Annotated in this window: 65 protein-coding genes, 1 tRNA gene and 1 pseudogene (2 of these 67 only partly in view); 21 read left to right on the top strand and 46 right to left on the bottom strand. The window is 43.9% G+C overall.

The features are described from left to right. The 9 genes in view from AXF12_RS05915 to AXF12_RS05875 are tightly spaced (at most 53 nt apart) and all read right to left on the bottom strand, a layout consistent with a single transcriptional unit that may run on beyond the window. Positions 1-265, bottom strand: the start of a protein-coding gene (locus AXF12_RS05915; RefSeq protein WP_066429172.1) for a hypothetical protein. Its footprint begins 389 nt before the window's first position; 265 of the gene's 654 nt are visible here — the first part of the coding sequence; the start codon lies at positions 263-265; the stop codon falls past the left edge of the window. 1 nt (position 266) lies between these two features. Beyond that, positions 267-941, bottom strand: coding sequence for an MBL fold metallo-hydrolase (locus tag AXF12_RS05910; RefSeq protein ID WP_066429171.1), 675 nt, complete (start codon positions 939-941; stop codon positions 267-269). A gap of 5 nt (positions 942-946) precedes the next feature. Beyond that, positions 947-1708 (bottom strand): phage recombination protein Bet, encoded by a 762-nt coding sequence (gene bet / locus AXF12_RS05905; protein ID WP_082752976.1) that lies wholly within the window; start codon positions 1706-1708, stop codon positions 947-949. Between the two features lie 4 nt (positions 1709-1712). Then, entirely contained in the window at positions 1713-2579 is an 867-nt protein-coding gene (locus AXF12_RS05900) for a DUF1351 domain-containing protein (protein ID WP_074860711.1), read from the bottom strand. Positions 2580-2585: 6 nt separating this feature from the next. Then, on the bottom strand, positions 2586-2837 hold the full coding sequence (locus tag AXF12_RS05895; RefSeq protein WP_066429167.1) for a hypothetical protein: 252 nt from the start codon (positions 2835-2837) through the stop codon (positions 2586-2588). A 49-nt stretch (positions 2838-2886) separates the two neighbouring features. Next, the gene (locus AXF12_RS05890) at positions 2887-3495 is read right to left on the bottom strand and encodes a hypothetical protein (RefSeq protein ID WP_143325001.1); all 609 of its coding nucleotides are present in this window, start codon (positions 3493-3495) and stop codon (positions 2887-2889) included. Positions 3496-3548: 53 nt separating this feature from the next. Continuing rightward, complete coding sequence (locus AXF12_RS05885; RefSeq protein ID WP_066429163.1) at positions 3549-3872, bottom strand: helix-turn-helix domain-containing protein; 324 nt, start codon at positions 3870-3872, stop codon at positions 3549-3551. A 4-nt stretch (positions 3873-3876) separates the two neighbouring features. Next, a complete protein-coding gene (locus AXF12_RS05880; RefSeq protein ID WP_066429161.1) occupies positions 3877-4302 on the bottom strand; it encodes a hypothetical protein in 426 nt (141 codons plus the stop codon). A gap of 23 nt (positions 4303-4325) precedes the next feature. After that, positions 4326-4547 carry a hypothetical protein gene (locus tag AXF12_RS05875; RefSeq protein ID WP_066429159.1) on the bottom strand — a complete coding sequence of 74 codons (222 nt, stop codon included), beginning with the start codon at positions 4545-4547 and terminating at the stop codon, positions 4326-4328. Between the two features lie 205 nt (positions 4548-4752). Here AXF12_RS05875 and AXF12_RS05870 point away from each other — a divergent pair, with 205 nt between their 5' ends. Continuing rightward, complete coding sequence (locus tag AXF12_RS05870; RefSeq protein ID WP_066429157.1) at positions 4753-5193, top strand: hypothetical protein; 441 nt, start codon at positions 4753-4755, stop codon at positions 5191-5193. Here AXF12_RS05870 and AXF12_RS12080 read toward each other — a convergent pair. After that, positions 5159-5422 carry a hypothetical protein gene (locus AXF12_RS12080; protein ID WP_074860713.1) on the bottom strand — a complete coding sequence of 88 codons (264 nt, stop codon included), beginning with the start codon at positions 5420-5422 and terminating at the stop codon, positions 5159-5161. The two genes, AXF12_RS05870 and AXF12_RS12080, sit on opposite strands and share 35 nt — an antisense overlap. Positions 5423-5453: 31 nt before the next feature. Between AXF12_RS12080 and AXF12_RS05865 the strand changes: the two genes are divergently transcribed. Together AXF12_RS05865 and AXF12_RS05860 are read left to right on the top strand one after the other, a co-directional pair. Then, positions 5454-6422, top strand: coding sequence for a S24 family peptidase (locus tag AXF12_RS05865; protein WP_066429154.1), 969 nt, complete (start codon positions 5454-5456; stop codon positions 6420-6422). Between the two features lie 77 nt (positions 6423-6499). Further along, positions 6500-7156 (top strand): Ig-like domain-containing protein, encoded by a 657-nt coding sequence (locus AXF12_RS05860; RefSeq protein WP_066429152.1) that lies wholly within the window; start codon positions 6500-6502, stop codon positions 7154-7156. An 87-nt stretch (positions 7157-7243) separates the two neighbouring features. On the opposite strand, the gene AXF12_RS05855 is transcribed toward AXF12_RS05860, so the two are convergent. From AXF12_RS05855 to AXF12_RS05785, 15 genes are all read right to left on the bottom strand, one after another. After that, complete coding sequence (locus AXF12_RS05855) at positions 7244-7774, bottom strand: hypothetical protein (protein ID WP_066429150.1); 531 nt, start codon at positions 7772-7774, stop codon at positions 7244-7246. Between the two features lie 38 nt (positions 7775-7812). Beyond that, positions 7813-8313, bottom strand: coding sequence for a glycoside hydrolase family 73 protein (locus AXF12_RS05850; protein WP_066429148.1), 501 nt, complete (start codon positions 8311-8313; stop codon positions 7813-7815). A 13-nt stretch (positions 8314-8326) separates the two neighbouring features. Next, on the bottom strand, positions 8327-8989 hold the full coding sequence (locus tag AXF12_RS05845; protein ID WP_074860716.1) for a hypothetical protein: 663 nt from the start codon (positions 8987-8989) through the stop codon (positions 8327-8329). Between the two features lie 31 nt (positions 8990-9020). Further along, on the bottom strand, positions 9021-13019 hold the full coding sequence (locus AXF12_RS05840) for a phage tail protein (protein WP_066429147.1): 3999 nt from the start codon (positions 13017-13019) through the stop codon (positions 9021-9023). 4 nt (positions 13020-13023) lie between these two features. Continuing rightward, on the bottom strand, positions 13024-13818 hold the full coding sequence (locus AXF12_RS05835; protein ID WP_066429145.1) for a hypothetical protein: 795 nt from the start codon (positions 13816-13818) through the stop codon (positions 13024-13026). A gap of 194 nt (positions 13819-14012) precedes the next feature. Further along, positions 14013-14504, bottom strand: a complete 492-nt coding sequence (locus tag AXF12_RS05830) for a hypothetical protein (protein WP_066429142.1) — start codon at positions 14502-14504, stop codon at positions 14013-14015. Between the two features lie 85 nt (positions 14505-14589). Next, complete coding sequence (locus AXF12_RS05825) at positions 14590-15042, bottom strand: hypothetical protein (protein WP_066429140.1); 453 nt, start codon at positions 15040-15042, stop codon at positions 14590-14592. Between the two features lie 30 nt (positions 15043-15072). Beyond that, the gene (locus tag AXF12_RS05820; RefSeq protein ID WP_066429139.1) at positions 15073-15474 is read right to left on the bottom strand and encodes a hypothetical protein; all 402 of its coding nucleotides are present in this window, start codon (positions 15472-15474) and stop codon (positions 15073-15075) included. 5 nt (positions 15475-15479) lie between these two features. Then, entirely contained in the window at positions 15480-15869 is a 390-nt protein-coding gene (locus AXF12_RS05815) for a hypothetical protein (RefSeq protein WP_066429136.1), read from the bottom strand. Continuing rightward, positions 15866-16186 (bottom strand): hypothetical protein, encoded by a 321-nt coding sequence (locus tag AXF12_RS05810; protein WP_169792826.1) that lies wholly within the window; start codon positions 16184-16186, stop codon positions 15866-15868. The genes AXF12_RS05815 and AXF12_RS05810 overlap by 4 nt, the downstream gene beginning before the upstream one ends. Positions 16187-16204: 18 nt before the next feature. Further along, positions 16205-16519, bottom strand: a complete 315-nt coding sequence (locus AXF12_RS05805; RefSeq protein ID WP_066429133.1) for a DUF6706 family protein — start codon at positions 16517-16519, stop codon at positions 16205-16207. Further along, positions 16519-16770, bottom strand: coding sequence for a hypothetical protein (locus AXF12_RS05800; RefSeq protein WP_143325002.1), 252 nt, complete (start codon positions 16768-16770; stop codon positions 16519-16521). The genes AXF12_RS05805 and AXF12_RS05800 overlap by 1 nt, the downstream gene beginning before the upstream one ends. 86 nt (positions 16771-16856) lie before the next feature. Then, positions 16857-17939, bottom strand: coding sequence for a major capsid protein (locus AXF12_RS05795; RefSeq protein WP_066429129.1), 1083 nt, complete (start codon positions 17937-17939; stop codon positions 16857-16859). A gap of 32 nt (positions 17940-17971) precedes the next feature. Continuing rightward, positions 17972-18364 carry a hypothetical protein gene (locus tag AXF12_RS05790; protein ID WP_066429128.1) on the bottom strand — a complete coding sequence of 131 codons (393 nt, stop codon included), beginning with the start codon at positions 18362-18364 and terminating at the stop codon, positions 17972-17974. Between the two features lie 5 nt (positions 18365-18369). Continuing rightward, positions 18370-18993, bottom strand: a complete 624-nt coding sequence (locus tag AXF12_RS05785) for a hypothetical protein (RefSeq protein WP_066429126.1) — start codon at positions 18991-18993, stop codon at positions 18370-18372. A 485-nt stretch (positions 18994-19478) separates the two neighbouring features. On the opposite strand from AXF12_RS05785, the gene AXF12_RS05780 reads away from it, so the two are divergent. After that, positions 19479-19688, top strand: a complete 210-nt coding sequence (locus AXF12_RS05780; protein ID WP_066429124.1) for a hypothetical protein — start codon at positions 19479-19481, stop codon at positions 19686-19688. Here AXF12_RS05780 and AXF12_RS05775 read toward each other — a convergent pair. The 7 genes from AXF12_RS05775 to AXF12_RS05745 form a co-directional block, all read right to left on the bottom strand. Continuing rightward, positions 19681-20097 carry an HD domain-containing protein gene (locus AXF12_RS05775; RefSeq protein WP_066429122.1) on the bottom strand — a complete coding sequence of 139 codons (417 nt, stop codon included), beginning with the start codon at positions 20095-20097 and terminating at the stop codon, positions 19681-19683. The two genes, AXF12_RS05780 and AXF12_RS05775, sit on opposite strands and share 8 nt — an antisense overlap. Before the next feature lies 1 nt (position 20098). Further along, positions 20099-20320: a hypothetical protein gene (locus AXF12_RS05770; RefSeq protein ID WP_066429121.1), complete on the bottom strand. Its 222-nt coding sequence runs from the start codon at positions 20318-20320 to the stop codon at positions 20099-20101. After that, entirely contained in the window at positions 20317-21828 is a 1512-nt protein-coding gene (locus AXF12_RS05765; protein ID WP_066429119.1) for a structural protein, read from the bottom strand. Before AXF12_RS05765 ends, AXF12_RS05770 begins: the two co-directional genes overlap by 4 nt. Before the next feature lie 109 nt (positions 21829-21937). Continuing rightward, a complete protein-coding gene (locus AXF12_RS05760) occupies positions 21938-23347 on the bottom strand; it encodes a phage portal protein (protein WP_066429118.1) in 1410 nt (469 codons plus the stop codon). 20 nt (positions 23348-23367) lie between these two features. After that, the gene (locus AXF12_RS05755) at positions 23368-24549 is read right to left on the bottom strand and encodes a PBSX family phage terminase large subunit (protein WP_066429117.1); all 1182 of its coding nucleotides are present in this window, start codon (positions 24547-24549) and stop codon (positions 23368-23370) included. A 94-nt stretch (positions 24550-24643) separates the two neighbouring features. After that, positions 24644-25033 (bottom strand): hypothetical protein, encoded by a 390-nt coding sequence (locus AXF12_RS05750; RefSeq protein ID WP_066429116.1) that lies wholly within the window; start codon positions 25031-25033, stop codon positions 24644-24646. A gap of 213 nt (positions 25034-25246) precedes the next feature. After that, complete coding sequence (locus tag AXF12_RS05745) at positions 25247-26419, bottom strand: tyrosine-type recombinase/integrase (protein ID WP_231909936.1); 1173 nt, start codon at positions 26417-26419, stop codon at positions 25247-25249. A 285-nt stretch (positions 26420-26704) separates the two neighbouring features. Between AXF12_RS05745 and AXF12_RS05740 the strand changes: the two genes are divergently transcribed. After that, a complete protein-coding gene (locus AXF12_RS05740; RefSeq protein ID WP_335338862.1) occupies positions 26705-27820 on the top strand; it encodes an ATP-binding protein in 1116 nt (371 codons plus the stop codon). A gap of 100 nt (positions 27821-27920) precedes the next feature. Here AXF12_RS05740 and AXF12_RS12075 read toward each other — a convergent pair whose 3' ends face one another. The 6 genes from AXF12_RS12075 to AXF12_RS05715 all read right to left on the bottom strand — a co-directional run bounded on the left by AXF12_RS12075 (position 27921) and on the right by AXF12_RS05715 (position 31730). Continuing rightward, complete coding sequence (locus AXF12_RS12075) at positions 27921-28136, bottom strand: hypothetical protein (protein WP_143325003.1); 216 nt, start codon at positions 28134-28136, stop codon at positions 27921-27923. Then, positions 28093-28875, bottom strand: coding sequence for a hypothetical protein (locus tag AXF12_RS05735; protein ID WP_066429110.1), 783 nt, complete (start codon positions 28873-28875; stop codon positions 28093-28095). The genes AXF12_RS12075 and AXF12_RS05735 overlap by 44 nt, the downstream gene beginning before the upstream one ends. Before the next feature lie 20 nt (positions 28876-28895). Further along, complete coding sequence (gene kdsB, locus AXF12_RS05730) at positions 28896-29627, bottom strand: 3-deoxy-manno-octulosonate cytidylyltransferase (protein WP_066429109.1); 732 nt, start codon at positions 29625-29627, stop codon at positions 28896-28898. Beyond that, a complete protein-coding gene (locus tag AXF12_RS05725) occupies positions 29624-30466 on the bottom strand; it encodes a hypothetical protein (RefSeq protein ID WP_066429108.1) in 843 nt (280 codons plus the stop codon). Before AXF12_RS05725 ends, kdsB begins: the two co-directional genes overlap by 4 nt. Positions 30467-30614: 148 nt before the next feature. Then, positions 30615-31544: a phospholipase A gene (locus tag AXF12_RS05720; protein ID WP_066429107.1), complete on the bottom strand. Its 930-nt coding sequence runs from the start codon at positions 31542-31544 to the stop codon at positions 30615-30617. Positions 31545-31654: 110 nt separating this feature from the next. Next, positions 31655-31730: transfer RNA gene (locus AXF12_RS05715), tRNA-Gly, on the bottom strand. 197 nt (positions 31731-31927) lie between these two features. On the opposite strand from AXF12_RS05715, the gene AXF12_RS05710 reads away from it, so the two are divergent. Beyond that, positions 31928-32674: a lysophospholipid acyltransferase family protein gene (locus AXF12_RS05710; protein WP_066429105.1), complete on the top strand. Its 747-nt coding sequence runs from the start codon at positions 31928-31930 to the stop codon at positions 32672-32674. 7 nt (positions 32675-32681) lie between these two features. Here AXF12_RS05710 and AXF12_RS05705 read toward each other — a convergent pair whose 3' ends face one another. Continuing rightward, positions 32682-33341, bottom strand: a complete 660-nt coding sequence (locus AXF12_RS05705; RefSeq protein WP_066429103.1) for a class I SAM-dependent methyltransferase — start codon at positions 33339-33341, stop codon at positions 32682-32684. Between the two features lie 447 nt (positions 33342-33788). Between AXF12_RS05705 and AXF12_RS05700 the strand changes: the two genes are divergently transcribed. The 10 genes and pseudogenes from AXF12_RS05700 to AXF12_RS12385 all read left to right on the top strand — a co-directional run bounded on the left by AXF12_RS05700 (position 33789) and on the right by AXF12_RS12385 (position 40569). After that, on the top strand, positions 33789-34535 hold the full coding sequence (locus AXF12_RS05700; protein WP_066429101.1) for an electron transfer flavoprotein subunit beta/FixA family protein: 747 nt from the start codon (positions 33789-33791) through the stop codon (positions 34533-34535). 6 nt (positions 34536-34541) lie between these two features. After that, complete coding sequence (locus AXF12_RS05695) at positions 34542-35501, top strand: electron transfer flavoprotein subunit alpha/FixB family protein (RefSeq protein ID WP_066429099.1); 960 nt, start codon at positions 34542-34544, stop codon at positions 35499-35501. A 146-nt stretch (positions 35502-35647) separates the two neighbouring features. Then, positions 35648-36520 carry a helix-turn-helix transcriptional regulator gene (locus AXF12_RS05690; RefSeq protein WP_066429097.1) on the top strand — a complete coding sequence of 291 codons (873 nt, stop codon included), beginning with the start codon at positions 35648-35650 and terminating at the stop codon, positions 36518-36520. Between the two features lie 282 nt (positions 36521-36802). Beyond that, a complete protein-coding gene (locus AXF12_RS11885) occupies positions 36803-37177 on the top strand; it encodes a DUF262 domain-containing protein (protein ID WP_082753010.1) in 375 nt (124 codons plus the stop codon). Then, positions 37167-37433 (top strand): annotated as a pseudogene (locus AXF12_RS05685) (acetoin utilization protein acuB); the annotation flags it as partial. The gene AXF12_RS11885 and the pseudogene AXF12_RS05685, both read left to right, overlap by 11 nt. Positions 37434-37478: 45 nt before the next feature. Further along, the gene (locus AXF12_RS05680; protein WP_066429095.1) at positions 37479-38264 is read left to right on the top strand and encodes a porin family protein; all 786 of its coding nucleotides are present in this window, start codon (positions 37479-37481) and stop codon (positions 38262-38264) included. 378 nt (positions 38265-38642) lie between these two features. Then, positions 38643-39161, top strand: coding sequence for a transposase (locus AXF12_RS05675; RefSeq protein ID WP_231909937.1), 519 nt, complete (start codon positions 38643-38645; stop codon positions 39159-39161). Positions 39162-39272: 111 nt separating this feature from the next. Further along, complete coding sequence (locus tag AXF12_RS05670; RefSeq protein ID WP_066429094.1) at positions 39273-39956, top strand: DUF1643 domain-containing protein; 684 nt, start codon at positions 39273-39275, stop codon at positions 39954-39956. A 19-nt stretch (positions 39957-39975) separates the two neighbouring features. Then, a complete protein-coding gene (locus tag AXF12_RS12390; protein WP_197697155.1) occupies positions 39976-40200 on the top strand; it encodes a metallophosphoesterase in 225 nt (74 codons plus the stop codon). Positions 40201-40284: 84 nt separating this feature from the next. Next, positions 40285-40569: a metallophosphoesterase gene (locus tag AXF12_RS12385; RefSeq protein ID WP_197697156.1), complete on the top strand. Its 285-nt coding sequence runs from the start codon at positions 40285-40287 to the stop codon at positions 40567-40569. Positions 40570-40603: 34 nt separating this feature from the next. Here AXF12_RS12385 and AXF12_RS05660 read toward each other — a convergent pair whose 3' ends face one another. The 3 genes from AXF12_RS05660 to AXF12_RS05650 all read right to left on the bottom strand — a co-directional run bounded on the left by AXF12_RS05660 (position 40604) and on the right by AXF12_RS05650 (position 43304). Next, positions 40604-41083 carry a hypothetical protein gene (locus tag AXF12_RS05660; protein WP_066429093.1) on the bottom strand — a complete coding sequence of 160 codons (480 nt, stop codon included), beginning with the start codon at positions 41081-41083 and terminating at the stop codon, positions 40604-40606. A 7-nt stretch (positions 41084-41090) separates the two neighbouring features. Then, positions 41091-41651, bottom strand: coding sequence for a hypothetical protein (locus tag AXF12_RS05655; RefSeq protein WP_066429092.1), 561 nt, complete (start codon positions 41649-41651; stop codon positions 41091-41093). A gap of 117 nt (positions 41652-41768) precedes the next feature. Further along, positions 41769-43304, bottom strand: a complete 1536-nt coding sequence (locus AXF12_RS05650) for a YifB family Mg chelatase-like AAA ATPase (protein ID WP_066429091.1) — start codon at positions 43302-43304, stop codon at positions 41769-41771. A gap of 438 nt (positions 43305-43742) precedes the next feature. Between AXF12_RS05650 and AXF12_RS05645 the strand changes: the two genes are divergently transcribed. Further along, complete coding sequence (locus AXF12_RS05645; protein ID WP_066429089.1) at positions 43743-44264, top strand: hypothetical protein; 522 nt, start codon at positions 43743-43745, stop codon at positions 44262-44264. Positions 44265-44343: 79 nt separating this feature from the next. On the opposite strand, the gene AXF12_RS05640 is transcribed toward AXF12_RS05645, so the two are convergent. Then, complete coding sequence (locus tag AXF12_RS05640) at positions 44344-45318, bottom strand: deoxyhypusine synthase family protein (protein ID WP_066429087.1); 975 nt, start codon at positions 45316-45318, stop codon at positions 44344-44346. 81 nt (positions 45319-45399) lie between these two features. Here AXF12_RS05640 and murB point away from each other — a divergent pair, with 81 nt between their 5' ends. After that, a complete protein-coding gene (murB, locus tag AXF12_RS05635) occupies positions 45400-46383 on the top strand; it encodes a UDP-N-acetylmuramate dehydrogenase (RefSeq protein WP_066429085.1) in 984 nt (327 codons plus the stop codon). Between the two features lie 101 nt (positions 46384-46484). Here murB and AXF12_RS05630 read toward each other — a convergent pair whose 3' ends face one another. Genes AXF12_RS05630 through purE form a run of 3 tightly spaced genes read right to left on the bottom strand, consistent with a single transcriptional unit; the run spans position 46485 to position 50503 of the window. Further along, the gene (locus tag AXF12_RS05630) at positions 46485-48416 is read right to left on the bottom strand and encodes a LysM peptidoglycan-binding domain-containing protein (protein ID WP_066429083.1); all 1932 of its coding nucleotides are present in this window, start codon (positions 48414-48416) and stop codon (positions 46485-46487) included. Between the two features lie 58 nt (positions 48417-48474). Next, a complete protein-coding gene (gene guaA / locus AXF12_RS05625; protein ID WP_066429081.1) occupies positions 48475-50022 on the bottom strand; it encodes a glutamine-hydrolyzing GMP synthase in 1548 nt (515 codons plus the stop codon). Next, a complete protein-coding gene (purE, locus tag AXF12_RS05620) occupies positions 50015-50503 on the bottom strand; it encodes a 5-(carboxyamino)imidazole ribonucleotide mutase (RefSeq protein ID WP_066429079.1) in 489 nt (162 codons plus the stop codon). The genes guaA and purE overlap by 8 nt, the downstream gene beginning before the upstream one ends. A 441-nt stretch (positions 50504-50944) precedes the next feature. On the opposite strand from purE, the gene AXF12_RS05615 reads away from it, so the two are divergent. From AXF12_RS05615 to AXF12_RS05605, 3 genes are all read left to right on the top strand, one after another. Then, positions 50945-51868: a YihY/virulence factor BrkB family protein gene (locus AXF12_RS05615; protein ID WP_066429077.1), complete on the top strand. Its 924-nt coding sequence runs from the start codon at positions 50945-50947 to the stop codon at positions 51866-51868. 30 nt (positions 51869-51898) lie between these two features. Then, on the top strand, positions 51899-54349 hold the full coding sequence (gene priA, locus AXF12_RS05610) for a replication restart helicase PriA (protein WP_066429075.1): 2451 nt from the start codon (positions 51899-51901) through the stop codon (positions 54347-54349). Between the two features lie 192 nt (positions 54350-54541). Next, a protein-coding gene (locus AXF12_RS05605; protein WP_066429073.1) for an LUD domain-containing protein crosses the window boundary here: on the top strand, positions 54542-54997 show its 5' portion. Its footprint extends 153 nt past the window's final position; 456 of the gene's 609 nt are visible here — the first part of the coding sequence; it begins with the start codon at positions 54542-54544; its stop codon lies beyond the right edge, outside the window.

Here is a 54997-nt window from a genome sequence, read left to right as displayed (position 1 = left end):
TCCAATCTTTTTTAGGTATTTCATAATCTAAAACATCTTGAACTTGGAGTTCTTTTCGTTCTGTATTACAAAAGACATTCATATTATTTCCTTCAAATAATTCTAATTTACTATTTATGTAAATAAATGGACATTCTAAATAGATTGCTACCGTGTTGTTTCTACTATCTTTCCAAATACAACCCATTTTAAATAACTTCTCTTGCAATTCTTTTGATTTGCCATTTACGTAAATCTTTGTATTTCTTAAATCTAACTCTTTCATCTTAATAAAATGTTTCTGATTTGTGTAATTCTAATATTTGGCTATCCTCTTTGCGGTTTGCCTCGATAAACGCACGCGCTTGCTGCCAACTCAGGTGCGTTTTTATGCTGCCTACCGCGTGGCAATACCTGCCCTTTGCACGAGCTTCCTCAATCGCCCTTTGTGCTTTTTCCTCATCATAATTGTGCTCAATAGCATAAAGGTCATAGCCTCGTGCAGTGATGCCTTCCAGCGTTACCGTATCCGTACAATGCAATATTTTGTAAGGTACTGACCTCTGACCGCTGACCTCTGCCCCCTCATAAATGAATATTCGATAGCCGCAGTTAGGTTTATCGTGATAAAGCTTTACGGGCTTTATTTTGAAGTCGCCGTAATTTACCCACACATCGCCTTTTGTGAGGAAATCGATGTTATAAACGTCAATGTTATTCAGCCCAGAAAGCTCCGATAATAAGTACTCAGGTGTACCGATACGCACCGCAGGGCGTGCCTCTTGCAGCATTTGCAGCGTTCTTACATTGAGATGGTCGTTGTGTGCGTGGGTGAGTAGTACAAGCTGTATTTGCTGTATGTAAGGTTTGAGCTTGCTAAAACTCACCCCACAGTCCACCAACACCGAGCCGTACAATACCGCGTTGCCGTCGCTCCCTGAATTGATAACAATTGCTTTCATACCTTCTAATCTTTTACGTTAATCATTGTAGGTCCTTCATCGATTACCTCAGCTTCTTGCAGTTCCTCAATTGTGGGGCGCGCTTCCATTGGTTCTGATTGCTCAATGATTTGTGCGTCTACTACCTCTCTATGGGGTATATCAATCGTGCCCGCTTGTTCTTCCTGAGTGTACAACGCCCCGAGCTGTGCTGGAAACGCCTCCCGAAGGGCTTGTACCTTTGCGACCTTTGCTATCATTGTGGCTTTCTTCTCGTTCCAGCTCGATTGTCGTTTGTCATATTCGCTTAAATTCACCTTTGCCACGATTGGAACGGTGCGATCTTTGCGATATACCTTTGCCCACGCACCTAATATCTCATCAGTAGCTAAGTAAAAACAGCCCTCGACTTCTAAAATCTCATTGTTACGCCGTAAGATTAGCCCCGCCTGCAAGCCGCTGTAATTCTCATTAGCCTCTGCTCGCTTCATAAGTGCCTCTTTGCTGACAATCATTTGTGCAGGCTGTGTGCCAAACTTGATAAGATAGGCTTCACTGAGGAAGGGGTTGAGCTTGTTAAACTTGCAGATGCTCATAAACTGCATCAAATCGGCGTCCGTTACCGCTCCGTTGCCCTTAGTGAGGTAGTCCCTAATGATTTGGTATGATAGTTTTACCTTCTCGCCTGCTACATCGTATTCTACCACAGGGTTTTTACCTTGTGGCTGTATCGCTGCTGCATTGGTTGGTTGTGTTGCGTTCTGTGGTGTGATTACTTGTGTTTTCATCGTCTTATAATATTTGAATGTTATTAGTTTTTAGATATTGTTTAACAATGTTTGCCAATTCATCTGCTTGCTCATCGGTGCAAAGCATATCAAAAAGCAATCTATGCGGCGTTCTTTGGATTTGCGCCTGAACTGGTGCAATTGGTGCACTTGTTGCCATCGTAGGAGCTTGTAATATCGGTGCTTGTGGTTGCGCCTGAACTGGTGCAACTGGTGCACTCTGTTTTTGCGCCTCTAATCGTTTGAGTTCAGCGGCACGGGCATCCCTACGTTCATTCACCGCCTTAAACGCCCCAGCTGTGCTCAGGGTACATTTGTACTCAGCCAGCACCTCACTTTTATACTCATCGCTTTCAGGAACGTTGTTAATGAGTTCGAGGTCATTCGTTACACCCTCAACCGTAGCTCTTACGCGTTCTTTGAGTTTACTCACCGCCTCGCTCAGGGTGATATTTAGCCCCAAGCTCTTAAAGGGTAAAAAGTCGATACCCTTAGCGGCACAAAGCTCGTCGAAATACGCCTTTACATTAAGCTCTTTTTCATTCTTTTTGCCCGCCTCGTGCGCAAATACCTTCTCTTTACAAACTTTGTCAAAATCGTCATACTGCGATTTTACGAGGGTATTATACTGCTCCATTAGCTCTTTCCAAGGGGCTGTAAGTTCTCGCTCTACTTGCAAGCGTTTGGCATCTATCGCCTTGAACTCTTTGGTAAAAGCCGCCCGCACCTTCTTAACAGTGTTTATATTCTCGTCTGTAACGATAGCCGTCTCTATTTCAGCCGATGCAATCCTCGCCGCTAAATCTTTTGCGTACTCTTGCATATTATAGAGAATTATCGGCGCTTGTTGTAATGTTATAATCTCTTTCATCGTTTATTAGTTTATCGTTTTTATTGAATTATCAATTGCATTTTGTGCTTTGTGAAAGACTTTTAAAAAATCCTCTTTACTAATTTCTTGCAAACCCTCTAAGTTATACAATTGTTCTGCTGAACTTATGGTATTCAAGCCATCAGTCACACAAGTGCCCCCGAAATACGGGCTTTCTTTGTCCCAAATATCATAATCTTTACTACTTAAATAATAGTAGAATATGCCCTTCTTATAAAACTTACCTACTTGTAACATAATCGTGTTTATTTAAAAATTCTGTTCACTGTTCTCTATTCACTTTTCACTACAAAGAATACCAATCGCTCGTTTCTCGCATCATCTCATCATACCAGCCCGCATTCTCAGCCTCTTCACGAGCCTGCTCATAACGTTCCTCCACTTCACGCCTTTCACAAGCCCTATACTCAGCATACGACTTTCTTTCCAGTGCGTCCCGTTGTGCCTCTGTAAGGTCGAGCACTATCCATTCGCCTCTAACTTCTTTGTAAGCCTCAACCTCATACTCTATTTTATCGCCTGCATATTCACCGTAAATAGCCACATCATAATTATTGTGCGTTGCCGATAGCACCCACCTTTCAGAAGTATTACAATCATCGGGCGCCAACTTCTCTAAGATACGCCCAAAAATAGCGTCCTTTACCTTGTTGTCTACTGTTAGTTCTTTCTTTTTCATCGGTGAATATTGAAGAAATAAAGGCAATATTGCCCGCTCTAACTGGCTTGCAAAGTCCGTACCCCTCGCTTTGCTCAACGCCTTGTTAAACGCCTCTTTTTCAAAAGGTAAACACTCTGCATAAGTCTTACCCTTGTACTGCAAACGACCCTCGTAAGAAAAAAAGTTGTCATTTGCCATTGTCATTTCATTTGTTTGTTGTACTTTTGCCATCATTATATAAAATATTAATTGATAATTCATTTTATCGAAGAACAGCCTGACAGCCATCAGGCTGTTTTTTTATGCTCTTTAAATGCGTCCAAGTCAGCAACAGCAAACTTTGGGTGCCCGCCCTTCTTAGGGTTCACATTCTTCAGCTTATTCATCTCATACCATTTGCGTATCGTCGCCGCTGTAACATTCAAGTACTTTGCCGCCTCAGCCGTGCCCATTAGCTGGCTTTGCAGCCTGCGCCTTTCTACTATCTCAAGCGCGTTGGCTATAATGTCCGTGCTATCAGGCACAACCCCTAATTCTTTAAAGAGGGCGACACGCTCACTGTGATGCAACGTGTCAATCTCTTCTACTAATCTTTGTACTACCGTTCTCATTTGCCTACTCGTTAAAGTATTTTTCTAATTGTTCAGCCGTTATCTGCCAATCTTTAATCTGCCCGTTAGCGTCTACATCAATTGCGATATAATCGCCCCAGCCCTCGTGTGAGATAGCTAAGAACTCAGGTACATAACCTTCTTTATATGCTGCCAACTTACGCCCGCTGAGTAGTGTATAACAAGCAGTATCAACCACTTTGTAAAATATCTCAGCCGTTACGCCCTTCTTCCAATTGGTGATAACACCCGTTTTAAGGTCAATTATAAACTTTTGAAAAGGTGGGTAATCAGCACAAGTCATCTCAGCACGTTTATCGATGTACTCAACGCCGTTCACCACTGCATAAGTGCAGTATTTTTCTTTTACTGTTACTATAAGCTCTGTTGCTTCGCTTATTTTTACTTCATTGTTAATTACTACTTTCATCGTGTTTAAATTTTAAATCGTTACTACTTACTTTCACCCGCTGAAGGCTCAAACGCCCCCTTAACTGTTTTACCTACTATCTTCAAAAACGCCTTCCTAATCGCAGGCGAATGATGATAGAACGGCGTAGGGTCTGCATTCAACCAACGCTTCAGCGTCTCATAATGCCTACAAAGTTCGTCCTCTAACGCCCTGTGTATCTCTTTCTTATAGAATAAACTTCTAACCTCTTTTCTTACTTTCATTTCTCTATATGTATTACATTAATAACTTATTTTGCCCTTTTTGTTTGTTAGTATCTTTTTTTTACGTACATTTGCAGCGTCATTTTGTTACTATCATTTTGACGCTGCAAAGATACGACAAAAGTTAGTATACTTCCAAATTTTTTACTAACTTTTTTAGTATAAAATCAAAAATATTTTGCAAGTATTTGATTTTTAAACAAATATGAAAGAGGTAATTTTAAGTGATTTTGTAAAAACTACGATTGTAGAAATAGCAAAGGGGCTGCAAGAAGCAAGAGACGAACTTAAAGAATTAGGCGTGTTGGTAAATCCTCACCTCAATAAAGAAGGTGTAATACCTGCAAGGGAGTTAGACCTTACCTATAGGCAAGTGCAAAATATAAGTTTCGACTTAATGGTATCTGCTGAGAATACAGGAAGCACAGAAAGTCAAAGCGCGATGGGGATAGGTATGAAAGTAATATCCCTAATAGGATTGGGAGCTGATGTAAGCCAAAAAGAAAGCGACCTACTGAAAAATAATTCAGTAAATCGCATATCCTTTTCAGTTCCTATAAGTTTCAGCCCCAACACAGTAGGAAATACATTGAGTAAAGAACAAGAGAAGGCTAACGTTCAGGCTCTTGCAAATAGTATTCATTAGAGTCTAAAAGATAATAGTCCTTAGCAGAATATGTAGATGCAACAATAGGAACATTTTCAAACCATTCTAATGTGTTTTTGAGTAGTTTGTGACGGAAGCTAAAAGATAAGTTTTTGTTTACTATTTGTGATAAAATAGGTCTGTCTACTTTGTCAAATAGACATAAATAATTCAGTTGTTCGAGCATTTGGATATGCTCTAATAATTGTTCGTGTGATACATCATTCATAATTGTATAACTTTAAATTTTTTGCAAAGATATGGAAAATAGTTTAAATACTACAAAAAGTAGTACAGAAAAATTATCTGATAGGCTTAAAAAAGCTATTAGATATATTAAAGGTAACACTGAGTATGAAAATCAAACTCTTATTTCTGAAAAAATAGATTTTGGTCGAACAAACCTATCCGCTGCAATAAATGGAGATGAGAAATACCTTACAGAAGGATTAATAAGTAAAATCACAAACGCTTTCCCCGAGATAAGCTATTCGTGGCTCCTCAACGGTGAAGGTGAAATGCTCAATGCACCCAATACAGAAACCCTCACATCCTCCCCCTACCTCGCACGTATCGAGCAAGTCGCCCGTCACCTCGGATACAGCACCGTCGACGATTTCGCCCGCCGAAACCTCGAATATAAAACCAAAAAACAAATCGACCGCCTCAAAAACGCCTCCAACGCCGATATAACACCATTAACCGATATCACTAAGAAAAACGACAATATCAATTTCAGGTGGCTACTTACAGGGGAAGGCAATATGCTGACCACCCCACAAATAACACTCAGCGATCTGCAAATCTATGAACCCGATGAAATAGACCCAAACGATGAGTACTCCGTGCCACTGCTCCCCATCTCCGCTATGGGCGGTTCCCTCACAGGCTTTGCCGATAGCCTCGACAGCCGCTACCGCCTACAACGCTTAAAAGTGCCCGTAAAAGGTGCCGACTGGGCAATGTTTGTCAATGGTGATAGTATGGCACCCGAATGCCCTAACGGCTCGCTCGTAGTTGTCAAACGCATTAACGAACTCGCATTTATCGAATGGGGCAAAATTTTCGTCCTCGATACCTGTAACGGAAATATCCTCAAACGCCTAAAACCCACCAAAGACAAGCGCGTTGTCCTATGTGAGTCTATCAACCCCGAATATCCCCCTTTTGAAGTAAACCTCGACGACGTATTTAATATATTTGTTAAAGTGATGTGCGTAAGTTTTTAGCTAAAAAAATTTTGTATGTCAAAAATATTTTGTACCTTTGCAAAGAATACTAATCAATAACTAAATATTTTATAGCAATGAAAAAGATTTTATTTTTACTATTTGTAATTGTGAGCGTTATCGGATGCTCAAAAAGTGATGAAAAAGAAGCGCAAGCTCCTTTAAAAGTAAGCAAACAAGAGTTTAAATTGTTTGTTGGGGAAAAGGTAGATGTTGGGGCTGTCTCTGCTCAAAAAATAACATTTACCTCCGAGAATGATTTAATAGCAGCTGTTGATGACAAAGGCGTTATTTCTGCGAAATTAGTAGGAGAAACGACCATTAAGGTGTCCGATGGCAAAACATCGCTTAATCTAAAAGTAGTAGTTTCGCCAAAAAATACTACCTTTGAAGAACCATATATATCCAACTCAAAAGAGGATGTCCTCAGTCATTTTAAAGGGAAAACAACAGATATTGATGATAAAGGAGAAGGCTTAGTTCTTTATTTAAAAGAAGGAAGTCTAAGGTATAGATATATCTATATTTTTAAGGAAGAGGCAAAGAATGGCGTACAGTTAAGCATTCCTATAACATCTTATTCCTCAGATGAAATAATCAGCTGGTTAAAAGAAAGATATTTTTTCTATGAGAGGAAAGAGGATCAACTCTTTTTCTTTTCACCTGATAGAAAAACAGTCGCTTTGCTAAAAGTTGAATCTAAAAGCGTGAACATATTTTTCTTTAAATCATAATAATAATGTTACAAAATATAACAAAAAAACGCACACCCCCTAAGATGTGCGTTTTTCTATTTCCTTCCCTCAAATGAGGAATGAACTCTATCGTTTGCGGCGCAAGTATATAAATAAAGCTATCACCACCAACCCTACACCATACACCCCCCACTGAAAGCCCCTTACTCTTACTTTGCGCTCCTTGTACACCGTGCTCGAACGAGTAGTCTGCACCTTAGCACTATCCGAATTAACCCCCGCACGCCTCTGCACTGTATCCCTTTGTATAACACTACTCTCTATCACTTTATAACTGCCAGCGGTTGCTAACCGCCCGCCTGTAACAGTGATTTTCTCAATCACTTTGCCATTACGTTCGTGTGTATACACCAAATCACGCACACCCCCAGCACTATCCTTAACCGTGCTGAGTGAAAAGCTACCAGCCTGCAACAAGCCCCTATTTTCGAGCCTTTGCATACGCTCCAGCACCTCAGTAGTCACACTATCCAAATGCGCATTATAGCGCACCTCTGTACGTGTTTCGTGCTTTTCAGTGTCTACCTTCCTCACCTTGCACCCTAACAGCACAAAGCATATCACCAGCAACCAACCTATAAAAAATATCTTTCTCATAATATAATCCTTTCTCTGATTTCTAACCCCTGTCCACTCTATGGCATTTCTTTTTCAATCATTCGTATTACTTTCTTCAATTTATCTGCATACGTTGGAGATGTTGCATACCCTGCCGCTGCAATCATTTCGGCAAACTTATAAGGGTCGCCCTTGTGCTTCAACGCCTCAACGTAACGCTTATTCCTATAAAAGAAATCCCCGTGGTCATCGAATGCTTCCGTAGCGTTTTCATAAGCCATAAACCAGTCCATCACTCGGTATTTATACACTCCATTGCCTATTGGCGTTTCACTAAGTACAGCAGGAAATTTTACACCCTTTTTTTTGAGGTACTCAGTAGTTATTATAGTCTGCTTTTTACTCATTGGAGTATCCTTACGTGCCTTCACTCCGAAAAAGTTATAATGTGGTGCGCTTTCGCCCCAGCCGCTCTCCAATGCCGCCTGCCCCAACGTAAACGCCGCCGCAATGCCCGTTTTTTTCTCACTTGCCTGAGCATAAGGCAAATACTCCTTTACAAATTCCTTTGGTGTCATTCTCTTTTAGTTTTTAGTTATTATTCTCTACTCTCTCCTCATTACTCTCTATTTCGCCCGTGTGGCTCACCCCAGCCTCCTCATTACTGACTTCTGACTTCTGACTACTTTCCCCTCCCGTTACACTATCGAAAAAATCCTTTAACTTACCCTCCTTCTCGTAGTTGTACAACGCCTTCATAATAAATGCAGGTGGGTGCTTTCCGTTGGTGATAATAAATATATTTTTCAGCGTCTTCGATACAGGATACAATATTGATACAAACTCAATCGACGTCTTAAACATATACCCCGCAAAGCTCTCATTCAGTGGCGCTGTAAGCACTTTTAAGGATATGTATGCAAACGAAACAACCATCATCATTTCGATTTCCTTTTTCAGCATCTCCTTGATGCTAAACGTACCATCTTTCCAATGGCAACGCGCCCCCACCAGCATATTGACCAGCAACGCCGTACCAATCGACACCGCAAACACCTGATTGCTCCCGTACCAATCCACAAAAAACAAATACACAATCATAAATGGCGCCGACTTAAAGATAACTTCCAGCAAGCAACGCATCCGCTCCCAAAAAGTTATATTTCCTCCTTCACTGCTATAACTAAGCACCAGCACCAGCGGCAATGCCGCAATCATTATCTTGTACCTCCATTTTTGCCAAATCTTTTTCATTGTTTCTAAATGTTTATTAAATTAACTTTAACTAATTTCCATTGCTTATCAAGTAATAATGTGATTGACTGTACCTTAATATTAGAGAATCCGCCCCATCTAAGTTTCTCTTACCAAATCCACCATTCCAAATGCCATTTTGATTGTTCAACAACACTCCATCTGCAACCCCTCGAACTTGTATATAGCCAGGAGAATTGACTTTCATAAATATTTCAAGTCTAAAAGTAACATCAGAAGTCCCTAATATCCTCTGAAGGTCTGAAGCACCTGGTAAATACACAACATTTTCACCGTCTTGTGTTGTGTAGAGTACATAAACTTGTGTTGTCCCAATATTAGATTTAATAACATTTGGATTAGCTTCTCCAATATATTCTGTTTCAAAAACAGAATGGCTGCCCACTTGTAAACTCTTTCCAAGTCGTACAGATGCAAAAACGTGCCCATACGGCTTTAAACCAGCGATATTGCTGAATGATATGTCTAAACCTGTCATATCGACATAATCTCCTATTGCGCCATCGTAGGGACTTTTGGGTTTATATGATGTATATTTAAATCCTTTGATACCTGATGTGAGTGGTAATACACTTGAACCAAATCGTACATCGACACCATCATAGTCGTCTTTGAACGCTACAAGGTTCTCAGAAAGTAAAAGGCTTCTCATTTCATCACCACTTTTTAAATAGCTATTCGATATTTCAAAGCTGCCGATATTTCCTTTGGTTGAGTTGATAGTCCCTGAGATTTCAGCTTCTGTGGCTTTGAGCTTGCCGCTATCGGTTACAAAGAACTTAGCTTTGTTGAGATGTTCGTAATCAGACCCCGCATAAAAACGCACTGCGTCCGCACCCTCTCCTGTACCTGTGATACCCGCATTCGCTCCCTTAGAGTTGCCTACTTGCAACGTTCCTGTGGCGATGGTGTTACCTTTAATGGTTGTCTCTGTTAGAAAGTCTGTTTTCTTTGCGAGGGTTGCCGCTGTCTTTTTGATATTTTCCTGCTCTAACTCCAAGTCAGCAGTAACAGGCGTCCAATCAACAAAATGCGTTCCTTCAAATATACCTACTGCGTAAAACAACCATTCACCCCCAACTGTATTAATGCCACATACACCAGCGCCTACATTTTCTGCTTTCACCTTTGCCCAATAGCAATACCAACCATTACCTAAATCTTTTTTGTTGCTATTGTTTGATATGACAGTATACGTCTTATCCCATATTCCAAAATAAAACCTTACTTCTTGTATAGGTTTTGCTATTACCAAATAGATTAAATCTTTTCCATTTAGGTAAGCCCTATTCTTAACATCAAACTCAAATTGAAAATTACCTCCACCTTCTGGACGTGAATATTTAACCACTTTACCAAATATAGGGTCGTCCACTTCTGAGAAAGTGCCCCCGTCTGCGTGTGCTGCCGAACTCATTGTTATCCGTGAGTTCAACACAAAATTTTTATTGCCTATATGTAAGTTTTGAAAAGGTTCCTCTAAATCCTCAGGAGCGGGCGACCAGTCAGTAACAACATTGCCTTTTTCAAGTTTTGCCTTCTCAATATCCAAATTGAAAGGAAGCCCCGATTGATGTGCTTTCATCAAAGTGTACCCCCTTTTTGCCACAAATGGTTTTTGCGGGAATATCTCTTGGTCTGTACCCCAAGCGCCATCCCATAAAAAGTAACGCGGCACTTGCTTGTAACTTGTAACATCAAAAATATAGGTTTCCCCTTCTTTCAAAGGTTGCGATAATTTCCACTCTGCCAGCCAACTTTCTTCGGGAGTTGTTGCTGTAACCGTCTTGCGCTCTTTGCTCTTTAACAGCAAATTCCTTCCACCAATCTTTAACTTATCCAGCTCGTCTTTTGTGGCTTTTTCTACCTGTTTCAGCGCAGGGCTATTATCCGTAAAGGTTACATCGCCTACGATTTTTACCTTGTCAGAAAGCAGTTCTATGTATTGCTTGCCGTCAGTGGAAGATAGCTTACGGACGTTGATTTGTCCAGGCAAAATCTCAGTAAAACCATAAGTGGGCACGAAGGAACGCGACCCGTCGGCCTCTGAGCTTACTAAACCTACAAGGAAATGATAATAGCCCGCTACGCCTTCGGTGGCAATGGTATTCTCGGATAAAAGAAATTCCCCTGTGTCGTTTGCCTTGTTGGCTTTTACGTATAGGTAGTAAGTCTTTTCAGCGGCATCGAGGCTTCCTGATGTAAATTCAGGCAAGTCCCAAAAGCGATACTCTTTAACAGGTCGGTTAGGCTTTACTGCCTCCACGCCTATGGTAAGGTGCTGCAATATGGCTTGGGGTACGTGCAATTGTTTATGAGCTACATCAAAGCCTACATTCAAGCCTCGCTCTTGTGGATTGACCCTACTGCTGACAAAGCGGAATTGCCCCGACTTGTCGCCTACGAGGGCTTGCATTGTGTGTAGGGTAGCGGGGTTCAAACTCTTGGAATAGTCCTTAAAGGCTTTTTCTATCATTTTTGCACTCTGCTGTGCGTCCTTAAAACGGCGGCGGGTGAAATCAACTGACTTCTTATAAATATCCTCACGAATGACTTCGTTTTCTTTAATTTTCCCAAAGAGTGAGGAGATAGCTCCAGCACCTACTACCTCGTTGCTCAGCTCTATTACAGGGCTGTGAGGGTTGTTGATGTAGTCTTTAATGGAGATGATACGTATTTTGATGCCGTTGGGCTTAAAGTGGGGGTCAGTGAAATTAACATAGCCACCGAGCACAATGCGCCCGCCTACGTTCTCCCAGCGTTTCTTTGCCCATATCCCATCGAGTTCGCCCGTAAAGGTGAATTTATCTTGCTCGTGCTCGGCAAAGTATTTGAGTGCCTCGCGTAGCATCTCGAAGCTGGCACCGCTTTTGTCAGCGGGGTTGCTTATGTACTCCTGTGGCATCATCATTCCGAATACGGCGTACTTGTCACCTTTGGCAGGCTTGAAGGTATCATCAGGCATAGTGCGCCCGTCTTCCTCTTTGGCGATAAGCTCAAAGCGGCGTTCGGCGTGCTTGTAATTCACTTCGAACTCACGCCCTGAGAGCATTCCACTCTCAAAGATAACGCTCAGCGTCTGCCCTTTGACTTGGTATTTGGTAAAGTCTAAGGGTGCGGGTATGGTGCTATCTGTAAAGTCGTACTCGTGCTTGTCTTTATCCTTGACGATTACCTCGCTTACAGTGCCCACGCGCTTAGGGTAGATGTTCGAAAGGTCGAGCGAGGCTTCATAAGTAAAGTTCTCTTTTTCCTTGCGCTCGATATACAGCCCTTTGGGGTCAGTTTTATAGGTAACGCCCTGATATTCTATTTCCTGATTGGCGGGCAGTAGAAGGCTGTCGTTTCCATACTTAGAGCGGTCGATATTGCGCTCTCCTCCTTGTACGTAGAGGCGTGTAATGCGCTGGGTCTGTGTGGTGCGACCGATGCCACTCTTAAAGCCTTTGCCTTTGCCATAAGCAAGCGGAAGAGGATTGTCGGCGTTATGCTCTACTTTGCGCAGATGTATCTTTTTGCCTATGATTTCCCATTCGGTTTCGAAGGCTTGGGCGATGGTCTGCAACGCTTCGGCGCAACTTTGGTGATTGAATACAATCGTCTTTTCTGCCTTGTCGAGGGTGTCGCCGATAGTCCAGCCCTTAGTGTCGCTTTGGTTGAGCACATCCACCAACAAGCGTATATACTCACGTGGGGTAGCTGTAATGGAAAACTTGACCTTCTGAGAAGCTAAGTCCTTAAAGCGGACGGCGGTGAGCAATCCTGCCTCGCTATCCATCACGAGGGTATATTCATAATGGCAGTCGTTGATTTTCTTAAAATCCTGCGCTTTGAGGAGTGTGTAGCGTTCGCCCTGAAAGTCGCAGTAAGTGCCTATGGGGAACTCGTAGAACTCGGGCAGGTCGAAGAGCAATGTAAGGTTATGCTCGCCCGCAATAGAGCGCAGTCGGTAGCTATCGTCCTTAAGGTCGATGTCTTTAAAGGTTGTTTTTGATGTATATAGTTTCATCGTTTTACACAAATATAAGGTCTAAATCAAAGTCTACCCACGCCCCGCGTTCGTCAATCAGGGTAGCGGTTACTTTGCTATCTTTATATACGCACTTGTAGGGAGTGCCCTCGTAGGTAAGGGAGTGCTCACCTGACCTTGTAAGGTCGTAAAAAAACGCTTCATAGCCTGCAAAGAAGTCAGCAATAGGCTGGTGGATATTGCATTTGAGTTTTACCACTTTTTCTTTGTACACCATTGGCGAACTCTCGGCAACTTTTACGCCCTTCATTGCGTTATTTTGTAGTTGTAGAGGTGCTTTAATCTCCCCCTTGCTGAGTATCTTTTCTTGGCTGCCTTGCAAGAGTCGCACCCCATAGTTAGCTATCTTTTTGCCGTCAAGGAGTGCCCCTGTGTCGTAGGTGCTCAGCTGTGGCATCGTGTACGTATAGCCGCTAAACGGGCTGTCATTCACGAGCTTTACATTCATAAAGATACCCTCAGCGAGGTATTTCTCAATGGTGATACTACTCAGACGCAAACGATAGGTTTTTTGTAGTTTCTCAAAGGTATAGTCATTATGTACATTTCCCTTCAAAGCCTCTGTAAACGCCTCGTAACTTCCCGCAGGTACATAGCACTTCAACACTACCTCACTCGTGTCCCACACAGGAGTTTCAAGGTCGTATTCCGTGCCGTTTTCCTCTGCCCAATCGTTTTTATAGGGCAGTTTCAGCGCAGGAAAAGAAAGCAACTCACCAAAGCTATCGGTAAGCAAGGTAGCATTCCACTGACTTATATGTATATTATTGATTTTCATTACTCTCTATCATAGCCTATCATTAAAAATTGCCTCCGAAATACGATTGTACTCAGGGCTTTTATCCGTTATCTTAGGTTCTTTATACTTCTCACCCTCCGAATGATAATCAGGAAACACAGAGCTGTACAACAGCAAATTCGCATAGCTAATCTCATAAAGAGCCTCCCGTATGCTCACACTTGGGTACTGCTTTACAAAGCCCCCGATAACTGCCCAGAGGCTGTCGCTTCTGTCGTCCTCGTGGGTTTGGTCGCGTTCATTCCGCTTAGGAAAATGATAAGCGAAAAAAAAACCGTAGGCTGTATATCCTCTAACAGCGTACGAAACAAAGCCGCCATTTCCTCAAGCGGCAAGCCATAGTAAATCCTATCCGTCAGCCTGCTAAGGGCATCACCCCCCACAAATCGCGTCCACCAGCGGCGTTTCAGCCTCTCAACCACTTTCGCCCCTAAGATAAGCACCGCCAAAGCGCGGGCTACATCCTTGCTTTTCCCCGCATTCTCAAAGAGCACCTCATAAAAACGCTCAGCGTCCACATCCTGCACCCCAATAGAAGCTACCTGCTCAGAAAACAGAGCCAACGTAGCCGCCGTAATGACAGGCACTTCATACATTTTCCCCACTACCTCCACCCGCTTAGGGCGTTGCAGTAACGTATCTGCGGTTTGTCTTTCTATATTCATTTCTATTAGTGATTAGTAATTAGTGGTTAGTGATTAGCGAATAAGGAAACTAACCCCTAAACACTAATCACTAACCCCTAAAATTTTACGCGGTATACGGCTTTACCATATTCCCCGTCTTAGGCTTGAGCACCTCAAAGGTGTACTTAAGCGTACCCCCTTCATCGCTGCCCCAATTCTCCTCAACCGATACACTACACTTTTCAATTAAGTAGCCTTTCAAGGTCTCGTCTTCAGGGGTAATCCTAATCGCATAGTGGTCAGTAACCACTCCGTCCACATCAGGGATTTTCCTCGTAAAACCTCGCTTTAAGTACAACTCAAATTCAAGGGTATACTTGTTCTTCCCTACTTTGGTGTCAATCACCTCGCCCCCTTCAATCTTTGCCTCCTTCTTCTCGCCCTTTTCGGTCGTTAGTTTGGTAGTGCCCTCCTTAGGAGTATCCAACTCTACCCAAGTATTTGGTGTTGAAGGTATCTCACCATTCACCAACTTGGCAACTTCAATTTTGGGTTTTCCCCACGTAATTTCTGCCATCTTCTTATGTTTTTTAATTGTTAATAATCCTTATAACGCAAAACGCTTGTACCTCAGTCGTACATTGACGAAATGCTGCTCAATATCCGCCTCTGCAAAGGTGCTAATCGTCTGCCCCAAGCTGAATCTATATTCGCTCTTAGGCTTACTAATAAGCCCCACCAGCAAACGCTCCACCTCCACACAACGGCGCACATCCTTCACTCGCTTTTCGCCCCCCATATCAATATCAGGTACATACACATTCACATTCAGCGCGCCCGCCTGTACGTCCCCCTCTGTGCCCGTCAAAAACGACACCACAGCATCCTCCTTACGGCTATCAAAAGGACGCGTACCTTGCAGATACACACCCCCCGACACGATGCCTTCCAACTCGTCTTTGAGCAAGCCGAAAACGTCCAACTCTATTTGTCCTCCTGTCTTTACCATAGCGATTAGTGTAATTGTGAAAGCAACTGTGGTGCTATCTTTTCAGCCAGCAACTCCGCAGAGGTGAGCACATTGTAGCCCTTAGCCTCTACATAAGCCGCATACTTCATTCCAGCTACTACAATCAGCACTATACCACTGCTATACTTTGGCGCAAGGTCGTTCACTTGCTTTGCATTCAGCGCATTGATATTCGCCTGACGCTCCGTTTTGCCATCCACAAGCACCACATACCCCACAGAGTTGCGAAGGTTGCCCGTGCGGTCGGTATAGCTTCCACCCGTGCGCGCCTCTGCAATACACAGCTCGCCTGCTTTGGTAAGACAATCGACTACCTTAGCCGTGAGCTTGCTATGTATCTGCTCCTTGTCGATGTGTACAGTCGCCTTTATCATAGCGTTATCTTTGTGCGATGCGTTAAGGGGGCGTACTCAATGCTCTGCACCTCAAATTCCCCCAAAACCTCACCGCTGCCACTTGTAAGACGCACTCGCTTTGCTTTCAGGCTGTAAGGCGGTGTATCAATCCACACCGTAAACGCCAACCGCCTAAATGTGCCATCCTTGTCGGTCCCTTTATGGTCGTCCACATTCGCCATAATATGGCACGGAATAGCCTCGCCCCAGCTTTCAGCAGCTCTCTCAGGAATACCATCCACCAAGCCCCCACCTGTGGTCATCTTAGCCTCTATCGTTCCCGTGTCAAAAATCATAGCCATTGTTCTTTATACTTACCATAAATACGTGCCGTCCGAAATCGTAGAACGCACCTCACCTAATAAGTTCGGGAGCCCCAGTTCCTGACACAGCAGCGAATACCAACGCAAAAAACTATCCTTGTCGTACGCCAGCGATGTGCCCCCTTCCGAAACACTCGTAAAGCCGTTTAACAGCTCCTTTGAGTTATCGTAAAGTGCTCTTTTCAGCACAAGAGGCTCAGCCGTTCCATTAGGGTCTAACTGCGCATTATAGAGTATCAACTCTATTTTGCCTGCACTCACCCCAAAGGTGGATAAACTTTGCGTTATGTATGCTCTGTTTGTCATTACTTAGGCATATTAATTTTCTTAGGTTTGTTCTGAGTAGAACCATCTTCTGAAGTCTCGCCATTAGCGGTTTCGTCCTTCTGGGTTTCGTCTACAACAGGTTCTTCCACAACGGGTTCTGTGCTTCCCACTAACCCCAACGCTTTCAACTCAGCATACCTCTCAGGGGAAAAATCATAACTTTCACCCTCTTTATACACCTTGTCGAAATTGTCTTTGTCTCTGAACTCTTTTAGTACAACTGCTTTCATACGTTTTACTCTGTTTAATTTGTTAAAAATAAGGGAGCGCAGGAGCTTGCCTACACTCCCCACTATTGAATAATAGAAATATACCGCTACGCCTGCACGGTAGTGCTGTCGAGGTGATATATCTTATCCACGTCCTGAATTACAGGGAGTACACGCGCCTGAGATGCGGTATATTCTCTGAAAGTAGGACGATTGACGCGATACCTGGAAGTAAGTAGATACTCCTCAGAAGTAGCGTAATTAACACCTGCCACAGGGTGGTTTGCCTCTGCTGTGTTAGTCCACACCAAAGAGCCTAAAACATCCCCATCAGTAAACACTACCATACCTTCCTTAAACGGCTTGATAGTCTTCGTTACACCATCTTTCTGCACCTTCATAGCTCTATCCACGCGCTCAATGGTAAAACTAAATTTATCATTCAACGCCTTGTTAGCCTGCTCTAAGGTAGGTGTAGGTACATTGCCGCCTGTAAAGCCAGCCGCAAAAGCGTAAAGCTGCTTCATCTGGTCGGTACTGAGCAACGTGTTGAGCGTCTTACTGTCCATATACACCTTGCTAATAGTATTACCATCAGCAAGTGCCTTGTCATACACCCGTTGGAAGTCGTCCATAGGTTTCGCAGTTGCTGGGGTGCTCCAAAGCACCTTTACCCCAAACTTGTTCTCAGTTTGGAACCCAAAATCCAAACGAACGCCTATCCCCTCGTTGTCAGCCTCTACAAGTATCATACCCGTAGAAAGCCCCTGCAAAAACATCGCTTCCAAACGCTCGTATATCCCCGTGATAACACGTGGTGTATCTGCGAGTATTTTCTCAATAATTTGCTTTCTGTCTCTTCCTGATGCTATCATAGCATCAATGTCTGAGATTTGCTTTTCACTCAAAAACAGCTCCATTCCTATCTTAGGAATATCGCCTGCTGCCTTTCTGAGTGCACCCCTATTCTTCAGAGGTAGAGGGCTGTCCATAGCCACTACATCAGCCGACACTCTCAGGTTATTTCCTATAAGGCTCTCCCAAGTGCCCGTTACTGAATACTCTTTTTTCAAAAGGCTACGGAAACGATACGTCAAGGCTTTATTAGAGTCATTGAGCTTCTCAACCACTCCTATAACAATTGCAGACAAATACTTGTCTACATATTGTGCATACAATGATTTTTCCATTTCTTACAATCTGAAATTTAATAGTTATACGATTAGTCTTTGCGGAAATCAATCAAAGGTAACGCCTTTTTCACATCACCTAAGATAGTATCCATCTTAAAAGGTACAGCGTTTGCATTCACTGTCCCTTGCACCATAATCCCTGCAAAAGGTTTGGTTTTCAAGATACTCGAAACCAGTACCCCAGCGTAAGTGTGCCCCGCAGGGAGCGTACCATAAGCATCACCACTTACAGGCATAGGCTTGTAATCACCGCTGGCGGTCTCCTTGATAATCAAGTGCCCCGCACGGATAACATCACCATCAAAGCCCGTAACGTTCAGCGTGCGCCCGCCTTTGATGCCATCGACAACATTTACAATTACAATGTTGTCCATTCCATCTGCAAACGTTTCAGTCTGCTTGTTTAAATTTGCTACTGCCATTTTGTCTACATTAAATTTTCAACAATACTTTTTACATCCTCAGCCTTTGGTTTGTCGTTCGCATCAAGCGGCAAACCGCCCTTTGTGCCCAACCCCGCCGTCTGAATGTTCTGCTTCACTGTGGATAAGTACTCACTAATTGCAGCCTCGTCCATATCCTCAGTAATTCCAAAGCGCTCTTTCACCCTCCAATCAGGAATGCCCAACTCCTTCACCTTCGAGGCTATAAAGTTGCTACGAGCCTCAGCCTTTTTATCAGCTTCAAGCTGCCCAATTTTCTCAGTCAAAGGCTTTAAAGCCTCTGTTAAAAGAGCCTTAAAGTCTTCACCGTCTTCCTTTGCATTTCCTCCTTGTGTAGGTTCGCTTTGTTTTTTTGCTGCCTCAGCTTTCAACTTTTCAACTTCAGCCTTGTACTTTTCGCTTTCAGTCTTGAAAGCATTTACCCGACTATCCGCGTACGATTGAAATAGCTTCAACATACCTTCCGCCCCATTTACCGCTGGTTCGATTTGCGTTTCTTCTGTAACGGAAGTGCTCAATTGCGTTGCCACGCCCTCTAAAACTTCCTTGCTTAGCCCTAAGCTCGAGTACTTAGTTTTCAGCCCATCAAAGATTTTTTCCTTAAACATATTCTTTATTTTAAAGTTTACATAACAAAAAAGAGGCTGCAAACTACATTACATAGCTTGCAACCTCTCTACATAGGTTCGAATGCCACTACTTACATTTCTGAGGCACTCCTATTACAAATGAATTACACTTGTGGCAATATGCTTTTACTTCTTGCATATCACTCAAAAACGGATACACCACCGCAAGAAAACCCTTGCACTTAGGGCATACCACCCTCGTTTTTTCCATAACTTTTTGGCACATTATTTTTCTATGGTGCAAAGGTAGACAATAATATGATACACTCGTAATATTACTTATGCGTCCTTTGAATTATTTTTGTCTTTTTTTTGAGTATTTTTTGAACTTTTTGTAATGCGCTGTTTTTGAAATTATTACAACTGTGTTTTTATAGGGGTGTTTTTCTGTTAAAAAAGTTTCAAAAATATTTTGTCAGTTAGAAAAAAAAGTGTTATCTTTGCCTGCGTTAATATTTAATTATATGAGTGAGAAGAAATACATATCAGTAGATGGCATAACGTACAACTCTTACCAAGACTATTGTAACTCAATGGACTTGGACTATGATATTATAGGGGTGATGTTGGCTACAGGCAGAAGGCAACCGCAAAATGAAGATGAAAAAGAGCTTCTCAAAGAGATTAAAGAAATCAAGGCACGAGGCAGAGGCGTTGAGTTTCCATTTAATTAGCTTGTAGTCTTTGGAGTGCTTTTTTGTATTTTTGAAGTCGTTCTATATCTACGGGGGTGATTTGGTTTAGGCGGGTAATATCCATATTGTCTTTCAGGTCGTTGATTTTAACTTTTACGGCTAATGGATTGCCTAATATGCGGGTTATGAAGTCATCGTAGTGCTCACCTTCTTTTTTGGTTACACATCTTAGGGCGTTTATTATTTCCTCAGTAAAGCCTTCACGTTTTAAGTCGTCAAAGGTGTAGGGGGTGTCCTCTACAAGGTCGTGAAGTACGCCGCAAATCATTTCGTTGTTGGTTTGCCCTGCATTCATCACTCGTAGGCAGTGCAGTATATAGGGTTTGCCTGCTTTGTCTTTTTGCCCTTTATGGGCTTTTACGGCTATTTCAATTGCTTTTTCTAACATCTTAAAAGTCTTTATAGTCTTGCTCTGTTATGATTTTACCATCTAAGAGTGCGCCCATTGCTAAGGCTGTGGTGCACTCTACTTTATAAGGGGCTTTTCCCTTAAACTTAACCTCGCAGAAGTTACCACTGCCTGTTCCTGTAAATCGGAAAGCCGCTTCCTCGTACTCGTCAAGTATGTAGGTCGCCTTGTTTTTGCTTAGATGTTCTAAATTCTTGTTCATCTGAAATTGTTGTAATAGTCAAACGATAATTTCTCTAACTCTTTCATTCTTTTTAGTTCTGCTGGGATATTCTTATCCAACACTCGGTATTCTTCGTAGTACTTATGCCCTAATCCACCTTCTACGCCTACTTCATTTTTGATTTGCTGCCAGCGTTCTTTTCCGATAATTCGGATTGCGCTTGATGGTTTTTCTTTGGCATAAATCATTTTAGCTGTATTGACTTGCACTTCTGCCATTACGCCTTGTGATGTGTTTATATTCGTGAGAATACCACTATAGCCTAAGTGTTTCTCAGGGGCTTGTTTCTTTATGCGTGCAAAGATACTACTTTTTTGCAAATAATCAAAACATTCTTGCATTTTATTTTCAGGAATGATAATTGTGGTTCTGACGGCGTCTTTCACGAGTGAGAAGTCGCCGTTGTATTCATTGGTTACTTTTCTCAATATAGATTGCTCCGATTTGAGGTTTACTTCTGTTGTGAAGCCTTTAAATTTCTCAGCTACTGACTTGCTAAGGGTTTCGACCTCAATAGATGCTGCCGATGCTTTTTGCATTAGTTTCTTTGCTGAGATGATGTTTGTTACTTCTTTATTGTCTCCCCATAGGAACATTGGCAGGTTGTTATCATTGAGGCGGTCGGCGTTCTCAGATAGCCACTGGGTGAATTTGGGGTTCATCTCAACTGCGGTTGCTTCTGCACCTTGTTGGATTATGGGCACTACATAACAGCGGCAATTGGGGTGATTGCCTACCCAATAGAAGTCCTTGGGGTATTTGCCTTGCATCATATCGCATATTTTGCAAGGGTAAGGGTGGCGACTGCGTTTTATTTCGTAGCCGATGACAAAGTCGAGCTGTTGCCAACGCTCGATATCTGCGGCGCGGTATGCCATATTGATTTCGGTGCGTGCCAGCCGCTCTGCGTTTTTCAGGCTGGAACGATAGATGCCTGCCCCTGGGTGATAGGCGGCGGCTTTCTTTGAGAGTTGCATCGCTCCGTTTTTGTCTTTATAGTGACGAAATAGCTTGTCAGGCTCGTTAAGGTACTTTTTGATTTGGCGGGCAAGCTCTTGGGCGGACGTTCCTTTTTTGTAGGCTACGTCTATTGCCATTTCAAGTTCCTCACGCAGTTGCTGGGTATTGCGCCATACGCGGTCGCTGAGTTTGAGCTTTGAGGTGTAAGGTGTGTGGGTCGCTGGCTTAGACCCCATCCCCCACACCTCAGACCTCGTGTCGTACTTTTTGTTTGAGAAGTTCCAATGGGCTTCGACTGCTTTTTGGATATGTGTTTCCACTCGCCCTGCGAACTCTTTCATCAGGCGGTTTACTTTGGCACTGAGTGCAGCGAATTGGGCAAACTCAAAGGCGTTCGACGATAGCGTATTTACACTTTGGTATACGTAGAGAGCTACGAGGGTGATTACCTGTGTGTAGAGTGTTTCGAGGTAGCGGACGTCCTTCTCGGTTTGGTTCTGATGTTGGATGTTGTATTTCTCAAACATAAAATAGCTTTTAGTTCCTTTATAATGCACTTATTACGAATGTTTTAATGCGCATTGACGTAATGTAGACGGTAGGTAGACGGTAGGTATAGGTATGCTACCCTACTCGTCATTCGGTGAGTAAGGTAGCTTCTTTTTGTCCTTTGATGCGGTCGATTTCGCTTTGAGGGTCGTCTACGAGGCGCAGGGTGTTTATTGCTGTTTCGAGGCTCATTACTCCGCTGGATACGGCATTGCCTACGCTCTCAATCTGCTCGCGTATGTCCTCAGTGAATGGCTCGGCGAACTGCATATATATTTCTGCCTCGCGGATTTGTGCGCTCAGAGCTACGTGGGTAAACTGCTGCATTATGGTGAGGATAAGGTTCTTCTCACGGTCGATAAGGGCTTCGTATATCTCTATGTTTCGGTTGCGCTTGATGTAGCCGAGGATAAGGGCGCGCCGCAGTGCTTCGCCTGAGAGGGTGCCCATTCCTGAGAGGGTTTCGAATGAGAAGTCGGGGGTGAAGCTGTCTTGTAGGATTGCTTTTGTGTTGGCGGCTTTCTCGCTTTCTTTCATATTGACAGAAGTAGGCGGCTCGATGTATCGGAAGTCGCCATCTTTGCCTGTTATTCTCACTACCTTTCCGATGCCTTCGCCCTCTGGTAGCCCCGAGACTACATCTGCGGTTACAACGGCTACGGGGTCGGCAAAATAGTTGTTGATGTCGGCTGTTTTGCTGTCCTGCATTTCATCGCGGAGGATACGGGCCTCTACGCCGTGCCATTCGGTGTTTTGCTTGAAGTATATCACGGGGATTTTGCGCAGGGGGTTTGCTGCTGTGGTGATGTGCCACTCGCCGTTTTGTTTTTCGCATTGGTAGTTGATTTTGTCGGTATAGATGTCGAGCCGCTGCACGGACTTGCGGTTGCGCTTGACGTTATAGCCTACGGCGAAGGCTACCATTGTGCCGTATTGGTCGATAAGTGGGTAAAGGTCGTAGCCTTTACTCTTGGAGAGTACGATAACTTTTACCTGTGCGTGGTTATCCTCATCGCGGTAGAGGTGGTAGAGCTTTGCGGCTTGGGTTTCCGCTCCTGCAAGCCTCTTAGCTTCGCGAGTGGTAGTGTTGAAGCGTGTGTTTTTCAGGAAGGTGGTAAATGCCTCGAATACGGCATCGTTGCCTTTCTTTAAGCTCCACTCGATGGGGTTATTGAGCAGGAAGAAGAGGGCTACTTCGTTGATGTATTTTTGCCACGCGCGGGGTAGTTTTTCAGTGATGTAGGGTTCTTTTCCTTTGGGGTATTTATTGGGACGCTGCATTACGGCGTGGGTAGCAGTTTCGTACTCGGCGATAGCGGCGTTTACCTTTATGGTATTGTCCTCAAAGAGGGAGAGAGCTGTGGCGACTTCACCTTGTGATAGGGCGAGGTGTAGTTCTTGCGCTACACTTTCCTCATTTTGGGCGAGTTGTCGTTGCTGTATCGCCTCAATGGCGAGGCGTTGTTGCTGTGTGGTGGATTGTTCTTTGATATTCATTTTCTTTGTGTGTTATGTTATTAAAATATTCCTAAATCTTCTTTGGTGAGGGTGTTTTTGGTCTGTATGCGCCCCAATAGCTCGCCGAGCACGTAGTAGCGGACGGCGTCAATGGCGTGGTTAAAGGCGTCAATGGGTTGGTTGAGCCAACGTCCTTCCTTGTCCTGCTGGTAGGTGTAGTTTTTGAACTCTTTGAGGGTGTTAATGGAGTTGCGGGTTACTTTGAGACGCATATCGAGCATCTTGGTAATACCACCCATTATAGAGCCTTGATATTTCTGTACGGGGTAGATGAGTACGCCCGCGTTGGAGATTTCCTGAATGAGGCGGGGGTCGGCACTTTCTGAAATGACTTTGAGGTTCAGGGGCTTGAGTATCTTTATGATGTCGGAGGATAGCATCTGAGTTTGGTAGGCGATTTCGTTAATGTAGAGGTCATTATCCACAACGGCGCATTCCATGATGGCAGTAGGGTCGTTGGTGTAGCCAAAGTCCATTCCGATGCCGCGCTTTTTGACCCAATGGGGTATGGTGTCAATGACTTCCACGTTGGTGAATATAAGTCCTTCAATCATTGCTTGTTGCCCTAATCCATAGACTTGCCATAGGGTGGCGTTCTTCTCGCGGAGGCTTTCGATTTCGTCAATGATGTTCTGTTCGAGGAAGGGGTTGTCCTTATAGGTGGATACGAAATGGTAGGTACGAGGGTCGCGGTTGAGTGCACACAGCCAATGGTCGTCTGAGAAGGATGGGTTGTAATCGACAATGGCAAAGCGTGTGGTACGCATTTTGAGCTGTTGCCACTCAATGAATTTGAGTTCGTTTGCCTCGTTGCAGTAGAGTATATCCCGCTTGCGTCCGCGTATTTTCTGCTCGCTATCCGTAGAGAAGAACTCTACCCAAGAGCCGTTGGGGAAGGTGTAAATGAGCTCGGACTTATTGAGTGCTTTCTCGTCAAAGATGCCCATTTTGTAGCATATCTCTTTGAAGTCGATAAACACGGAGCCTTTGAGGGCGGGGAGTGTGGCGCGCACTATGGATAGGCGTGTATTGGGGTGCTGCAATAGGTAGACGATGAGCCATATAAGGATATTATACGTCTTACTACTGCGTGAAGATCCTTGGGCGGATATGGTGGTATATCCTTGACTTACTGCCTCGTCTACTTTGGCGTATATCTTTGTGGTTTGTATGGTTTGCATAAATAGAAAAAAGAGGTTGCAGTCTGTACGTGTGTACAGACTGCAACCTCTCTATTAGGTTATTTACTCAGTTGTTAGGGGGGATTAGTGTTACTTATTTAGATTCTTTTATATAAGTCATATTTTTTATTGGCGTTGTAATAGTACTACCTGAAACCTTTCCCCTATTATTTAACGTTTTATCATTTCTTCCATCACTCCAAAAAACAGAGTCTCCCTTAACTTGATAAACTCCTTCTATAACATCGGTGCCAGATGTTATGTAAGTTGTTTTTCTTACGTTAATAGTCTGACAACGAGTCTCATCAAGAAACTCAATTGAAGTAGTGCAAGTTTTTCCATAAATCAACTCTGCAATATAATCCTCTGTTGTCCATTTTGTTCCAATAAGTGGATTAGTTGCTTTTTCTTCTTTCTTGTCTTCATTTTTTGAGCAAGACAACGTTACTAATGCTGTCAGCATAACTAAAATTATTTTTCTCATTGTAAAATAAATTAATTGTTAATACGGGGCAAAGGTACGAATAAATGATTAATTAGCAATGAGTGGGGGGTGATTTTTGAAAAAGTGGTTATTCAGCATTCCCGAACAACCACTTTTATAACTCCCCCCGTAGAGGAATAGCACCGCTTAAGGCACGGTGTTTGGAGCTTTTTAGCAGCCAATGCCTCCTACATTTTGCAGGTGCCAAATCTTCTATATCTTATCTCTATAATACGCCTCCCAATGCTCTAACAACTTTTGAGCGTGCTCTTTGGGCGTTACTTTGATGTACGATAAAAACGAGCTTTCAGTAGTATGCCCCGTAATCTTCATAATTGACAAGGTAGGAAAATTCATTAGATATAAATTCGTAGCAAACGAACGGCGGCATGTGTGCGAACTCACTAACATATACTTAGGGAATGTGCCCGCCTCTTTGCGCTTGGTATGAGCATTCATTACCGCCCCCTGCGTAGGACCGTCGATACCCACCGCCTTGCAAACCTCTTTAATGAGCTTGTTAAATAGCAATTTATTTATAGGAGTGGGCATACCCCGACGCCTTATGACCTCTTTGACCTGATGATGTAACGGGATAACCACCTTCGCCCCCGATGTATTACGCGTCTTTTGTGGCTCTACCTCTATAAACTTACTCTCAGGGTCAATCGGTGGTAAGCTCATTAAATCGGACACACGTAAACCCGTCCACACCCCTAATATTACGAGGTCCCGCACATTCTCTAACTGCTTATCATTAGAAAAATCAAACTCAAAAATGTGCTGTATTTCCTCTTCTGATAACGCTACCGAAACACTTTTACCACTCACACTCGTAAAATCCGTAAGATTACCAGCTATTTCATAACCCTCTTTCTGTGCCTTCCTTAGCAGTGCCTTAATAGCCCTGATATATTCCCCCACCGTACCATCTGCATTCTTACGTACATTCTTGCAGTAATTCAAAAAAGCATCATTCATCTTTAAATCATAATCCACAATCCTAACACGCTTTTTTACGTACGCTTCAAACGCTTTGAGTATCCTATTTGCCTGCTTATATTGTATTATCCTCGAAGGACTGTAATTTTGCCCTGTGTTATTATTAATCTTATCTTTGATACCCTTTAATAGGTCCTCTATAAAATCCGTGAGGTACACCAACTTTATTTTAGCCTTCTCAGGTTTGAAGTGCGCATCGAATGCCCCTTTTAACTTCTCACGAGTTATCTTCTCACCGTTAAGTTTGCAGTTATCCACCAGCATTATAAGAAAGTCATTGTACTGCATAATTTGCGCTGTAAGTTTGCGAAGCCGCACCCCTTCGTTACCTTTTCGTGCCTTTGGCATACGCGCTGAGAAGTCCCAATCATCGGGGTGTATCATTACACCCGTTGAGTACTTAAACAATTTTTTTTCACTTGCAATGTAATACTGAATAATAATTATTGTATCTTTGCACCCGTTAGGATCTTTGAGGTAAAAAAACATATAGCATCAAATTTGGCTGCAAAGATACAAAAAGGGTAAGTACAGTGGTAAGAAAAAGTATAAAATTTACAAAAAAAATATTTTTCATAATTTACACAAACCCCTTACCGCTCCTCAAAAACACTAACATTTAAAATATTTTTATTTCAATAATTATTATATGTACTATTTCTTGATGAAATACAGGAATGTCCTGAGGCAATCAAAGCACTTAGGTATTTTAGGGAAATCACCCCTGATTTGCATGTTATCGCCGCAGGGTCGCTCTTAGAGTTAGCCATCGAAAACTTATCAGGTTTTGGCGTAGGGCGCATTCAATCACTATTTATGTACCCTATGTCTTTTGATGAATTTCTTGAAGCCTGTGGTGAGCATTTTCTGATAAAAGCCCGCAATAAAAACACCTCAGGCGAATCACTTTCGGTGGCCACCCACGATAAATTAGTATATCTGATGCGGAGGTATATGCTCGTCGGAGGCATGCCTAAAGCAGTCGCTAAATGGGTCGAAACAGGCAAATACTTAGAATGCCAGAAAATACACGATAGCATCATACAAAGTTATGAAGACGACTTCTCAAAATACCAAAGCAAAGCCGACCCTACCTTATTGCAACTCACGATGAGAAGCATTGCTATCCAGAACAGAAACAAATTTATCTATCAAAGGGTGGGTGAAGCCTATAGAGCTGTTGATGTAAAAAAAGCTATTGAAGCACTGATATTAGCAGGTGTTGTAATCCCCATAACCCATACCGCTGCTAATGGTTTTCCTCTGGGCTGTGAAGCAGATGTAAACTATCGCAAGTTGCTGCTTTTTGATACAGGCATTACGCTGCGCATACTTCAAATGAATATCGATGAGACCTCAGAGATTACTGAGCAGATTATCATTGCAAGTGCTCAAGACCTTGTCAATAAAGGAGCAATTGCCGAACAGATCACAGGTTTAGAACTCATTCGTTACCGAAACCCTAACCTGCGACAAGAGCTTTTTTATTGGGTCAGAAAAGCCAATGGTGCCCAATCTGAAATAGACTTCCTCACCTCAAGCAATCAGAAGATAGTCCCCATCGAAGTAAAATCGGGGATACAAGGCGGTATGAAAAGCCTATGGCTGTTTATGCGTGAAAAGAAACTCAACAAAGGCATACGAGTGTCCTTAGAGAATTTTGGTAAGTTCAACCACACCGATACAAGAGATAATGATGCCATTCGCGAAGTGAGAATATGCCCTTTATATGCTATATCAATGCTCCCAAGGTTATTAGTTCATAAATTAGAAATTAGTGAATAGGAATTAGAAATTAGCGAATGGGAATTAGGGATTAGCGAATAGGAATTAAGGATTAGCGAATAGTTCATATAATTATGCATTATACATTATACATTATACATTACACATCAAAATACCCTTTCTCCACTATAAGCTCGTGTCCCCTCAGTACGGCTATACATTCCAATTGATCGTAAGCAGCCTCTAAATCCTCAGGGCTGTGCAGATACTTATCGTTCAAATCGGGTGTATCATACCCTAAGAGATATAGTAAAAAATCGTGTATCTTCGCGTCAATTGTGTCGTGCGGTAGCGGGTCTATCACTTCTGTAAGCAACTGTTCTACCTTTCGTGAGATGACATCTCTGATGCCGCCCGCCTTGTAGGGTCATATCCGTATCCACCCTTAAAACCATATAATACAGCTTTAAAAGCTGCTCAAGGCTTTGCCTCTTTTCCTGCACCAAATACCGCTCATAGCCCTTAGTAGCGATGTCCGCAAGTGCCTTTTCAATGGCTTCTTTGGTAAGTTTGGGTAGCAGCGCCAAGTTCTCTTCAAAGAAGTAATGTTTGTATCCATCCTGAGTAGTCTTCTCCAACTCTTGCTTGCTCCTTACAAAATCAAAGCACGTCATTGTGTAGACCTTTGTATTGATTTTTAAGCACATACACCCAAACCAACCCTTGTATTCTTGCACTGCCCAATTGATAGCGTCCATCACCTCGGAGCACAAAATCTGATATTTCACAGCAGCGTGAGGACTCTGAGGGTAAGCACCCTCCCCCTCCTTTGCTTCTATGAGGTAGTTGTATTCTTTATGAGCGACAAACTCCGCTACAGCACGCGCTATATGTTCCTTAGTAACCGCAGGCACTAACACTACATTAGGCTTAAAGAAATACCCCTCACCATTATCGGCAACATCTTGTTCAGCCCGTGTAAAGTCGTAAAAGGAAAGCTCGTATGCATTCTCATCAACCACAAGATACACCGAGTCGAGGCACCCCTTAGAGGCTTGTAGCTCCCAATCGCGCGCATTTACTAAATAATCAGGGTAGGTAATACTATAATTCATTACTCTCTACTCATTGCTCATTACTCATTAAAAACTGCGCGTGCGCGCTCCAAGTCCTCTGGGGTATCTATGCCGATAGTAGCCTTATCTGTTATGGCAAGGCGTATGGTATAGCCGTTCTCTAAGTAGCGTAACTGTTCGAGCTTTTCGGTACGTTCTAAGGGCGAAGGAGCGAGCTGCGTAAACGCTTGCAACGCCTCCTTGCGATAGGCATAAATACCCAAATGCTTGTAGTAGGTGATAGCTACTTCACCATCGCGGGGATAAGGAATCACCGCCCGCGAGAAGTAGAGTGCATCGCCCGCCTTGTTCACCACTACCTTTACGTTGTTGGGGTTAGCGATCTCCTCAGGGTCGGTGAGTGGCGCCATAAGGCTGGCGACAGCTACCTCGCCTGCTTTGTCAGCCGCGAAGATGTCTAATAGCTTTTGCAGCGTCTCCCGCTCCGTAAAAGGCTCATCGCCCTGCACATTTACGATAACCTCCACATCTAAGTCTGCCGAAGCCTCCGCCAGGCGATCTGAACCGCTGGGGTGCTCTTTCTTGCTACGGAGTACTGCCCCCCCAGCCGCACGCACTGCCTCCTCAATGCGGTCATCGTCTGTTACTACATAAATCTCACTAAAAAGACCCGTGCGCTGCACTGCCTCAAGGGTACGCACAATCACAGGCTTACCCGCCAAATTCTGCAACAGCTTTCCAGGAAACCTACTCGCCCCATAGCGCGCAGGTATCATTGCTATTGTCTTCATATCGTTGTATTTTTGTTATCCATAACTCCCCCTCTTGTAATAGTATAGCCCTTGCGCCGCCTATAAATAACCGTGTAAATGCTCACCACTACGGCGATAAATAGCTTGTATAGGAATAGCATTAGAAGTTCATCAGATGTATCAATAGGACTGGGTGACATACTTTCAGGGATATGCATTACCCATTGCACGGCGAAGAGTGCCCAAATATTAAATCGCCACTGTGTATAAAACCACGCTGCCCACGCTATGTCAAAGACAATAATCAGCCGAAAGTTCACAAAAATTGATGAGAGCCACTCCCACTCAAAGTGCTGAAAAGGAAGCCGCCAGCACCTTGCTAGTAAGTACAACCCACTGACGAAAAGCACCGCAGGAGCGTAGCCCCAACCAGCACGGCGATAGAGCTGAGCAAAGGTAAAGCCTGTAAACAACACACACCTGATGAGCACTGTAACTAAGGAAACGATAATAGGTTCGGCACACTCATAAAGTGCAACGGGCAAGAGTATAAACATTGGCTGAATGCATATGGCAATGAGCAGTATGATGATCATTGTGAGCAGTAGCACCCCAAAGGGCTTTAAGCCCTCACGCAGGTTGCCTTCTAAGCCTAAGGTATAGCACAGCCGCTGCTGTCCACCGAGCCACAACGCTCCTGCAATGAGCGGGGGCAACGTCAGCAAGTGAAAGAACAAAAGGTAGTAAGCCTCCCAATCCGCCCTATCAAACCACCCTGGCAATGTCGACTCAATCCATCCAAATACATAAGGAACTACCGCAAAGCAGACCACAAAAGTAAGTCCGCAAATGAGTACTGTTTTTTCTTTATCTTTCATAAGACGTAGTTTTAAAGCGCAAAGATACGAAATAATGATTAATGTTCAATGATTAATTAGAAGTTAGGAACTAGTGATCAGTCAGAGGATCAGGGGCATTACTCTCTACTTACTGATTTCTGATCACTGACCTCTGGCGAAGCCCTCACTATAAATTCAAGAAAGTTAATCCTACACCCAGCACCGTCTGTTTGTAGTTGTAGTCGATGAGCGAGTCGCCATAGCCGTGTGAGGCTTGAAAGAGAATGCGCAGGTCGCGATTGAGGGGGTATACCCAAGCGACCTCCGCCAACCCTCGGTTATGGTCAAACCGCAGATTGTTAAGCAGCCGAATGTTAAAGACATTCCTCTTGAAAGGAATGAAGATGTTAAACTCACACCGCCCAATATAATCCTGAATATGAGGGTTATCGTCCTCTTTTTCTTTCTCGTAAAAACGCTTCCAAAACCTAAAGCCTATCCCCACGCTGCGGTACTCCATAGCCCCCATCAGTATGAGTCGGTTCCAACTGCGGGAGTGCGCTGCCTCTTTACCATTGGACTGGTGATTGACTGAGAGCCCCAGCATTCGTAGTTTCAGGTTGCCTATTGAGAGCTTCATCGGGTAGGTGAACATCAACTCAGGCTCGTAGTTGATTTCGCGAAAAGGACGCGAAATCTCACCATTGTACATCTGCCAATACGCCTGCTGGGTAAATGCCACCCATAGGTCGCCCTTGCCAAAGAGCGCATCTTGGATAATCTTCCCTTTGAGGCTCACTTGAAACTTCATCTCTACGTGCTGGTAATCGCGCCACTCAGGCACAGGGCGCTCGGGATTGAGGCTTACGGGTTGCTCCGTAGGAACGTCCGTATAGCGAAAGGGCATCGCATACATCGGGCGATAGTTCGTAAAGCGGAACGTCCCCTGCTGGTATTGAGGCTCTAACTCCCATACCCGCGCCAGCGTGTTGTCAATCCTAAGGTCAATGCGTTCACTCTTAGGCTGCGGAAGCTCCTCAGTGCTTAAAGTGTCTTTCTCTTGTGCCTGTAAAGCGGTAAGGCTACATAGTGCAAGCGATATAAATAGGTGTTTCATCAGTTATTTTTAGCGTTTTTATTTAAGGGGATAAAAGTACAAAAAAACTTTCAACACACAAAAAGTTTTTAATAAAAAAAGGAACCACTCCTATGTGATTCCTTTTTCTGTGGAGCGAAAAACGGGTCTCGAACCCGCGACCTCAACCTTGGGAAGGTTGCGCTCTACCAACTGAGCTATTTTCGCTTGATCTTAAATGCGGGGCAAAGGTACGACCTTTTATAATTCTGTGCAAGTTTTTTTTCAAAATATTTTTCTTAAGAAGCTTATTTTTCATTTCTACCTTATGGAATTTTCTACAGGATAAAACTTCTGTTTTAATTAAAATACCTATATTTGCCTTTCCAAAGCAGATTGACTAACTGTAAAATCATTCGTAATCAATGAGTTTTATAAAAAAAGACCCTTTCGGACATATCCTTTTCTTGAAAAAATGGCTTATTCGCAGCCTCGGAATTATCACGCATAGTCGGTATAGCAGTTTTAATAAACTGCATATTGAAGGATCGGATATTATACGTCAACTTCCTGAGAAGAACGTCCTTTTTATATCCAATCACCAAACTTATTTTGCTGATGTGATAGCGATGTATCACGTGTTCAATGCCAGCCTTAAAGGGCGAAAAGATACCCTTAAAAATATAGGCTACTTGTGGGACCCTAAACTCAATATATATTACGTTGCAGCTTCTGAAACAATGAAATCAGGTCTGCTCCCTAAAATATTGGGTTATGCTGGGGCTATCCCTGTGATACGCACTTGGCGCGAAAAGGGTAAGGAAGTGCATCGTGAAGTACGCAAAAGTGATGTGGACAACATAGGTATCGCACTCTCTAATGGTTGGGTGATCACCTTTCCTCAAGGCACAACCTCTCCGTGGAAGCCCATCCGTAAAGGTACTGCGCATCTTATCAAGCAGTACAAACCTATTGTAGTGCCTATTGTTATCGACGGTTTTCGACGTTCATTTGATAAAAAGGGTATCAACATCAAGAAGAAGGACGTTCAGCAATCAATGGTGATCAAACCGCCTTTGCAGATTGATTATGAGAATGCTACTATTGAGGAAATCGTTACTCAAATCGAAATGGCTATCGAGCAACACGAGTCGTTCCTCAAAGTAAAATAGCATAGACTTACTTCTTAAAAGAAGCCACCCAATAGCGTCGCTCAATGCGCTTTCCATCTTTTGAAATCAGTGTTTCGGTGAATGTTTTTGTATCTTTTAGGGTAAAACCAATGGGTGTGAGAATGGCTTCCACTTCATCGACGTCATAGAATGTAAAATCCTCTTGTGCAAAAGGGATTTTTGACCCTAATGCCTTATCAATACAAGTGATAAGTAGTTGTCCGCCTAGTGAAAGGTGTGTGTAGAGATCAGTGAAATACGCCTTAGGATCGCTGATGAAATAGAGTACGTTCACCATAAAAGCAGCGTTGAAAACGCCTGTGAGTGATAGGGGTTTCTCAGGTGAAGCACAGAGAAAACGCGCTTTTCCTGACTCTGTGTAACTGGCGTTTTGCCTCTGGGCGTAAGCCACCATCGCAGCTGAGGCATCAATGCCTGTGTAATGCACTGTGGGCAGCTTGGTGAAAAGTGCAGACAGGTGTCCACCCCCGCCAAAGCCTATTTCTAAAAGCGTTCCATTCTCAGGGAGCTGAAGTTGTGCGAGGGTAGAGGCAATCATCGTTTCATTAGAGGCGAACATATAGTCGGCAAGGGCGATGGCTTTATCACCTGAGGGACAGCGTAGTAGCCTGCCCAACATAGCCATATCAGATATAGGTGGCTGCATAGTACTTATTTTCAGGCAAAGATACAAAATAATTTATAATGAACAATGTATAATGAATAATTTCTGCACCGAAAATAACTCACCACAAAAATGTATTGCGTTGTTGTAATAAAATTATTGATTTATAGCTTATTTCTGCAAATAAATATTCGTTAGCAAATAAAACCAATAAATACCGTTTTCTTAGAGGGTAACCTTTCAAAAATAGTGGTTTTATCCTCCGACTATCCTCCGACAGTGTATATTTTACTGTTGTAAGTTTTAGGGGTTAGGGGCCAGTGATTAGTGGTTAGTGGAGGTGCTGGGCTCTCGCTTTTGGGTTCTCGCAGCTTGTTTCTCACGGCTCATTACTCTTTACTTATTGCCCATTAAAAATTATTTTGTACTTTTGCCCCTCTAATTCGCCTGAAAAGAGGCAAGTAATTCAATATTAAATAATTAAATTTTATGAAGATTTTAGTATGCATCAGTAGTGTGCCCGACACTACTTCCAAGATAAATTTCACAGCCGATGGCAAGGGGTTTGACCCCACAGGAGTGCAGTTTATCATCAATCCCGCAGATGAGTTCTGCCTGACGAAGGCTATTATACTCAAGGAGCAACACGGAGGCACCGTTACCCTCCTGAATGTAGGCGGCGCAGATACGGAGCCTGTGCTGAGGAAAGCCTCAGCAGTAGGGGCTGATGATATTATCCGCGTAGATGCTGCCCCTAAGGACAGCTTTTTTGTAGCACAACAGATCGCAAGGGTAGCCCGTGAGGGTGCTTACGACCTCATTGTGTGTGGCAAAGAATCCATTGACTACAACGGTGCGATGGTAGGCGGCACGGTAGCGGAGCTCTTAGGGTTGCCTTTCGTAAATCGCTGCGTAGGCTTGGATATTGAGGGTAATACAGCCACCGCACAACGTGAAGTAGAGGGCGGCAAGGAAACCCTTACAGTCAGCCTGCCCGCAGTGATCGCAGGACAAAAGGGGCTTACCCTTGAGCGCGATCTCCGCATCCCGAATATGCGCAACCTGATGGCTGCCCGCACAAAGGCAATCACCGTGGTAGCTCCTGAGGAGGTAAGCACAACCACAGAAATAGTTTCTTATGAGAAATTACCTCCCAAACAAGCCGTAAAGATGGTAGATGCCAACAACTTAGAAGAACTTATCGATTTATTACACAACGAAGCAAAAGTAATTTAGAAGCGTATGTCAGTACTTATATATGTAGATTCCGAGAACGGAAAGATAAAGAAGGCTGCCACAGAGGTAGCCAGTTATGGGCGTAAGGTAGCAAATAGCTTGGGCACACAATTAGTAGCCCTCGCCGTAAACGTAGAGGACGTCGCGCCTTTGTCTGCTTATGGTGTAGATAAGGTGTTGCAGCTAAATGCCCCTCAGCTCACGCAAGCAGCAGCGCGCCCCGTGGTAGCTGCCTTAGCCCAAGCTACAGCACAGGAAGGCAGTACGGTGCTCCTATTTAGCAGTGGCGTCAATGCCAGAACGCTCGCCCCAATGATAGCGGCGCGCCTCGGTGCAGGCTATGTCAGTGGCGTAAGCTCACTACCTGAAACCACCCCTGATTTCAGTGTAAAGCGCAGTGTTTTCTCAGGCAAAGGGATTGCTATTGAGCGCATCAACACCCCTGTGAAGATACTCAGCTTGGCACATAATGCCTTCCCAATAGAAACATCGCCCACAACAGCAATGACAGTAGAGGTATTTGCTCCTACCTTGCCTGAAGCAGAATACACAGTTACTAACGTAGAACGCCATAGTGGCAAAGTAGCCTTGGACGATGCAGAGATCATCGTCTCAGGTGGTCGTGGGCTCAAAGGAGCGGAGCATTGGGGGATGATAGAAGCATTAGCCGATGTATTGGGGGCTGCCACTGCTTGCTCCAAGCCCGTAGCTGATATGGGCTGGCGACCCCACTCCGAACACGTAGGACAAACGGGTAAGCCTGTAGCACCGAACCTCTATATAGCCATTGGCATTTCAGGGGCGATACAACACTTAGCGGGGGTCAATGCCTCGAAGGTAAAACTCGTAATCAACAGCGACCCTGAGGCACCCTTCTTCAAGTCCGCAGACTATGGTGTGGTAGGCGATGCTTTTGAGATTGTACCCAAACTTACACAGCTACTGAAAGATAGGGGTAGCGAATAGGTTTTAGCTTTTAGTCATTAATTTTTAGAATATGAACAAAGCAGTCAGTACGGAAGTGCTGGCTGTTTTATTTTTTTTACTCCTGTGCTTTGGTTTGGCACAACTATTGCCGTATCTTTGCAGCGAATTTTAAAACCCATAACAGTATGAGAGGACTATACAAAAGGTATTTATGGCTACTCAATACCGTCAATCAAGCGGGCAGCGAGGGTATCACCTTCACCGACATCAACCGCAAATGGCGCGCTGCCTACTCGCTCAGCGAGGGCGAGGACTTGCCCAAACGCACCTTCCGCAACTGGATAGAAGCCATTGAAACAGAGTTTGAGGTGCTCATCAGCTGCGACAACCGCTACCATTACTACCTCGAGGACGCTGAGAGCCTCGAAGGTCGCCACGCTAACCGCGCCCTCAAGTGGCTGTTGAGTATGTACGCCGTACAGAGTTGGGTGCAAGATGACACCGAGCTGCAAGGGCGTATTGTGCTCGAGGAAGTCCCCTCAGGCGAGCAACACCTCGCCACAGTGATTGCAGCCCTACGCGAGGCGCGCGAACTCGAGGTGGATTACTACAACTATTGGCACGGCAACACCCTCACCTACCGCCTGCAACCCTGTTTTGTGAAACTCTTCAAGCGGCGGTGGTATGTCGTTGCCCTCGATGTAGCCGCCGACAAGCTAAAGATATTTGCCCTCGACCGTATGCGCGCTTGTACGCTCACCGACAACACTTTTGCAATGCCTCCGCTCGTCTCCCTCTCCCCCGACACCTATTTCAAAGACGCCTTTGGCATCATCGTAGACGATACCCCAGCAGAGGACATCACCCTCAAGTTTACTGCTGGGCAGCAGCACTACGTCCGCGACCTACCCCTACACCACAGCCAAACGCTCATCGAAGAGGGCGAAGACTACGCCGTTTACCGCTATCACTTAGCCCCCACTTACGACTTCCTGCAAGAGTTACGCTCTTATGGCGAGAAGGTAGAAGTCCTCTCCCCTGATGGGCTTTTAGAATAACCGCCTTACTGCCAAAGCCCCCTAAAAGCAGTAAAATATTCCGTATACGGGGTATGTGGGGTTCACATGGTGTTCACTCTGGGTTCACGTTGGGTTCACTTTGGGCTTTTTTACGGTTTTGGGTAACTACAATTTCGCATTTTTATAGGAAAATGTAGCTGTTGTTTTAATGCGCTGTGTTGCTGTAAAAAAAAACACAATAAGATTTGGAAGTGTGGGGAGAAAGGGGTAATTTTGCGGCAGGAAAAGAGAAGTTATAATTTTAAACAAATATATTTAATTATGTCAGGATTTCAATCACCAATTACAATTAGTCAAGCATTAGAACACATTGACAGGAATGAATATTTACTACCTTCATTTCAAAGAGAATTTGTCTGGAAATCAGAACAAATCGAAAACTTATTTGATTCCTTGATGAAAGGATATCCCATCAGCTCTATGTTATTTTGGAAAGTTAGAGGAAAAACAAAATCCGAGTTTACATTCTATAAATTTCTCAATGAATATAGACAATGGTATAAAGTACATAATGAACATATCAGTACAGATCGTCTAAATGATTTTTATGCTATCTTAGATGGTCAGCAACGTCTGACTGCCTTATATATAGGGCTTTGTGGTAGTTATGCCTATAAGATATACAGACACTCTTAACTATTCACTTGCTGAAGTTAGCAGCATCGTAGAGGAAAACGGGGGAAAGCTCTTGGGGCTTTATCTTTCTAATCGCACGGAAAACAACGTGCTTATCACCCTAAAAATCACCACCAACCGACTCTCGGAAATACTACAACACCTCCGCCGTTATGGGTATGGTATCCTCACCGAAAAAGAAGATGATCACTACCGAAAAGAACTCAAGGACATCGCTGATTACTTTGAAAAATACTTAGACTTAGGTAACAGATAAGAGGTAAGAGATAAGAAGTAAGAATAATCTTTAACTAAATATATTATGAAACGTTTTTTAACTACTGCTATACTTTTAAGTATTTCGGTATTTAGCTACAGTCAAATAGCCGTAGGGGTGAAAGTTGCTAATCCGTTTATAGCAGTTAATGTAATGAAACATCAAATTGCAAATACACCTAAGGGAATTAGAAATGGAGGAGGTATTTTTGGTGAGTTTTATATGGGAGTGGTTAATATAGGGGCTTTTATGCGTGTGCCTCTAAAAACACATTGGGCACTGCAAACAGAGGCGTTGTTCAAACGTGAAGGGGTTTGGTTTTTTCATCAAGAGGAAACAATAGAAGAACTTCTCTCTGATCGCGGAACATACGAATTTTGGTATGCTGAGGTTCCTATCCTGTTACAATGGGAAGGGAAACGCACCGTAAGAGGATTTGTACAATTAGGCATTGCTCCTAAATTCTTAACTTCAGCAAAATATTCTGCTGTTTTAGAAAAAGGCGACCATAATGTTACGAGCTTTTTTAATAGGGTTGTTCTCAATTTAAATGTTGGGGGAGGTGTTTTATGGAACAGAAGAGATTGGGTTTTTACTGCTGATGGAAGACTCGCTACCAACCTTACACCACTTACTTCTGAAAAGAACACCCCTGATATTGATTTCAGTAAGGCGCAAAGCTATTATTTTGCGTTTTCTTTAGGAGTAGGTTACAAACCTTTTAAAAAGAAAGCATTGCCTTTAGAAAGGACTCTCCCTCAGGAAGAGCTCCCAACAGTGACGAATGACAATATTCCTGCTGAGGCTAATGTACAAAAGCAAGAATTTTAATTTTTAACTCAGAAGCTGTTTAAACTTTTTCTTATAATAAAATAAAAGTTCCCGAAAATTAGTAATTTTGTGTTTGAAAAAAAGAACACCAAAATTCAGGAACTTTGGGCAAAGATACAATAAATAATTGGATTATTCCCTTTTTAAGTGTAGGAAAAAGAGAATTTAAAAGTAATTTTGATTTGGCTTCAATATTTTTATTGATTCTCAAGAGGTTAAAAACAGGGGTGCAATGGAGAGCTTCCAATTGAAAGCTATTTTGAAAAAGGAGAAATTTCTTGGCAAAATGTCTATTACTACTTCAATAAATGGAGTAAAGATGGTAGTTTTCAGCGAGTATGGTTAAATCTATTAAGCAAGAAGAAAAGAAAATTAGATATGTCTTGCGTTCAATTGGATGGTAGTCATACACGTTGTCGCCAAAAAGGAGAGTCTGCAGGTTATCAAGCAAGAAAAAAAGCCGTAACCACCAATAGTATTTTTTTGTGTGATAATAAAGGGCAAATGATAGCAATGGGAAGCCCTAAAGCAGGAAATCACAATGACTTATATGAAATGGAAGAAGTACTAAAAGAAATCTTAGCTTTTTTAGAAGAAGCAGGAATAGAGTACAAAGGTCTGTTTCTCAATGCTGATGCAGGATTTGATAGTAAGTCTCTTAGAGATTTTTTAGAAAGCAAAGAAATTATAGCAAATATTAAACCTAATCCCCGAAATGGAGAGCAACCAGATGTTTATTTTGATGAAGAATTGTACAAAAATAGGTTTAAAATTGAACAAGCAAATGGTTGGCTTTACGGATATAAAGGTTTGATAATGAGATATGAGTATCTTGATGTAACTTGGATTGGAATGCTCCTATTAGGGTTTATCTCCAAGTTCCTCAAAAAAGTTTAAACACGTTTATTATAAGAAAAAGTTTAAACAGCTTCTATGTTAATTTTCTCCCTGTGCTTTAGTTTAGTACAAAAAAAGCCTTACCTTTGCCCATTAAAAATACACTATACAATGGCAAAAGAAGATTACGAAATAACAGCCTTATTTAGCACTGATGGCGAAGTCGAACTAAGACACTGCCTATCCATTGAGCTTAAAGGCAGCAACGTTTCCAAAAACGACCTTACGGTCATTATGATGAACCCAGGGTCAGCAAGTCCTGCAAAGGAGAGTGAAAAAGAAGTGGTTAGCACTGACCCTACCGATATCATAAAAAAGCTAATGGAGCAGCCAATACCAAATTGTACGCTTAGTTATGCCACTGAAGATCCTACCATCAAACAAATTATACGAGTGATGGAAAAGTATTCATTCAATCAGACAACCATCATCAACCTCTCAGACATTAAAAATCCTGAATCAACAAATTTTATCAACTACATCAAAGACAAAAATGTAAAAACCATAGAAGATGAGGCACTTCACTCCATTTTTTCGACAAAAAATAGGAAAGCATTGAATATTGTTCTTAGCAATAGTCCAAAAGTATTATTGGCTTGGGGTGTAAGTCCGAGAATAAAAGGGTTACAAGAAGAGGCTTATAATATCCTAAAAATGCTACAAGAAAAATATAACTTTACTCTTTATGGTTTACCTCACAAAGAAAAGAAGCGCTTTGGATTTTACCACCCTCTACCGCAAGAAGTGGAAAAACAACAAGAATGGATAGAGCAACAACTAAACTCTATTCCTTAACCCCTATTCCCTACCCCCAATGACAATCCTTCACATTTCCGACACCCATAACCTTCACCGCTACCTTACTAATCTGCCCGAGGCTTATGCCCTCATGCATTCGGGTGATGTGTCAATGACAGGCTCCGCCGCTGAGGTTACCGACTTTATCGAGTGGTTCGTTGCCCTGCCCTACGCCCATAAGATCTTTATCGGGGGCAATCACGATTATTGCCTTATGGGCAAGTCCGTCGAAGGTGTATAATCCCTGCTCACTGAAGGTTGCTATTACCTCTACCACAGCGGCGTGAGTATTGAGGGCGTCAAGTTCTGGGGTATACCGCTCTTTATGCACGAAGATCCCACCCACTACTACCGCGAAATCCCCTCAGATACCGATGTACTCATCACTCACGAGCCTCCTTACGAGGTTTTAGACGAGGCAGGCGGCTTTCATTACGGCTCACGTATCCTCCACACCCTTCTGCTCAAGGTTACCCCACGCTTGCACCTCTTTGGGCATATCCACAAAGCCTACGGACTCCACAAAGCCCCCGAAATCACCTTCTCCAACGCCGCCTTGCTCAACGAGCAATACAACCTCCACGGTGAGGGTTTTGTGCACGAGATATAAAAAAACAGAGCATTCACCGACTTTTGTGAGTATATTATTCAGAGGTTATTAGAGGGGGTTCATTAGTTGATGTCTCAGAAGGAGCCGCTAAGTGTTGGCTATTGCTTTCGCCTTTTCTATGGAAAAACAGAAAATACAGGCACGTTATTGCCCACGCTGCCCAGAAAAGATAGAACCCGAAGTGAAAACTTGCTTTCATTACCTTGTGCGAAGTGTTGGTAAAGTCGTCATAAGTGAGATAAGCCCCTATAAAGCCTACCACCAATAGCAATAAAGCTACCAAACGCCCTAAAGCGGCACCTGTTTTGCTCCTTACCACTTGCAAAATAACGATAAGCACCACTTGGATGGCAAAAAGCAAAAGAGCGGTCTTCCACCAAGTCTTAAAAATGGTATACTCACGATAAGCAAGGCTTACCCCCACACGCCCAATAAGCGACATCTTGGAGATAAGCACCCCCGAGATGGTGCTGAGCAATGCTTGCACAAGTGCTAACCTACTTAAATTCTTCATAGCTTATTTATTTCTTAATAATTTTCCAACCTGTCTTCTCGTTGCGTTTGAGCTTAAACTTTTGGGTGATAAAAGTCGCATTAGGGTTCGGATCCTTGCCGAAGTTGTAGAAAGGCGTCTTCTCTTTATCCAAAATCACGGTGCATACTGCCGATTTCTCGTCGCTTTTGTCGATGGTAATCTGCTTTTCATTCAGGCGGTAGATGATGGTCTTCACCGTAGCACTGTTCTTGTACTGCTTCACGATGTAAGGCACCGCCTCTTTGGTGAGGGTAGGGGTGATGATAAACACACTGTCCTTTGAGAACCATTTTTTGCGTGCCTTCTCGTTGTCGATAGTAATGAGCCCATCGTCAGAGAGCCTCTGGATACTCTCAATCAGTGTTTTATCCTTAGAAGCCGTAAGCCGCTGCTTGTGGATGTTGAATTTACCCGTTTCGTAGAGCGGTTTCTCCTCTAAGTAAGCCGTGATGAGTTCACTTGCCTCATCAGTGCTAATCTGTTTGCTGTTGTTGCACGCAATAAACCCCAAAAGGCTTACCACACTTAGTAATAGATACTTTTTCATATATGATAATTAAAAAATGATTTATTTTTTTAGTAATTAGTGATTAGCGGTGAGCAGTCAGAAATCACAGATAAACGCGCTGCACTGACCCCTAATCACTGACTTCTGACCCCTGATTTACAGAAAAAATCCCTCTCGATCCAAACTCCTGTATTGTATAGCCTCGCCAATATGGTTCGCGCTGATTTGTGCTGCGCCTTCTAAGTCGGCAATGGTGCGCGCTACCTTGCGAATGCGGTCGTAAGCGCGTGCCGAGAGGTTGAGCCGCTTCATCGCCTCCTTGAGTAGGTTGAGCGACTCGCCATTGAGGCTGCAAAACTCCTCAATCTGCTTACTACCCATCTGCGCATTGTAGTGAATGTGCTCATAAGCCTTAAAACGCTCCGTTTGTCGCTCGCGCGCCGCCATTACCCGTGCGCGTATCACCTTGCTCGGCTCGCCCTTGCGCGCCTCCGAGAGCTTCTCAAAAGGCACAGGGTTTACCTCTATATGGATATCTATACGGTCGAGCAGCGGACCCGAAATCTTGCTCAAATAACGCTGCATCTCAGCAGGAGTAGAACTTACGGGCGCATCGGGATCGTTAAAATACCCACTCGGACTCGGGTTCATACTCGCCACCAACATAAACGAGGCAGGATAGGTGATCGTAAACTTCGACCGCGAGATCGTTACCTGCCTATCCTCCAACGGCTGGCGCATCACCTCCAACACCGACCGCTTGAACTCAGGCAACTCATCTAAGAACAACACCCCATTGTGTGCCAACGATATTTCACCAGGCTGAGGATACGAACCCCCGCCCACTAAGGCAACATCTGAAACCGTATGATGCGGACTGCGGAACGGTCGGTTGTACATCAAGCCGCTTTCCTTTATCTTGCCTACCACACTGTGTATCTTAGTCGTTTCAAGGGCTTCCTGCAAGGTCATCGGCGGCAATATACTCGGCAAACGCTTGGCGAGCATCGTCTTCCCCGAACCTGGCGGACCTATCAAGATGATGTTGTGCCCCCCAGCGGCAGCTATTTCCATACAACGCTTTACGTACTCCTGCCCTTTCACATCAGCGAAGTCAAACTCAGGGAACTCCAAGTTCTTTTCAAACTCCGCCCGCGTATCCACCTCCAAAGGCACCAACTTTTCCTCACCGTTGAAGAAATCAATCACCTGCTTGATATTCTCCACCCCGTATACTTCCAGATTATTGACAATCGCCGCCTCTTGGGCGTTCTGCGCGGGGAGTATAAACCCCTTAAAGCCCTCCTTGCGCGCCTGTATAGCGATAGGCAGTGCCCCCGTGATGGGTTGCAAACCTCCATCGAGCGAGAGTTCACCCATAATGATGTATTTATCTAACTCGCTGCTCTCCACTTGCCCATTGGCAGCGAGGATACCGATAGCAAAACTCAAATCATAAGCCGAACCCTCCTTGTGCATATCGGCGGGTGCCATATTGATGGTAATGCGCTTCCCAGGGATGCGATAGCCGTTGTTTTGCAAGGCAGCCGCAATGCGAAAGTTGCTCTCCTTAATCGCCGTATCGGGCAAGCCCACCAAAAAATAGCCCACACCCTTATCAATATTCACTTCAATAGTAATAGTGCTCGCTTCCACGCCATACACCGCACTGCCATAAACCTTTACTAACATTGTTTTGATTTATTACATTCAGACCGCAAAGATACAATATATTCTTTATAAAGTATATTTCTTGGTGAAATTATTTGCATTTAGTGTATAATCACACTGATTTACAGTAAATCACACAAGTGAATCACGTTCTATTCCATTCCCTTCACCCTTATCTCCCCCAACAGGAAATTTTTCTAACGGTACCAGTACGGAATAGGTACGGTATCAGTACGGTACCAGTACGGATGGAAAGAAGTGATTTTTAGACAAGTCTAAATCAGGTCTTTTCTTAAATATTGGTAAAATAAACTTTTAGATGGCGTAAATATAGAAAAACAAACAACCTACATTTACTCTCTTCTCTTTACTCCTTATCGACTTACAAAAACTTATCCATTGTCCATTGTGCATTATAAATTAATCCGTATCTTTGCCCTTCAGTTAAAAGCCAGCAGTATGTCATTTGTTAAATACCTTCGTTTTCTGTGGAAGTCTACCAATGAGCACGGGGTGCATTCGCCCTTTGTATTTAGCTTTGTCACTAAGGGATTGTATAAACGTACCCTCATAAAGGAGTTGGCAGTAAAGCCCACACCTGTGTCTCTTAGCAAGAAACAATGGCGGTTGCTTTTGCAGAGTATTGTCTATTTTAATATAAAGCATATTTATACCGATAATAAAGCTGTGGGAATACGCCTTAGTGGGATATTCCCTAAAATAAATGTAGAGACAACATTACAAGAGGATACCTATGATCTGCTTTTTATTACTCAGAACACTGCTTATGAGAGGTTTTTAAACTATATGCACAACGATAGTGTGCTGATAATAGTAAACCCTCATAGTGAGGAAAATAAACCTACTTATCAAACACTGGTCAGCAGTGTATCCATTACAGTATGTATAGATGTCTACTCACTTGCTTTTATCTTTATCCGTCGCGAGCAATCTAAGCAAACATTCTTTATTAGAGCTTAAAAACAAAAGGCTTCCCGAAAAGCATATAAACTTTTCGGGAAGCCTTTTCTATTTATTTCAGGGCTCTGACCCCTGACGTTTATTTCCCTAACAAATACGCAAATATGAGTGGTGCTACGATGGTAGCGTCTGACTCTACGATAAACTTAGGCGTATCGATGTCGAGCTTGCCCCAAGTGATTTTCTCGTTAGGCACTGCCCCAGAGTAGGAGCCATAGCTGGTGGTAGAGTCCGATATCTGGCAGAAATAACTCCAGAAAGGCACACCTTCCCATTCCAAATCCTGATACATCATAGGCACCACACAGATTGGGAAATCGCCTGCGATACCACCACCTATTTGGAAGAAGCCTACGCCCTTACCACCTGAGTTGGCGCGATACCACTCGGTGAGGTAAATCATATACTCAATGCCCGTCTTCACAGTCGAGGCTTTTAGGTTGCCCTTGATGACATTTGCCGCAAAGATGTTCCCTGTGGTAGAGTCCTCCCAACCAGGGCATACGATAGGCAGGTTACGCTCAGCGGCTGCCAATATCCACGAGTTCTTAGGGTCAATCTCGTAGTACTGTTCCAACACACCCGACTTTACCACCTGATACAAAAACTCGTGAGGGAAGTAGCGTTCGCCCTTAGCCTCAGCGGCGTGCCATACGTCCTCCAAATGCTTCTGTAAGCGGCGGAAAGCCTCTTCCTCGGGGATGCAGGTATCCGTTACGCGGTTGTAATGCCCATCGAGCAGCTCGCGCTCTTGCTCAGGGGTGAGGTCGCGGTAGTGTGGCACGCGCTTGTAGTGCGAGTGCGCCACGAGGTTCATCACGTCCTCTTCGAGGTTTGCCCCCGTGCAGGAGATAATGTCGATCTTGCCTGCACGAATCATCTCCGCCAGTGAGATACCCAGCTCGGCAGTGCTCATTGCCCCTGCCAAAGCCACCAGCATCTTCCCGCCTTCTAAGAGGTGGGTTTCATATCCCTTAGCAGCATCTACCAAGGCTGCTGCATTAAAGTGCAAATAGTTTTGCTCTATAAACTGTGAAATAGGTCCTTTACTCATTTCCTTTTAAATTATGTTTAAAACGCGGCAAAGATACGTATATTTTTACTACCTTTGCGCCATATTCAGCTTTTTTATACAATGAAAATACCCAATACCTTCAATATCAATACAGAAGCAAAGACGTACCTCCCTATACATTCTGAGGAAGAGCTCCTCAATGCCCTCAAACAGCACTCTAATGTCTTCGTGCTGGGAGGTGGTAGCAATATGCTCTTGACCCACGATATTGACCAAGCGGTGCTTCATATCCTCCTTAAAGGTATCAGCATCGTAGAGGAGAATGACGACTACGTCTATATCAGGGCAATGGCAGGTGAAAACTGGCATCAGTTTGTGATGTACACCCTTGAAAAGGGCTATGGTGGTTTGGAGAACTTAGCACTTATCTACGGCAATGTAGGCACTACCCCCGTACAGAATATAGGGGCGTATGGGGTGGAGATTAAAGATGTAATGCATAGCTGTGAGGCAATTAATGTACACAGCCTAAAAAAGCGTATTTTCACTAATGAAGAATGTAAGTTTGCCTATCGCGAGTCTGTGTTTAAGAATGAGGAAAAGGGTAATTATATCATTACAGCAGTTACCTTCCGCCTTAGCAAGCGCAACCACAAACTATATACAGGCTATGGTGCCATACAGGAGCAACTCACCTCTTGGGGGTACTCCTCCCCTACTCCTGCACAAGTAGCTACAGCTGTGATTGCTATACGGCAGAGCAAACTGCCCGACCCCAAAGTGCTTGGCAATAGCGGTAGTTTCTTCAAGAACCCTATTATTTCCATAGAGCAGTTTGAAACTTTGCGCACCCAATACCCTTCTATCCCTTCCTATATGGTAGATGACACTCATATAAAAGTACCCGCAGGCTGGCTTATTGACCAATGTGGGCTAAAAGGTTATCGCCAAGGTGATACTGGTGTGCACACCCAACAAGCCTTAGTATTAGTGAACTACGGCAAGGCTACGGGAGCAGAGATCTTAGCCCTCGCTCATTTGGTAAGGGATAAAGTAGCTCAGAAGTTTGGCATTACCTTAGAGTTTGAGGTGAATATATTTTAGGGGACAGAGAACAGAGAGCAGGAAACAGTAATCAGAGAGCAGAAATCAGTTCTAACTTCTGTTCCCTGACCTCTGATTACTGTCTCCTGATCTCTATTCTACTACTGTAATTCTTTTACTTCCATATCGTCGTATTGCACGATATATACTCCTTGGTTTTCATAGCCTCCTCCACGATAAGCATTCTTCTGGTAGGCAAACTTATTCTCTAAATAGGAGGTTTCACCTACTTGGCTACTGCTACCTGTAAAGTTGCCTGATACACCCAATCTGAGTACTGCATCCATCGTGATGTCGAAACCGCGAATAGCGTATTTGTTGGGCAGAACACCATAAGTCTTTAGGTAGCGTTGTGAGAAGGCATCACTGCCGTTAGAGTACTTATTGACTGTCGGGTAGGTAAAGTGCAAGTCCGATAGTTGGCTATTGGAGATACTGTTAGAGTCGAACACATTGCCTTTGTCCAAGGTAGCCAGCGTAATCTTTGGCGCTGTAGCTCCCTTACCTACTTTCAGGGCGTTGTGCAATATGCGCACTACCAGCGACACATAGCCTACATCGTTGGACTGCAATAGCACAAAGTTCTCCTTGGTAGGGCTCAGCGCATTGTTAAAGCCTGCTGCTGACATCTCTGTTATCACCTTGGCATTCGGAAAAGCACGCTCTAACTTCTCACGTATAGCCCCATTTTTACTATCTGCCAATATCATAATATTCGCATCGGAATAGTGCTTAGCCACATAATCAATCATACGGGCTTGCTGTGCCTCATCGCTAGGCAGTGTCTGGAATACATTCGGGTTGAGCGTGATATTCTTATTTGCCAAAGGCGCCAAGAGGGCGGTATTAGGACTCGTAATTGCCGAAGCTAAGTCGTTGAACCGCTTAGTAGTAAAGGGACCTATCACTATTTGTGAGTTCTTCACCGCAGGGGTGCTGACAATCTTCTGCATATCATCTGCCTCACTATCATAGGTATTGACCTTGAACTTATAACCCATCTTCTGCAAAGAGTCCAGTGCCATCAAAGCCCCTGAATAGAAGTCGGTAGCGATGGGAGTGAGCTTATTACTCTTAAGGCGCGTGCGCAGCTCCATCTTGTTGCCTCCACCTACATCGGAGACCTTAAAAGGTAGAATATACGAGATTTCCTTCACTTTAGAGGGAGAAGAAGCCGAGCGCAGAGATGTATTGGCATTCTTAAAGTTGTAATCGCTGGTGGTAGTAGCTGCCGCATTGCTATAACGGTTAAAATTCTCCTTAGGAATCCATATCTGTGAGTCGCTCTTTAAGCCTGACTTCAAGTCGGGATTGAGCTTGATTAAATCGGCTTCTGAGAGCCCAAATTTGCGTTCTAAGCTGTAAAAGCCTTCCCCTTTTTCTACGTTGTAAAGCACTAAATTCTTCCCTGCTGGGATGTTAGGGGTTGCTGTATCGGAAGTATCAACTGCTGAGGCTGGCACCCATATCTCTTGCCCTCCTCTGAGGTTATTGGCATCAAAGCCTTTTTCTCCTTTGTTGATACGCTCCAACTCTTCAACACTCACATTATGGTTCTTAGCAATCTTCCAAAGTGTTTCGAGTGGTTTTACTACATAGCGCTTTTGCCCAGGATTAACCTTCTGCACTACCTCTGTATCTTTATTGAATACTGGGATAGTAATGCGCTCCCCTTCTTGTAGCTCGCGTGTGTACAGATCTAAGTTGTAGCGCTTAATATCGTCAATATTAATGCGATATCGCTGCGACAGCCCGAAGAAAGTCTCACCGCCCTTCACCAAGTGTATCTTAAAGCTCTCAGGGCGCTGGGTATTGTAATGCTTGTACTTACTCACAGGGATATTGATCGTCTGCCCTTTCTGAACAGCATCCTTCAAGCCAGAATTCGCTTTAACAATATCCGCAGGTGAGAGGCGGTAGGTTTTTGCAATATTCTCAACGGTTTCATAGCCTTTTGCCGTATAGGTCTGCTGTGCGTGCAGGCTCAGTGCGCCCCATAGTAGCATTAAACTAAGTGTTATAAATCTTTTCATACGTATTCTTTATTATAATTTTTTGTTCTTTTAAATCTTCTTATTCCTAATTTCTAAATTACTCCCACTCAATAGTGGCAGGTGGCTTAGAGCTGATGTCATACACTACGCGATTGACACCCTTCACCTTGTTGATAATCTCGTTGGAGACCTTCTGCAAAAAGGCGTGTGGCAGGTCTACCCAGTCGGCGGTCATACCATCCACACTCTCTACGGCACGCAGGGCTACGACTTTCTCGTAGGTGCGCTCATCGCCCATTACGCCTACGCTTTGGATGGGTAGTAGTATTGCTCCGGCTTGCCATACTTTGTCGTAGAGCCCTGTGGACTTTAAGTTGCCGATGAATATCGCATCTACTTCTTGCAATACAGCCACTTTCTCAGCGGTGATATCGCCCAAGATGCGTATTGCCAGCCCAGGGCCAGGGAATGGGTGTCTGCCCAATAGCTCGGCATCAATACCGAGACTTCGTCCTACACGGCGCACTTCGTCTTTGAAGAGCATACGCAGCGGCTCTACTACCTTGAGCTTCATATAATCGGGTAAACCACCAACATTGTGGTGCGACTTGATGGTTGCTGAGGGACCTTTTACCGATAGCGACTCAATCACATCGGGGTAAATAGTGCCCTGCCCGAGCCACTTCACATCGCTAATCTTATGTGCCTCATCGTCGAATACCTCAATAAAGGTCTTGCCAATGGCTTTTCGCTTTGCCTCGGGGTCGGTAATCCCTGCGAGAGCTGAAAGGAAACGCGCTGAGGCGTCTACTCCCTTTACGTTTAAGCCCATTCCCTCGTATTGCAAGAGGACGCTCTCGAACTCGCCTTTGCGCAAGAGTCCGTTATTGACGAAGATGCAGTGCAGCTGCTCGCCAATGGCTTTATTGAGCAATACGGCTGCCACGGTGGAATCGACACCGCCTGAAAGCCCCAGCACTACCTTATCGCGACCGACTTGCTCACGGAGCGCAGTGATGGTCATCTCCACAAAGTTGTCCGCCGTCCAGTTAGGAGTAAAGCCCGCAATCTTAAAGAGGAAGTTCGCCAATAGCTGCTTGCCATCAGTAGAGTGCGAAACCTCAGGGTGAAACTGTATTGCATAAGTAGGTTCCCCCTCAATGCGATACGCTGCATTCACCACATCGGCAGTGCTCGCCAAGCAAACGCCTCCCGTAGGCAAAACCTTGATAGTATCGCTGTGGCTCATCCACACTTGGCTGCCTGTGGCAATACCCTCAAAGAGCGGTTCGCCCGCCTTGATATAGGAAAGGTTTGCCCGACCGTATTCTCTAATAGCTGAAGGGGCTACCTCTCCCCCGCTGAAATGTGCCAGATACTGCGCCCCATAACACACTGCCAGCAGCGGCTTCTTACCGCGTATTGCTGAGAGGTCGGGGTGAAGTGCCTCCTCACTGCGCACCGAGTAGGGCGAGCCAGAGAGGATCACCGCATCGTAGCTATCAATCTCGTCAGGGAGGTGATTGTAAGGGTGTATCTCACAATAGACGTTAAGCTCACGCACCCGTCGCGCAATGAGCTGGGTGTATTGCGAGCCAAAGTCCAATATCAGCAGGCGGCTGCCTTCAAAGCGATTGTTATTCATTTGCATTCAGTTCTTTAGAAGCCTCCCAAACGGCTTGTTTTAGGTTGTTTTTATAGTCGATAATCCTCTGCAATAGTTCGGGCTGCTGGGCGGCGAGGATCTGAGCGGCAAGGATACCTGCATTCTTAGCTCCATTCAGTGCTACGGTAGCCACAGGCACCCCTGCGGGCATTTGCAGGATAGAGAGCACCGAGTCCCAGCCGTCGATGGAGTTGCTACTCTTCACAGGCACGCCAATCACGGGCAGCGGCGACATCGAGGCGACCATCCCTGGCAAGTGCGCTGCTCCGCCTGCCCCTGCGATAATCACGGCGATACCCTCGGTGTGGGCGGTGGTAGCAAAAGCCACGAGTTTATCAGGGGTACGATGGGCAGAAACGATGTCCACCACAGTATCTATTCCAAAGTCCTTCAAGAGGTTAATAGCATCTTGCATCACAGGCAAGTCGCTCTTACTACCCATCACTACGGCTACTTTCATACGTGTTTATTTTTGGCAAAATTACGTCTTTCAGTTGAAAGGGGCAAATTTTAGGGTCATTTTTTTTGCAAGGAGCTTTTTACAATGGTTTTTTGAGGGCTGTTTTTCCCGTTATTTTCCCTGAAAAAGAGTCTTTTTAAAGCGTGTTTATTTTCTACTGTTTTGATTTATTGTAGGTTTTTACTCCAAATTACATCCGTTTAGCAGATTTTCAAAAACCGAAAAATCCGTGAGATGTGTTCGAGATGTGTTCGAGATGTGTTCGAGATGACTTCGAAAGAAAAATTTTCTATTGGAGAAATCGGGAGGAAAATAAGAGGAAAAGACCTCGTTAGGAAGGTGAAAAGGGAAGCCCTCTGGTGAAGTTTATCAGGGGAAAATGTGCGGTGTATGACTAAAATTTCGTATCTTTGTCCCCACATATAAAACACCCATACTTCTATGCTTAAAGATAGGATACTTAACTTGCCAATTATCAAGCAATTGATAGGTTTTCTGGACAGTATTCCGCTGTACAAGAAGGCTTTTACGCTTTACGACTTGCTCTCGCTATACATTGTGGGGATTATCAAGGGGACGCTTACCTATCGGGCGAGTGCGATTTCGTACAGTTTTTTTCTGGCTATTTTTCCGTTTTTGCTGTTTATACTGAACCTTATCCCTTATATTCCGATTGATGACTTTCAGTTGGATTTCTGGGCGTTTATCACTGACCTTTTGCCCCCTGGAACTGAGAGTTTTATTTCGGATATTTTCTTCGATATTGCTGAGAAGAAACGAGGAGGACTGCTTTCGTCGGTGTTCTTCTTATCTATCTTCTTGATGACCAATGGGATAATGGCTATCTTTGGAGGCTTTGAATTCTCGTATCACAAGCAGATCACGCGTACTTATATCAAGCAATATCTCTATGCGCTGATGGTGGCGATTATCCTTTCGCTGCTGGTGCTGATCACGGTGGTGGTGTTTTTGGCTTACGAGGTGTATCTGGTGCCTTATTTAGAGAAGTTAGGGCTATTTGAGACTAATGAGTATTGGTTTTTGCTTTCGAAGTGGGGTTTTATCTTTCTTGTGATGTTTTTCGGCACGAGTATCTTGTTTTATTTTGGCACACCTGAGGGGAAGGAAAGCCGATTTTTTTCCGTGGGATCGATATTTACGACTCTGCTCTTCGGCTTGACCTCGTATTTGTTTGGTGTTTATATTGAGAATTTCTCGCGTTACAACCAGTTGTACGGTTCGATTGGTGCGTTGCTCATATTTTTGTTGTATATTTGGCTGAACTCAAACATATTGCTGTTGGGTTTTGAGCTGAATGCAACGCTGCGACAGTTGAAGCGATCAAAGGGGGGACGTTGCTCCTGAGGAAAGTGAAATGATTTAATTTTTTGTGTGATGTACTACATAGATGTGATATTACCATTACCGCTAAAGAAGCTATTCACTTACAGCGTGAATGCAGATGAAGCCCATTTCCTAAAAGCAGGAATGCGGGTGGCGGTGCCGTTTGGTAAGGCAAAGCTCTACTCGGCATTGGTGTACAGCATACACTCCCACAAGCCTGCCTACGAGACGAAAGAGATAGCTTACATCTTAGATGAGGAGCCCGTTGTAACTGAGAAGCAATTAGCGCTCTGGAAATGGGTGGCTGAGTTCTATATGTGCAGCTTAGGCGAAGTGATGTGCTCGGGGATGCCCTCGGCGTTTTTGCTGGAAAGTGAGACGATCATTGAGGTGCAGGATAAAGATATGGAGAGTGGGCTTTTTACTGATGATGAGTGGCTTGTATACGATGCTTTGAAGTTGAAAACAGCTTTGAAGGGCAGCGAAGTGGCGATGATAGTGCCCAAACGCAAGTCGCTCAAGGTGATCAAAGGTTTGGTGGAGAAGGGAGCTGCGCGCATCAGTGAGCGTCTCTTCGAGCGATATGTGCCTAAGTTAGTGAAATACATACGGCTATCACCTGCGTATCAAAGTGAGGAAGGGCTCAAGCAGGCTCTTGAGCTCACTAAGGGAGCACGCAAACAAACACAACTTATCTTGGCTTATTTTAACCATATCAATAAGGATAAGGCGCCTTTAAAGGCAGAGGTGCTGCTCAGTTCTTCTGGGGTGTCGGCAAACATCCTCAAAGCTGCGGAGGAGAAGGGTATTTTTGAGGAGTACTATCTACAGAAAGACCGCGTGAGTTTCGACGGTGATACAAGTGCTAAGAAAGCTCTTACACCTGCACAACGAGCTGCATTGGAGGAGATTACACAGCAGTTTGCCTATAAGGAGACCATACTACTGCAAGGAGTAACTGCCTCAGGAAAGACAGAGGTGTATATTGAGCTTATTGACAGGATGTTGCAATCGGGTAAACAGGTGCTGTATCTCCTGCCTGAAATAGGGCTCACGGTGCATCTTATCAACCGACTAAAGCAGCATTTCGGCGAGCAAATGAGCGTATACCACTCCAAATACAACACCAATGAGCGAGTGGAGGTATGGAACAACGTGCTGCATAAGAGTCACAAAGCTCAGCTTGTGGTCGGGGTGCGATCGGCAGTAATGCTGCCTTTTTCGGATTTAGGACTCATTATCGTGGACGAAGAGCACGACCCTTCCTATCGGCAGTACGACCCCGCACCACGCTACCAAGCGCGCGATACAGCCACAATGTTAGCAAAAATACAAGGTGCGAATGTACTCTTAGGGTCGGCTACGCCCTCTATTGAGAGTATGCACAATGTGAAGACTGAGAAGTACGGTTTTGCGTACTTATCGGAGCGCTATGGAGCGTTTCAGCCACCTACCATTGAGGTTGTAGACATCAAAGATAAATACCATCGGAAGCGGATGACAGGGCACTTTTCAGACTTACTGATTGAGGCTATTGGTGAGACGCTATCCGAAGGCAGGCAAGTAATTCTCTTCCAAAATCAGCGAGGGTATGCCCCTGTGGTGCAATGCAAGAGTTGTGGCACGGTGCCCCAGTGTCCACATTGCGATGTGAGCCTGACCTACCACCACAGTCGGAACCAACTGCGATGCCATTACTGTGGCTATGCTATTGCGATGCCTCAGACGTGTGTGGCTTGTGGCAGTGCTGACCTCACCACCAAGGGCTTCGGCACGGAGCAGATCAGTAAAGAAGCGAGCGAGCTGTTCCCCAATGCCACTATTGACCGAATGGATCAGGATACTACTAATGGCAAATATGGCTACGAGAAGATCCTTTCACAATTCGAGCAGCAGCAAACACAGATATTGGTGGGCACACAGATGATTTCAAAAGGACTGGACTTTGAGAATGTAGGTTTGGTGGGGGTGATGAGTGCTGATGCGTCGTTCCATATTCCTGATTTTAGGGCTTATGAGCGTAGCTTTCAACTGCTATTGCAAGTGTCAGGACGCGCAGGACGCAGTGCAAAGAAAGGCAAAGTGCTCATACAAACATACAACCCTCAGCACCCTGTATTACAACAAGTGCTGCATAGCGACTTCAAAGGGATGTACGCCCAGCAGATGCAAGAGCGACAAGAGTACCTATACCCTCCACTGGTGCGACTGGTAAAGATCACCTTTAAACACACCGACTTCAACCAAGTAAACGAAGGAGCAGCGTGGTTTGCCCAAGCTCTATTACAGGCTTTTGAAGCTCACAGTGGAGTGCATATACTCGGACCTGAGTTTCCACTCATCTCACGTATTCGCAATGAGTATATGAAGGATATTCTCGTAAAAGTAGAACCATCAAAGATATCACCCTCTGCTGTAAAAACACAATTGCTGCGCATTGAAACCAGCTTTCAGGCAATAGGAAAGTTTCGTGCAGTAAAAGTGATATACACAGTTGATTAGAAGGATAGATAGAAATGAACACTATCTTAAAAAATATTTTTTATTGAGAAAATAGCTTGTTATAATTATTTTTGTTTAACTTTGCAAAATATTCTGTATAAGTACGAAATTAGAACGTGTTCTCAGCAAGGGAATAATGAGTTTAATTTACTGATAATGAATACGTATAATTACTTAAAAGGGAAAAACTAAATGAATTTTTTTAAGAGATTATTCAAAGGAAATGATACTGAAGCTGAACTTTATCAGCAAGAAAATACAACAGATCACCTGCCAGCAGACGAACAGTTTGCGCTACACTTTATCGAAAAAGGCGGGCGGTTTATCTATTGTGCCTCAGAAATTGAAGCGCAAGAGGTTTTCCGAAATATACTAAAAGAATTGGGGGTAACAGTAAAACTCAGTAGTAACGCTTCGTCAACGATCCGAAGTGTATTTGAGGAGCACCTTTCCCTTCTGACCTCAGATATTGAGACCTCAAATGTCTACCTGACTGACTGTGAGTACTTGATCACTTCGGAAGGAGGAATTATGCTGTCATCGAACCAGTTACGCCATAGGAAGATAGATGAACTACCTGAAATATTTATTGTTTTTGCAAAGACCAGCCAAATGGTTAGAGATATCAATGAAGGTATGCGAGGTATT

Origin of the sequence: Capnocytophaga haemolytica, assembly GCF_001553545.1 — a bacterium.
GTDB lineage: Bacteria > Bacteroidota > Bacteroidia > Flavobacteriales > Flavobacteriaceae > Capnocytophaga > Capnocytophaga haemolytica.
Note: the sequence above shows the minus strand (reverse complement) of the source record. Positions and strands in the feature narration are given on the sequence as shown.

Coding starts and splice junctions, on each gene's coding strand:
- AXF12_RS05700 (WP_066429101.1), top strand. CDS start 33,789: ATGAAGATTTTAGTATGCATCAGTAGTGTGCCCGACACTACTTCCAAG.
- priA (WP_066429075.1), top strand. CDS start 51,899: ATGTACTACATAGATGTGATATTACCATTACCGCTAAAGAAGCTATTC.
- AXF12_RS05805 (WP_066429133.1), bottom strand. CDS start 16,519: ATGACAAACAGAGCATACATAACGCAAAGTTTATCCACCTTTGGGGTG.
- AXF12_RS05755 (WP_066429117.1), bottom strand. CDS start 24,549: ATGCAAACCATACAAACCACAAAGATATACGCCAAAGTAGACGAGGCA.
- AXF12_RS05675 (WP_231909937.1), top strand. CDS start 38,643: ATGTCTTGCGTTCAATTGGATGGTAGTCATACACGTTGTCGCCAAAAA.
- AXF12_RS05810 (WP_169792826.1), bottom strand. CDS start 16,186: ATGATTTTTGACACGGGAACGATAGAGGCTAAGATGACCACAGGTGGG.
- AXF12_RS12390 (WP_197697155.1), top strand. CDS start 39,976: ATGACAATCCTTCACATTTCCGACACCCATAACCTTCACCGCTACCTT.
- AXF12_RS05650 (WP_066429091.1), bottom strand. CDS start 43,304: ATGTTAGTAAAGGTTTATGGCAGTGCGGTGTATGGCGTGGAAGCGAGC.
- AXF12_RS05725 (WP_066429108.1), bottom strand. CDS start 30,466: ATGAAAGATAAAGAAAAAACAGTACTCATTTGCGGACTTACTTTTGTG.
- AXF12_RS05790 (WP_066429128.1), bottom strand. CDS start 18,364: ATGGCAGTAGCAAATTTAAACAAGCAGACTGAAACGTTTGCAGATGGA.
- AXF12_RS05825 (WP_066429140.1), bottom strand. CDS start 15,042: ATGGCAGAAATTACGTGGGGAAAACCCAAAATTGAAGTTGCCAAGTTG.
- AXF12_RS05895 (WP_066429167.1), bottom strand. CDS start 2,837: ATGTTACAAGTAGGTAAGTTTTATAAGAAGGGCATATTCTACTATTAT.
- AXF12_RS05680 (WP_066429095.1), top strand. CDS start 37,479: ATGAAACGTTTTTTAACTACTGCTATACTTTTAAGTATTTCGGTATTT.
- AXF12_RS05615 (WP_066429077.1), top strand. CDS start 50,945: ATGCTTAAAGATAGGATACTTAACTTGCCAATTATCAAGCAATTGATA.
- AXF12_RS05880 (WP_066429161.1), bottom strand. CDS start 4,302: ATGAAAGTAGTAATTAACAATGAAGTAAAAATAAGCGAAGCAACAGAG.
- AXF12_RS05830 (WP_066429142.1), bottom strand. CDS start 14,504: ATGAATATAGAAAGACAAACCGCAGATACGTTACTGCAACGCCCTAAG.
- AXF12_RS05900 (WP_074860711.1), bottom strand. CDS start 2,579: ATGAAAGAGATTATAACATTACAACAAGCGCCGATAATTCTCTATAAT.
- AXF12_RS05690 (WP_066429097.1), top strand. CDS start 35,648: ATGAGAGGACTATACAAAAGGTATTTATGGCTACTCAATACCGTCAAT.
- AXF12_RS05710 (WP_066429105.1), top strand. CDS start 31,928: ATGAGTTTTATAAAAAAAGACCCTTTCGGACATATCCTTTTCTTGAAA.
- bet (WP_082752976.1), bottom strand. CDS start 1,708: ATGAAAACACAAGTAATCACACCACAGAACGCAACACAACCAACCAAT.
- AXF12_RS05890 (WP_143325001.1), bottom strand. CDS start 3,495: ATGATGGCAAAAGTACAACAAACAAATGAAATGACAATGGCAAATGAC.
- AXF12_RS05765 (WP_066429119.1), bottom strand. CDS start 21,828: ATGTTTGAGAAATACAACATCCAACATCAGAACCAAACCGAGAAGGAC.
- AXF12_RS05670 (WP_066429094.1), top strand. CDS start 39,273: ATGGCAAAAGAAGATTACGAAATAACAGCCTTATTTAGCACTGATGGC.
- guaA (WP_066429081.1), bottom strand. CDS start 50,022: ATGAATAACAATCGCTTTGAAGGCAGCCGCCTGCTGATATTGGACTTT.
- AXF12_RS11885 (WP_082753010.1), top strand. CDS start 36,803: ATGTCAGGATTTCAATCACCAATTACAATTAGTCAAGCATTAGAACAC.
- AXF12_RS05845 (WP_074860716.1), bottom strand. CDS start 8,989: ATGAAAAAGATTTGGCAAAAATGGAGGTACAAGATAATGATTGCGGCA.
- AXF12_RS05750 (WP_066429116.1), bottom strand. CDS start 25,033: ATGAGAAAAATAATTTTAGTTATGCTGACAGCATTAGTAACGTTGTCT.
- AXF12_RS05840 (WP_066429147.1), bottom strand. CDS start 13,019: ATGAAACTATATACATCAAAAACAACCTTTAAAGACATCGACCTTAAG.
- AXF12_RS12385 (WP_197697156.1), top strand. CDS start 40,285: ATGCACGAAGATCCCACCCACTACTACCGCGAAATCCCCTCAGATACC.
- AXF12_RS05745 (WP_231909936.1), bottom strand. CDS start 26,419: ATGATACACCCCGATGATTGGGACTTCTCAGCGCGTATGCCAAAGGCA.
- AXF12_RS05850 (WP_066429148.1), bottom strand. CDS start 8,313: ATGACACCAAAGGAATTTGTAAAGGAGTATTTGCCTTATGCTCAGGCA.
- AXF12_RS05705 (WP_066429103.1), bottom strand. CDS start 33,341: ATGCAGCCACCTATATCTGATATGGCTATGTTGGGCAGGCTACTACGC.
- AXF12_RS05870 (WP_066429157.1), top strand. CDS start 4,753: ATGAAAGAGGTAATTTTAAGTGATTTTGTAAAAACTACGATTGTAGAA.
- AXF12_RS12080 (WP_074860713.1), bottom strand. CDS start 5,422: ATGAATGATGTATCACACGAACAATTATTAGAGCATATCCAAATGCTC.
- AXF12_RS05820 (WP_066429139.1), bottom strand. CDS start 15,474: ATGGTAAAGACAGGAGGACAAATAGAGTTGGACGTTTTCGGCTTGCTC.
- AXF12_RS05855 (WP_066429150.1), bottom strand. CDS start 7,774: ATGAGAAAGATATTTTTTATAGGTTGGTTGCTGGTGATATGCTTTGTG.
- AXF12_RS05860 (WP_066429152.1), top strand. CDS start 6,500: ATGAAAAAGATTTTATTTTTACTATTTGTAATTGTGAGCGTTATCGGA.
- AXF12_RS05875 (WP_066429159.1), bottom strand. CDS start 4,547: ATGAAAGTAAGAAAAGAGGTTAGAAGTTTATTCTATAAGAAAGAGATA.
- AXF12_RS05770 (WP_066429121.1), bottom strand. CDS start 20,320: ATGAACAAGAATTTAGAACATCTAAGCAAAAACAAGGCGACCTACATA.
- AXF12_RS05640 (WP_066429087.1), bottom strand. CDS start 45,318: ATGAGTAAAGGACCTATTTCACAGTTTATAGAGCAAAACTATTTGCAC.
- murB (WP_066429085.1), top strand. CDS start 45,400: ATGAAAATACCCAATACCTTCAATATCAATACAGAAGCAAAGACGTAC.
- AXF12_RS05720 (WP_066429107.1), bottom strand. CDS start 31,544: ATGAAACACCTATTTATATCGCTTGCACTATGTAGCCTTACCGCTTTA.
- AXF12_RS05735 (WP_066429110.1), bottom strand. CDS start 28,875: ATGAATTATAGTATTACCTACCCTGATTATTTAGTAAATGCGCGCGAT.
- AXF12_RS05645 (WP_066429089.1), top strand. CDS start 43,743: ATGTCATTTGTTAAATACCTTCGTTTTCTGTGGAAGTCTACCAATGAG.
- kdsB (WP_066429109.1), bottom strand. CDS start 29,627: ATGAAGACAATAGCAATGATACCTGCGCGCTATGGGGCGAGTAGGTTT.
- AXF12_RS05800 (WP_143325002.1), bottom strand. CDS start 16,770: ATGAAAGCAGTTGTACTAAAAGAGTTCAGAGACAAAGACAATTTCGAC.
- AXF12_RS05885 (WP_066429163.1), bottom strand. CDS start 3,872: ATGAGAACGGTAGTACAAAGATTAGTAGAAGAGATTGACACGTTGCAT.
- AXF12_RS05785 (WP_066429126.1), bottom strand. CDS start 18,993: ATGTTTAAGGAAAAAATCTTTGATGGGCTGAAAACTAAGTACTCGAGC.
- AXF12_RS05780 (WP_066429124.1), top strand. CDS start 19,479: ATGAGTGAGAAGAAATACATATCAGTAGATGGCATAACGTACAACTCT.
- AXF12_RS05910 (WP_066429171.1), bottom strand. CDS start 941: ATGAAAGCAATTGTTATCAATTCAGGGAGCGACGGCAACGCGGTATTG.
- AXF12_RS05695 (WP_066429099.1), top strand. CDS start 34,542: ATGTCAGTACTTATATATGTAGATTCCGAGAACGGAAAGATAAAGAAG.
- AXF12_RS05775 (WP_066429122.1), bottom strand. CDS start 20,097: ATGTTAGAAAAAGCAATTGAAATAGCCGTAAAAGCCCATAAAGGGCAA.
- AXF12_RS05795 (WP_066429129.1), bottom strand. CDS start 17,939: ATGGAAAAATCATTGTATGCACAATATGTAGACAAGTATTTGTCTGCA.
- AXF12_RS05630 (WP_066429083.1), bottom strand. CDS start 48,416: ATGAAAAGATTTATAACACTTAGTTTAATGCTACTATGGGGCGCACTG.
- purE (WP_066429079.1), bottom strand. CDS start 50,503: ATGAAAGTAGCCGTAGTGATGGGTAGTAAGAGCGACTTGCCTGTGATG.
- AXF12_RS05865 (WP_066429154.1), top strand. CDS start 5,454: ATGGAAAATAGTTTAAATACTACAAAAAGTAGTACAGAAAAATTATCT.
- AXF12_RS05760 (WP_066429118.1), bottom strand. CDS start 23,347: ATGAATATCAAAGAACAATCCACCACACAGCAACAACGCCTCGCCATT.
- AXF12_RS05655 (WP_066429092.1), bottom strand. CDS start 41,651: ATGAAAAAGTATCTATTACTAAGTGTGGTAAGCCTTTTGGGGTTTATT.
- AXF12_RS05660 (WP_066429093.1), bottom strand. CDS start 41,083: ATGAAGAATTTAAGTAGGTTAGCACTTGTGCAAGCATTGCTCAGCACC.
- AXF12_RS05815 (WP_066429136.1), bottom strand. CDS start 15,869: ATGATAAAGGCGACTGTACACATCGACAAGGAGCAGATACATAGCAAG.
- AXF12_RS05835 (WP_066429145.1), bottom strand. CDS start 13,818: ATGAAAATCAATAATATACATATAAGTCAGTGGAATGCTACCTTGCTT.